Source organism: Sphingomonas aerolata, from assembly GCF_003046295.1.
Classification (GTDB): domain Bacteria; phylum Pseudomonadota; class Alphaproteobacteria; order Sphingomonadales; family Sphingomonadaceae; genus Sphingomonas; species Sphingomonas aerolata.
Map to the genome: position 1 here is coordinate 344,110 of NZ_PZZN01000002.1, position 56,483 is coordinate 400,592.

Consider the following 56,483-nt stretch of genomic DNA (forward strand, 5'->3'; position numbering starts at 1 on the left):
AGCGGGATCGACGACGCAGCGGGGTTCGGCGGCGAGTCGCTCGCTGGCCTTGGCGAGCAGCGGGTCCTGAGCAAGAGCCAGAAGCAAGGCGAACATGACCTGTCCCCGATACGCGATGGGCCGATACGAAGCTCGTCGCGAGGGTGACGCACGCGCAGGCGAGCCGCAAGCGTCAGTCGGTCGGATCCCGATCTATTCTGGCGACGCCGAGCCGGGGGATCTCGATCGCGGGGCAGCGGTCCATGACGACCTGAAGCCCGGCGGCTTCGGCGCGGGCGGCGGCTTCTTCGTTGATCACGCCGAGTTGCAACCAGACCGCTTTCGCGCCGATCGCGATCGCCTGGTCGACGGCCTCGCCCGCGGCGGCGGAGTTGCGGAAGATGTCGACGATGTCGATTTCGTCGCCGAGCTGGGCGAGTTCGCGGAAGACGAATTCGCCGTGGATGTGCTCGCCGGTGATCTGCGGATTGACCGGGATGACGCGGTAGCCGTGCGCCTGCATCCGCGCCATCACGCCATAGGAGGGGCGGTCGGGGCGGTCGGAGGCGCCGACCAGCGCGATCGTGCGCGCGTTTTCGAGAAGCGTCCTGATATCGGAATCGGCGGTAAGAGGCATCGCGGCGTCCTCTTCGGGGAGCACCCGTCCGGGTCTGTACATAGACCGGTCGGGTGGCTGGAATCCTGGTCCGCTCGTGCCGTAGCTCTACGCGCCAGGCACGACCGGTAACAACACAACGGCGCGGGCCCCAAAACGTTTCACATTTTTCCAATCCATGCGACGACCTGAGCGGCGAGGGCGGCGAAGATCACGTCGTCGGGCTCGGCCGCGGGGGGCGTTCCCGCGTCGGAGGCGGTGCGGATCGACAGCGTCAGCGGGACGCGGCCGAGGAACGCGATGCCGAGCTCACGCGCCGCCGCCTCGGCGCCGCCGTTGCCGAACGGATCCGAGCTTTCGCCGCAATGCGGGCAGACATAGCCGGCCATGTTCTCGACCAGACCGATGATCGGGATCCCGGCTTTCTCGAACAGGTCGATCGCGCGGCGGGCGTCGATCAGCGCGAGGTCCTGCGGGGTCGAGACGATGATCGCGCCCGCGGGACGGTATTTCTGGACCATCGTCAGCTGGACGTCGCCGGTGCCGGGGGGCAGGTCGAGCACGAGCGTGTCGGTCGCGCCCCAGTCCGCCTCGACCAGCTGGCCGAGCGCACCCGCCGCCATCGGTCCGCGCCAGGCGAGCGCGCGGCCGGGATCGACGAGCTGGCCCATCGACAGGAGGGGGACGCCGTAGGGGGTGGGGACCGGGTCGAGCACCTTGTCCTTGGCGGTCGGGCGGGTGCCCTCGACCCCCATCAGCCGCGGCTGCGACGGGCCGTAGATGTCCGCGTCGACGAGCCCGACGCGGCGCCCGGCCCTGGACAGCGCGATGGCGAGATTGGCGGACAGCGTCGACTTGCCGACCCCGCCCTTGCCGCTGGCGACCGCGATCAGCCGGCGGGTGGTGCGTTCGGCGGTCATGACCACGCGCACCTCGCCGACGCCCGGCGCGGTCGCGGCCATCTTCACCGTCGCCTCGAGCGCGTCGCGCGCCTTCGGGTCGAGGCCGGTCGCATCGACGACCACGCCGAGCCGCGTTCCTTCGAGTCGCACCGTGGCGCGCGTGCCCGCCACTGCGGCAATCGCCGCCTTTACCGCTTCAATGTCGATCATCGCCGCCAGATAGGCCCGTGGCGGGCGCTTGGCACTGTTTTTCCGCGATGGCACACCTATAAAGGTTGGATGACGATCTTTACGCGCTGGCTCCGGCGTCCCCCCATTCTCGCCGTCGAAACGCCAAAGGGCCCCTGGGGCGGCTCGGGTGACGACAATGCCGGCGAGGGCGGCGGCCCCCGCAACCCCTGGGCGCTGCCCCCCGGCGGTCGCAAGCCGACCGGCAAGCCGAGCGCGCTCGACGAATTCCTGAAAAAGGCGCGGGTCTCGGGCGGCGGTGGCGGCGGCGGCAGCAGCGGCGGCGGTTTCGGCGGCCTGCCGACGGGTGCCAATGCGCGCGCGCTGTGGGCGATCGCGGTCGCGGTGATCGTGGTGCTGTGGCTGCTGTTCACCTCGTTCCACCAGATCGGGCCGCAGCAGCGCGGCGTGGTCACCTATTTCGGCAAATATGCCGGCACGCTCGACCCGGGTATCCGCCTGACCCCGCCCGCGCCGATCGCGAGCGTCGAGGTGGTCGACGTGCAGAATATCCGCACCGACAATTTCCCCGTCGGCGACGGCGAGAACCTGACGCTGACCGGCGACCAGAACATCATCGATCTCGCCTATTCGGTGCGCTGGGACATCGCCGATCCGCGCGATTACGTGTTCCAGCTCGCCGAGCCGAACACCACGGTACGCGCCGCCGCCGAGAGCGCGATGCGCGCGGTGGTCGCGACGACGACGCTGGAGCAGGCGATCGGCACGGGCCGCACGGTGATCGAGCAGCGCGTCGCCGAGCTGACCCAGCAGATCCTCAACGACTATAAGTCGGGCGTCCGCATCCAGGGCGTCGCGATCAAGCAGGCCGCCGCGCCCGCGCAGATCGTCGAGGACTTCAACGCGGTGACCGCGGCGCAGCAGGAAGCGATCGCCAACCTCAACCAGTCGCGCTCGTACGCGCAGCAGGTCGTGGCGCGCGCGCAGGGCGAGGCCGCATCGTTCGACAAGGTCTATGAGCAATATCGCCTCGCCCCCGAGGTGACGCGTCGACGGATGTATTACGAGACCATGGAAGCGGTATTGGCCAAGAGCGACAAGACGATCGTCGAGACCCCGGGCGGCGTCGTCCCCTATCTGCCGTTGCGCAACGGCAAGCGGCTCGCCGATCCGGAGGTCGCGCCGCGCGCCGCCCAGCCGGCGACGCCCGCGCCGGCTGCGGCGGCCGCCGCCGCCCAGCCGGGAGCCGCCCAGTGAACGGCCTGACCTGGCGTAACCCGCTGATCGCGGGCGCGATCGCGCTGGTGCTCGTGATCCTTGCCGCGGCGAGCTTTGCGATCGTGCCGGAAACGCAGCAGGCGGTGATCCTGCGGTTCGGCCAGCCGATCCGGACGGTCAACGCCTATGCGCCCGGCCAGCCCTTCGGCCAGACCGGCGCAGGGCTGATCGCGCGCGTGCCGTTCATCGACCGCATCGTGTGGATCGACAAGCGCGTGCAGGACATCGAGCTCGACAACACTTTGGTGCTGTCGACCGACCAGCTGCGGCTCGAGGTCGATGCCTATGCGCGCTACCGCGTCGTCGACCCGCGCAAGATGCGCAACGCGGTCGGCAGCGAGGAACGCATCCCCGACCAGCTGCGCCCGATCCTGGGGTCGGCGCTGCGCAACGAGCTGGGCAAGCGGCGCTTCGTCGAACTGCTCAGCCCCGAGCGGTCCGAGCTGATGGACAATATCCAGACCGGGCTGCAGCGCGTCGCGAGCCAGTACGGCGTCGAGATCGTCGACGTGCGGATCAAGCAGGCGAACCTGCCCGTCGGCCTGCCGCTTGAGAGTGCGCTCAAGCGCATGTCGAGCGCACGCCAGCAGGAGGCGATCACGATCCGCGCCGAGGGCCAGAAGCAGGCGCAGATCGTCCGCGCGCAGGCGGATGCCGATTCGGCGAAGATCTATGCCGAGAGCTTTGGCAAGGATGCCGACTTCTACGACTTCTACCGGGCCATGCAGTCCTATCGGCATACGTTCGGGGCAGATGGCGGTCCGGCACCCGAAGGATCGACGTCGATAATTCTTTCGCCGAACAACAGCTATCTGCGGGAATTCGAGGGCCGCGGGCGTTAAAGCCCGTGAGCTTGCTCTGAACACCCGTTCATATTCAAGCGTCGTTCAGCCGTAATCGGCGATGAAACCCCGGTTTCGGACGATGAAACGAGAGGACAATATCCAGTGCGTTACGCCTACGCCATTACCAGCGCTCTACTGCTCGGCGGCGCGACCGCGACGCTCGCGCTCCAGCCCGGCACCGCTTCGGGGACCGGCCAGGTCGCCCAGAACGAACCTGGCGCGATCCAGGCGGTCGTGCCCAAGCCCGGCGCGCCGATGAGCTTTGCCGACATGGTCGCGCGGCTCCAGCCCGCGGTCGTGAACATCTCGACCAAGCAGACGATCGTCCAGAAGCAGCAGGCCAATCCGTTCGCGGGCACGCCGTTCGGCGAGCTGTTCGGCGGCATGGGCGGCGGTCCGCAGGGTGGCCCGCCGGTCAAGCGCGAGGGCGCTTCGCTCGGCTCGGGCTTCTTGATCTCGGCGGACGGCTATGTCGTCACCAACAATCACGTGATCTCGCCGGGCGCGCAGGGCGCGACGGTCGATTCGATCACCGTGACGCTGAGCAACAAGAAGGAATATGTCGCCAAGGTCATCGGCAAGGACCAGGAATCGGACCTGGCGCTGCTGAAGATCGACGCGCCCAACCTGCCCTTCGTCAAGTTCGGCGATTCGAACGGCGCGCGCGTCGGCGACTGGGTCGTCGCGATCGGCGAGCCGTTCGGGCTGGGCGGCACGGTGACCGCGGGGATCATCTCGGCGATCAACCGCGTCACCGGGCAGGGCGGCGCGTATGACCGCTTCATCCAGACCGACGCGTCGATCAACCAGGGCAATTCGGGCGGGCCGATGTTCGACCTGAACGGCAATGTGATCGGCGTGAATTCGCAGATCTTCAGCCAGTCGGGCGGCAATATCGGCATCGGCTTCGCGATCCCCGCGGCGACCGCCAAGCCGATCATCGCGACCTTCATGAAGGGTGGCACGATCGAGCGCGGCTATATCGGCGTGACGCTGGGCCGGGGTGGCACGATCGACGAAGATACCGCAGCCGCGCTCGGCATCGCCAAGAACCAGGGCGAGCTGATCAACGACGTCACCGCGGGCGGACCCGCGGCGCGCGCCGGCGTGCGAGCGGGCGACGTGGTGACCAAGGTCAACGGCCAGGTCGTCACGGTCGACCAGTCGCTGTCCTATCTCGTGTCGAACGTGAAGCCGGGTCAAACCGCGCGGCTCGACATCCTGCGCAACGGCAAGCCGACGAGCGCGAACGTGGTCGTCGTGCCGCGGCCGAGCGCGGACAAGCTGGCGGCGACGCTGGGCGGCGACGCGCAGGGCTTCGGCACCGACGACGGCGACGACGATGACGCAGCGACCGGCGCGGCACCCACTGCGGGTGCGGCGCTCGGGATCGGCGTCCAGCCGCTGACCCCGGCGATTGCGCAGGCGGTCGGCGTCGAGGCGGGCACGCAGGGCGTGGTGATCGCGGCCGTCGCGCAGACGAGCGATGCGTTCGGCAAGCTCAAGCGCGGCGACGTGATCATCTCGGTCAACGGCACGCCGGTGCGCAGTGCAACGGAGCTGCAGGGCGCGGTCACGACGGCCAAGGCCGCCGGGCGCCCGCAGGTGCTGTTGCAGGTCAAGCGCGGGCGCGGGCCGGCGCAGTTCCTGCCGGTCAAGATCAAGTAATCCACCCTAGGATTGCGTGTCCCGAAGGACCGTCGCTCACCCGAGCGGCGGTCCTTTTTCTTTGCGGGGCGCGGGGTTAGGATCGGGATCGATAGCGAGGACATAGCAGCATGGGCGACGGCATCTTCATCGGCGCGAGCGCGGACGGTACGCGGCAGACGCTCGAGCTCAAACGCGCGAACCGGCACGGGCTGATCGCGGGCGCGACGGGGACGGGCAAGACCGTGACCGTGCAGGGGATCATCGAGGGGTTTTCCGCGAACGGCGTGCCGTGCTTCGTCGCGGACGTGAAGGGCGACCTGTCGGGGCTCGCCATGGCGGGATCGCCGACCGCGAAGACGCATGCGATCTTTGCCGAGCGTGCGAGCGCGATCGGCGATGACGGCTGGGCCTATGCGGACACGCCGGTGCAGTTCTGGGACCTGTTCGGCGAGCAGGGGCATCCGATCCGCACGACGATCAGCGAGATGGGGCCGGTGCTGCTCGCGCGGCTGCTCGACCTGAACGAGGTGCAGGAGGGGGTGCTGACGATCGCCTTCCATGTCGCGGACACCGAAGGGTTGCTGCTGATCGATCTCGACGATCTGCAAGCGATGCTGAGCGAGTGCGCGGGGCGGGCGGACGAGCTGACGACGACGTACGGCAACGTGTCGAAACAGTCGATCGGCGCGATCCAGCGTGCGCTGCTCCAGTTGCGGTCGCAGGGCGCGGAGCATTTCTTCGGCGAGCCCGCGCTCGAGCTGCGCGACTTTATCGGCGTCGACGACCGGGGGCGGGGGCTGGTCAACATCCTCGCCGCGGACAAGCTGATGGCGAGCCCCAAGCTCTATTCGACGTTCCTGCTGTGGCTGATGAGCGAGCTGTTCGAGCAGCTTCCCGAGATCGGCGATCCCGACAAGCCGGTGCTGTGCTTCTTCTTCGACGAGGCGCATCTGCTGTTCGATGCCGCGCCCAAGGCGCTGCTCGACACGATCGCGCAGGTCGTGCGGCTGATCCGGTCGAAGGGCGTGGGGGTGTATTTCATCACGCAGAACCCGATCGATATTCCCGAGACGATCGCCGGGCAGCTCGGCAACCGGGTGCAGCATGCGCTGCGCGCGTTCACGCCGCGCGACCAGGCGGCGGTGCGATCGGCGGCGGAGACGTTCCGCGCGAATCCGGGGGTCGATGTCGCGACCGCGATCACCGAGCTGAAGGTGGGCGAGGCCTTGGTGTCGCTGTTGCAGGCGGACGGGTCGCCGACGCCGGTCACGCGCACGCTGATCAAGCCGCCGGTGTCGCGGGTCGCGCCGATCACACCCGCCGAGCGCGCGGTGATGATCGAGACGGATGCGATCGGGGCGAAATACGACACGCTGGTGGATCGGGAGTCGGCGGAGGAGCTGCTCGCGGCGAAGACCGAGGCGGCGAGCGCGGCGGCGGCCGAGGCGAAGGCGACGACCGCGGCGGAGAAGGCGGCGGTGGCGCAGGCGAAGCTCGACGCGAAGGCGGCGCGCGAGGCGCGGGCGGCGGAGCGCGAGGCTGAGCGGGTTGAGCGGGCGGCGGAGCGCGAGGCGGCGGATTCGCCCTGGGCGAAGATGGCGTCTTCCGCGACGCGGGCGGCGAGCTCGTCGATCGGGCGGCAGGTGGCGAACGAGATCGGGAAACAGGTGTTCGGGACGAGCAGCCGGAGCCGGTCGCGGTCGCGCGGCGGGGCGTCGGGGGGTGGTCTTGTGGGGAGCGTGCTGCGCGGGGTGCTGGGGGGGTTGTTTCGGGGGTGATGGGGGGTGGGGTGCGGTTCGGCTCCTGCTCCCGCGCATACCACCCCGGCGGAGGCCGGGGCCCAGTTGGGGAGGTCGCTGTAACGGGGCGCCGTCCTGCATCACTGGCGTGCCCCAACTGGGCCCCGGCCTTCGCCGGGGTGGGGCACTATTTGGTGGACTGGCGTGTCCTTCTCCATGGTCACCCGCGACGGCGGGTGCCCAGACTGGGTCCCCGCCTTCGCGGGGACACAAGGGAAGCGGGGGCGTGTGATCTCGCGCATACCACCCCGGCGGAGGCCGGGGCCCAGTTGGGGAGGTCGCTGTAACGGAGCGCTGTCCTGCATCACTGGCGTTCCCCAACTGGGCCCCGGCCTTCGCCGGGGTGGTGGGGGGTGTGGGGGCTGGCGGGTCCGATCTCGCTTGCACCTCCCCCGGTCTTCGCCGGGGTGGTGGAGGGGGTGGGGTGCTGTGGTATAGGGCGGCATCGGCACGGGCCGGGCGTTGGCCGGGCCTGTGCACCACGTCTTGCAAAGGTACCCGATCATGTCGCTCGATTTCGAATCCTCCACCGACTGGGCTGCGATCGGTGAGGAGAGCCTCGATGCGGCGATCGAGTTGCGCCGCGCGATCCATGCGGATCCCGAGGTCGGGCTGCACTGTCCGCGTACCTCGGACAAGGTGAAGGCGGCGCTGGCCGGGCTGCCGCTGGAGATCCGCGAGGGGACGTCCACGACCGGGTTCGTCGCGATCCTGCGCGGCGGGCGGGGCGGCGGTACCGCGGGGGGCAATGGGCGGACCGTGCTGCTGCGCGGCGACATGGATGCGTTGCCGATGCAGGAGGAGACCGGGCTGCCGTTCGCATCGAAGATCGACGGGGCGATGCATGCATGCGGGCATGATTCGCATACCGCGATGCTGGTCGGCGCGGCCAAGGCGCTGTGCGCGCGGCGGGACGATCTGCCGGGGACGGTCGTGTTCATGTTCCAGCCGGGCGAGGAGGGGCATCACGGCGCGCTGCATATGATCGCCGACGGGCTGCTCGACGCGCCATTGCCCGAGGCGGGGTTTGCGCTGCACATCTCGCCCAACATGCCGATGGGGCATGTCGTCAGCCGGTCGGGCACGCTGATGGCGTCGACCGATACGCTGCGCGCGACGATCACCGGGCGCGGCGGGCATGCGGCGATGCCGCACGACTGCCTCGATCCGCTGCCGATCGCGTGCGAGATCGTCACCGCGCTGCAGACCTATGTCGCGCGACAGGTGGCGGTGACCGATCCTGCGGTGCTGTCGATCACCAAGCTGAATGCGGGGAGCGCGCACAACGTCATCCCGTCTAGCGTCGAGATGCTCGGCACGATGCGGACCTTGTCCGAGCGGACGCGCGAACAGCTGCGCGCGGCGTTCGTGCGGATGGTCGAGGGGATCGCCGCGGCGCATGGCGCGGTGGGGACGCCGACGATCGAGCAGGGCTATCCCGTCACCGTGAACGATCCCCGCGCGACCGATCTGATCAAGGCGGTGGCGACGACGATCGGCGGCGAGGGCGCGTATCAGGTGATGCCGCCGATGATGGGCGCGGAGGATTTCTCTTACGTGCTGCAGAAGCTGCCCGGGGCGATGGCGTTCATCGGCGCGGCGCCCGAGGGGAGCGACCCGCGGACCAACCCGCCGCTGCACAACACGAAGATGACGATCGACGAGCGGGTGATGGCGCACGGCATCGCGGTGCACTGCGCGGTGGCGGAGCGGTTTCTGGCGAACGGGTTCGATTGAGGGGGGCGTGCGCTCCGCCGGCCTGTTCCGGGGGAGCGCACGCCATCCTGTTGCCCCTCCCCGGCGAAGGCCGGGGTCCAGGTGGGAGGGCTGTGTAACGGAGCGGTGTCCGACGTTATCACCGTCCCCCAACTGGGCCCCGGCCTTCGCCGGGGTGGTAGAAGAGCGGTTACTTCTTGATCAGGCCGATCTCTACCAGGCGTTCGTAGAGATAGTCGTGCGCGGTGATCGGGGTGGGGTAGCGGTTGGGGTTTTCCGCGGTGATCGTCGCCGGCAGCGTCTGAATCAGGAAATCCGGCGCGGGATGCAGGAAGAACGGCATCGAGTAGCGCGAATGGCCGCGGCGCTCGGGGGGCGGGTTGACGACGCGGTGCGTGGTCGAGGGCAGGACGTGGTTGGTCAGCCGCTGGAGCATGTCGCCGACATTGACGACCATCGCACCCTCGGGCGGCTTGATCGACAGCCAGCGGCCGTTCGCGCGGTCGAGCAGCTCGAGGCCCGCCTCCTCCGCACCGAGCAGCAGGGTGATGAGGTTGATGTCCTCATGCGCGCCGGCGCGGACGCCCTCGGCATCGGCGGGGATCGGCGGGTAATGGAGCAGGCGCAGGACGCTGTTGCCATCCTTGACCGCGGGGTCGAACCAGTCGGGCGCGAGCTTCAGGTGACGCGCGATCGCGGAGAGCAGCTTGTCGCCCGCGGTGTCGAACGCCTTGAACAGGTCGAGGAAGACCGGCTTGAAGCCCTCGGGCCGGGTCGGCCAGACGTTGGGCGACATCTGCGCCTCGTAGCGGTGGCCGGCGGGGAGCTCGCGGCCGACATGCCAGAATTCCTTGAGGTCGACGACTTTCGCGTCCTTGGCGATCTCGGTCTTGAACGGGGTGTAGCCGCGCGCGCCGCCGCCGCCGGGGGCGAAATAGCCGCGCTTCTCGTCCTCGGGCAGCTCGAACAGCGCCTTGGTCTCGGCCCAGGCCTGGTCGATCAGGTCGGTCGGGATGCCGTGATCGGCGACGATCGCAAAACCGAAGCGTTCGAACGAGTTGCCGAGCGCGGCGGCAAAGCCATCGGGGTCGCGCGCCTGATCGGCGAGGCTGAGCGTGGGAACCTGGGCGGCGGGGCTGTCGAGCATGGAAGGATGTCCGGATAGGGGAGCGCCGATATAGCGACGCGGGCGCGCGGTGCCAATTGCCTGGCGGGATTTCGCGTGGCGGCCGTGGGGGATGGATAGCGGGTTTCGTAGGTAGCGATAACGCGGTAGGGCGCCGCATCATGACCGCAGAAACCTTAGTATCCGACGCGCCCGCGATGCGCGGCGCGCCGATCGGCTTTGTCGAGTTCGTGGCGCTGGTCGCAGCCCTCATGTCGCTGACCGCGCTGGGGATCGATTCGATGCTGCCCGCGCTGCCCGCGATCGGCGAGTCGCTGGGGATCGCGAGCGAGAACAGCCGGCAATATATCGTGACCGCGTTCGTCATCGGCTTCGGCGTCGCGCAGCTCGTCCACGGGCCGCTCGCCGACCGGTTCGGGCGCCGCACGGTGCTGCTCTGGTCGCTGGGGCTGTACGCGCTCGCCAATGTCGCCTGCGCGCTGGCGGGGAGCTTCACATTGCTGCTGATCGCGCGGGTCGCAGGCGGGGCGGTGATCGCCGCGGCGCGGGTCGCGACGATCGCGCTGGTGCGCGACTGTTATCACGGGCGGGCGATGGCGCGGGTGATGTCGATCGCGTTCATGGTGTTCATGATCGTGCCGATCCTGGCGCCGACCTTCGGCTGGAGCGTGCTGCAGTTCGGCGACTGGCGCGCGATCTTCTGGGTGATCGCAGGCCTGACGCTGGTCGTGCTCGCCTGGTTCTGGGTCCGGATGCCCGAGACGCTCGCGCCCGAGAACGTTCTGCCGATCACGCCTGCGCGGATCCTGTCCGACTGGCGGCAGACGCTTAGCGACCGGCTGTCGCTCGGCTATACGCTGGCGGCGACCGCGCTGATGGGGTCGCTGTACGGGTATCTCAACTCGATCCAGCAGATCATGGCGGACGTGTTCGCAAAGCCCGATCTGCTCGCGCTGATCTTCGCGGTCACCTCGGTGACGATGGCGGCGGCCAATCTGATGAATTCGCGGATCGTGATGAAGCTCGGCACGCGACTGATCAGCCACTGCGCGCTGTCGGGGCTGATCCTGGTGTCGCTGGTGCATCTGGGCGCGATCGAGGCGAACTGGGAATCGCTCACCAGCTTTGCGGTGTTCCAGGCACTGACGCTCGGCTGTTTCGGGCTGGCGACGTCGAATTTCTCGGCGATGGCGATGGAGAATATGGGGCGGATCGCCGGCACCGCGTCGAGCGTGCAGGGGTTCGTCAGCGTCACCGCGGGCGCGGTGATCGGCGCGGTGATCGGCCAGGCGTTCGACGGGACGACGGTGCCGCTGGTGCTCGGCTTCCTGCTCGCGGGGCTCGCGGCGCTGGCAGTCGTCGCGCTGACGGAACGGGGCCGCCTGTTCCGGCCTGCGATCGTCGTCAAACCAGCCGAGTGACGGAACCCGGCACGCGTGCCCGCCGTTCCTTGACGCGAGACCGCACGACGCGGCCTGAGCAGGAGCGATAGCATGGGCGGACATCAGGTTCCCGGCATGGGCACGGGCGACGACGGGTATGACGAGGACGGCTATGACGAGAGCCAGCGCGCCGAGATCCTCGAGGCGACGCGCAGCGGCCCGGTCGACGGCGCGATCGTCACCGATCTGAGCCCCGATCTGGGCACGGACGACGACGAGGACGAGCCGATCGACGACATCGACATGGATTCGGAAGCGGTCGGCCAGACCGATTCGACCGTGACGATGGACGAGGACGATATCGACGAGGACGACGTTCAGGACGAGCTCGACGATGGCAGCATCGACGATGACGAGCTGGACGATGCCGACGACGTCGCGCTGAAGCCCTGATCCCTGCGATCCCCCGACGCGCGTGCGGCAGCGATCCCCACACGCGCGTCTCCGCTTCGATGTAGGAGGCGCGCGTGCGTATCGTGATCGCAACCGGCGGCGTGATGCCGATCCTTCTGGGATGCGGCCTGGGCGGCTGCTCGGACCCAAAGCAGCAGCAGCTCGACGTGACCGCGGCGGCGGCGCGCGCGCAACAGAACATCGCGCGTTATGCGGCGGACAGCCGCCCCGGCCGGCATCCCGTCGGCACCACCAAGATCGCGGCGGCGGCGCCCGAGACCCTGCCCGAGGCGGCGGCGGCGGTGGTCCGGCGCTATTACCAGCGGATCGCGGCGCATGATTTTGCCGGGGCGCGCGCGCTCTGGTGTCGCGACGGCGAATCCTCGACGCTCGACCGGGCGGGGTTTGCGAACCGCTTCGCGCGCTACGCACGTTATGATGCAAGCATTGCCGCGCCGGGCAGCGTCGATGCAGGCGCGGGCCAGCTGCACATCTCGGTGCCGGTGCGCGTGACGGGGACGCTGACTGACGGGATGCGCTTTGCCGATGACGGGATGGTTCTGCTGCACCGCGTCAATGACGGGATCGAGACCGCGAGCGCCGAGGCACATCTCTGGCGGATCGAATCCACGTCGGTCGACCCGGTGATCCCGCCACCGCGCCCGCCCGCCAACAGCGCGCCCGGACGCCGCTAAGCCGCTGAAACCCGGGTATCCGTAGCATCTTGCCGCCGCCTGGGAAAAGCCACGAAGCCGCCATGATGGCCGCGGTTTCGCCCTTGTTCGTTCATCGGACCGTCAGAAACCGTTGCCATCTTGCCACAGCCGGCGATTGTTCCCGAAATCGACGAACGGCGGTGCAACATTTTCGTCATCGACCTGTTTGGAGGGCCTGAGTGTCACGCGCCACGGGTTGTCCGGGGCGGCGGGACCCAGAACGAAACAAGAAGGTCATTCGAATATGCGTAAGCTTTCCATCGCAGTCGCCATCGCAGCAGCCGCCCTCGCCGCTCCGGCGTTCGCGCAGGACATGTCGGCTCCTGCCCCCACCGACAACAGCGCAGCGCCCGGCGAAGCCGCTGCACCGGACGGCTCGAAGGCCTTCGGGATCGAGCCGTATTTCGGCGTCATGGGCGGTTGGGAGCAGTTCGACAACGAAGCCGGTCACGGCATCCCGCAGGCGCTGAACGCCAACGGCACGCTGCGTCGCGGCTACAAGCCCTCGGGTTCGCTCGTTCAGGGCGTCTTGGGCGTCAACGTTCCGCTGGGCCCGGTCTTCGTCGGCGCAGAAGGTAACGTGATCAAGGGCATCGATGGCAACATCGACTGGCAGTATGGCGCAGCAGGCCGTTTCGGTTTCCGCGCTGGCGACAGCGGCCTGATCTACGGCAAGGTCGGCTACCAGTGGGTCAACTTCGACCATTTCTCGGGCCTGTCGAACACGGTTCCCAACACGAACCGCGACTATAGCGCGATCACCTACGGCATCGGCGCCGAAGTCGGTCCGCAGAGCATCGGCCTGAAGGGCATCACCGGTAACGCGGGCTTCCGCATCCGCGCCGAGGTCAACACCTTCGGCGATGCGCAGAGCTTCCGCCCGATGCTGGGTATCGTCACGCACTTCTGAGCCTTGGCTTAGGTACGTGAAATCGGGCGGGGTGCGAGCGATCGCACCCCGCCCTTTTTTGTGTCCGGCGCGGATCGGCCGGGCCGCGTGGAGAGGCGTCGAGCGGTGCCATGACGTCCTCCTGATGTTCCCTATGCGTTCTGGCGCATTTCCGACTCGTTTCGCCGCATGTGAGTCGACGGGCGAGTGACATCGACTCGTGGCCGCTTAGGCGCGAAAGGCGATGGAGTATGTGTTTGATTTTATGCGGTTGCTGAGCGGCAATCGCGGGACGGGTGGCGCCCGTCGTCGGAGCGGTCCGGGTCTCGCGCTACAGCTCCGCCTGGTGTTCTACGGCGTGCTGATCGGGCTGATGGTGCCGACGTTGCGCAAGATCGACTGGTCGCCGCTCGTCCCGCCGGGGCTGAAGGTCGAATGGCCGACCGGGTTCGGCGTGACCTGGCCCGCGGGGCAGCTCCACGTGCCGGGCGGCTGGGGGCGGCTGCGCGATACCGCCGCCGACGTCGCGCCGTCCGCTACGGGCTTGGGCAGCGCGGCCGCGACTGCGGCGGCTGCGGCGGCGGGCGCGGCGGGCGGGCTGATCGTCGGGGCCGGGTCTGGGGCTGGGGCCGGGTCTGGCGCTGGGGCCGGCGCGGTGGGGGCGGGGAAGGCGGTGTCGGCGCGCTTCACGATCTGTGGCCGGGCCAAGCGGGTCAACTGCATGGTCGATGGCGACACCTTCTGGATGAACCGCACCAAGATCCGCATCGCCGATATCGACACCCCCGAAACGCACCCGCCGCGCTGCAAGGCCGAGGCACGCGCGGGCCACCGCGCGACGCTGCGGATGCAGGCGCTGCTCAATGCCGGGCCGTTCACGCTGACGCGGATCAAGCGCGACGTCGACAAATACGGGCGCAAGCTGCGGCTGGTGCAGCGAGACGGGCGCTCGCTGGGCGACACGCTGGTCCGCGAGGGGCTGGCGCGGCGTTATGGCGGGGGGAAGCGGTCGCCCTGGTGCTGAGGGCTTACTGCAAAGCGAAACGCTGATATGCCGTCGCCATGGCTCCACAGGTCGAGGCGCGGGACAAGCTGGAAGTCGGTGACGACGGGCCGGTCGACCGCGGCTATGACGGCTGGAAGCGTGCGAAGGGCTGTCGGATCAGGCTGCCTTTGCGGTTAGCTCCAGGCCGAGCGCCTTGAGAGTGCGGATGACCGAATCGAGCGCGATATCCGGCCGTGGGCTGGGCGGATCGGCGATGCCGCGGACCTGGGCTACGTCGGCCAGCGCGGCGGCGATCAGCGCCGGATCGCCGTCTTCGAAGACTGCTTCGAGATAGGCGAGCACCGCGGCGTCGCTGTCGAGATGCGCGGTGGGGCTCCATCTGGTCGTTTCGATGCCCATTAGTCGGACTCCCAAGCCTTGGCGATCGCGCGGGCCCGGCGAATATCGTCGCTCTGTCGTGATTTGTCACCTCCGGTCAGCAGGAGGACGAGCGTTGCGCCGTGGCGTGCGATGTAGATCCGATAGCCCGGGCCATAGTCGATGCGCAGTTCGCCGATACCGCCCCCGAGCGATTTGACGTCGCCATAGTGGCCGAGTGCTAAACGGCGAATGCAGACGGCAATCCGGGCCTTGGCGCGTATGTCACGAAGCCCGGTGAACCAGCGGGTGAAGTTTACCGTTTGACGGATCTCAATGGGAAGCGGTTCGTCCATGGCCTGCCGCTGCCGTTCCTGGGGTCGTTGGCGAAAGCCCGGCAACGCGTACCCAGAATTGTGGCAGGCCCAAGCTGAACCCGGTCGAGAACGGATCGGCCGGCATGGGCAAAGCCCATGCCGTCGGCCGGCGCTGATGGCGCCGCCGGCCGGTCGCGCCGCCGGGGCGGGGTTTAGCGGTGGCTAAACCCGCGCGCGGCGCGAGTTACTCCGCAGCCACGCCCGCCAGCGAGAACATGTCGCCGCCGTCGGCGAGGTCCTCGTTCGCGGCGGGGCCCTTCTTGGCGGTCTGGCGCTTGTCGAAGCTGTCCCAGACGTCGTTCCACTGGCCCTTGGTTGCGGCCTTCGAATATTCGGTGGCGCGCTGTTCGAAGAAGTTGGCGTGCTCGACGCCGTTGAGCATCGGGGCGAGCCAGGGGAGCGGGTGCTCATCGATCATGTAGATCGGCTTGAGGCCGAGCTGCGTCATGCGCCAGTCGGCGATGAAGCGGATATACTTCTTGATCTCCTTGGGGGTCATGCCGTTGACCGGACCCATCTCGAAGGCGAGATCGATGAAATTGTCCTCGAGGCGGATCGTCGTCTGGCAGACATCGGCGATGTCGTCCTTGACCGCCTTGGTCAGGCACTGACGCTCGGCGCAGAAGGTGTGGAACATCTTGATGATGCCCTCGCAGTGCAGCGATTCGTCGCGGATCGACCAGGTGACGATCTGGCCCATGCCCTTCATCTTGTTGAAGCGCGGGAAGTTCATCAGCATCGCGAACGAGGCGAAGAGCTGGACGCCCTCGGTGAAGCCGCCGAACATCGCGAGCGTGCGCGCGATATCCTCGTCATTGTCGACGCCGAAGCTCTGCATATAGTCATGCTTGTCCTTCAGCTCGGCATATTCGAGGAAGGCGCCATATTCGCTCTCGGGCATGCCGATCGTGTCGAGCAGGTGGCTGTAGGCGGCGATGTGCACCGTCTCCATGTTGCTGAACGCGGCCAGCATCATCTTGATCTCGGTCGGCTTGAACACGCGGCCGTACTTCTCGTGGTAGCAATCCTGCACCTCGACGTCGGCCTGGGTGAAGAAGCGGAAGATCTGCGTCAGCAGGTTGCGCTCATGATCGCTGAGCTTCTGCGCCCAGTCGCGGCAATCCTCACCCAGGGGCACTTCCTCGGGGAGCCAGTGCAGCTGCTGCTGGCGCTTCCAGAATTCGAACGCCCAGGGGTATTCGAACGGCTTGTACTGCTTGCGGGCTTCGAGGAGGGACATGGGATACTCCGGGACAAATTTAGGAAATTGAGGAAACTGGTGAGGCTAGAAACGGCTTGAACTGGTGATGACGACGACGAGGAACAGCAGCGACGCGATCGGTGCGGCGATCATCAGCACGCGGCCACGCTGGCGGATCTTGCCGATGTCGAGCGCGCCGGGGTTCCAGCCGGGGGTCGGACCCCAGAAGGTCTCGCCGCGAAAGTCGCCCGACCAGGGATTATGGTCGAGCCGGCTCCAGTGACGGCCCAGAATCATGTTCGCCGCGCAGATGCCGACGACCGCGAGGATCAGGACGAGCGTGTTCACGATTCGAGCGTCCATTGCCACATCGCGCCCGCCGACAGCGCGAGCACGATCGCGCCCGAGGTGAGCATGATGCCGATCATCCGGAAAGCATAGACCTGCTTGTCGCTGACATCGGGGCTGCGCAGCCGCAACAGCATCGCGACGCCGATGATCCCGAGCAGGGCCGCGACGACAAACATGATGGCGCTGCCATAGGTCATGCGACCAATGCCCGAGACGCGCGTTCTGCACCCGGACCCACCACAGGAGACGCAAAATGGTCGACGCAACCCAGATCAAGGAACACGCTGAAGTCATCGGCGCGGACGGCGTTCATGTCGGTACCGTCGATCATGTCGACGGCGACCGCATCAAGCTGACCAAGAATGATTCGCCGCAGTCGCAGGACGGGCAGGGCGCCAAGCATCACTATATCTCGCTCGGCCTCGTCGCCGAGATCGAGGGTGACAAGGTTCGCCTGAGCGCGACCGGCGCGAACGCGCTGACGTTCGAAGAGAGCGAGTAACCGCGCGGCGCCCTCTCCCGAGCGGAGGGGGCGCGCCGAGTGCACGACAGGGGCGTTCCGGAGCGATCCGGGGCGCCCTTTTCGCGTCGTACGTACGCGGCCTCGCGCTGCTGCACCGGCCACCCGAATCGGGGTGGCGTCGGCCGGAGTCCGCCCGGCGGCAGAGTGCGATTTGCTGCGCATGTCGTCTCCGTCCTAGCTGGGCCCGGCGTCGCCGATGGGCGGCGCTGCGTGACGCCATTTATCTACATGATCGGGCCGGATATCGCTATGCACTTATTTCGATAAGAGCCGCGAATTATCCGACTTGCACCTAGGGATGGTGTGGTGGGGCGCGTTTCGACACCAGATACGGGATCGGGCGTCGGGAGGCGGTGGGGTGGTCGCGACCCGCGCGGGACCGCGGAATTCCGCGGGTTTCGGGGCCGGACAGGCGCTGCCCGGGCCCCGAAACGACGCGATCAGGCGGCTTCGGGATCGTCGTCGACCGGGGCCGCGCGACCGGCGGTCGGGAGCAGCGCGGCGAGTGCTGCAATCGCGTCGCCGGTGAAGTGCCGGACCGCGCCCTCGGGCCCGATCTGGAGCGCATGCTCGGGCGTCAGCGTCGCGGCGCGCTGATGCTCGGGATCGAGCGTGGTCCAGGTGCGGACCGCGGTCTCCAGGCTGGTCACCTCGGCGACGTCGGTGTCGCCGCGGGGTACGTTTTCGAGCGCGGCGCTCATCCGCCAGTCGATGTCGAGCGGCGTCGTGTCGCCCCAATAGGCTTCGGTCATCGTCATACCTCCATCACGCGAGAACCCCATGGAAGCGCCCGGTGGCCGGCGGAGGTTCCGTGGTCAGCCGGCCTCGGTCCGCGCCGCGGCGGTGCGCAGCAGGACATAGCCGAGCGCACCCGAGGCGAGCGACGCGGCGAGCACCGCGAGCGACGCCATCTCGGTCCGCTGCGCATCGGGAAAGGCGAGATTGGCGATGAACAGCGAGATGGTGAAGCCGATCCCCGACAGCGCACCGATCGCGAGCACCATCCGCCAGGTGACCGCGTCGGGCAGTTCGGCAGCGCCCGCCTTGACCGCGAGCCAGGTCGCGGTGACGAAGCCGAGCGGCTTGCCGAACGCGAGGCCTGCGAACACGCCGATCCCGAGCAGCGATCCCGCGGCGTCGGCGAGCAGGTCCGACGAGAAGTGGATCCGCACGGCCGACAGCGCGAACAGCGGCAGGACGACATAGGACACCCAGGGGTTGAGCATCTGGACGAGGCGTTCGGCGGGTTCGTCGGTCGCCTCGGTCATTTCCTGGATATAGCCGAGCTGTTGCTGCGCCTTGCGCTGGATTTCCTCATTGTCCTCGGGGTCGCCCGACTCCGCCTCGTCGACCGCCTGCTTGAAGCGGTCGATCGGGGCCTGGACGCGCTCGGCGAAGCGGCGCTCGGACAGCCGTGACTGGGTTGGCGACAACAGCCCGAGCATCACCCCGGCGATCGTCGCATGGATGCCCGAGGCATAGACGCCCGCCCAGACGATCAGCCCGAGCAGCACATAGGGGATGGGCGATACGAGCTTCAGCCGCAGCAGCACGAAGATCGCGACATAGGCGACCGCCGCGACGACGAGCATCGGCAGGACCAGGGTGCCGGTATAGGCGACGGCGATGACGAGCAGCCCGCCGACATCGTCGATCGCCGCGAACGCCAGCAGCACCGCGCGGATCGACACGGGCAGCCGGGTCGCGAACATGCCGATGATCGCGAGCGCGAACGCGGTGTCGGAGGTGATGACGGTGCCCCAGCCGCTCGCCGCCTCGGTCCCGTAGTTGAAGGCGAGATAGACCGCGACGGGGACGAGGATCCCGCCGATCGCGCCGGCGAGCGGGAACATCGCGGTGCGCACGGTCGAGAGCGCGCCCTTGGTGAATTCGCGCTTCACCTCCGCGCCGATGATCAGGAAGAACAGCGGCAAAAGCGCCTCGTTCACCCAGTCGGCGAGCGGGTGCGCGGCGCGGAAGCTGCCGAGCCGGATTTCGAGCGTGCTGTCCCACATCGTCTGGTAATCATGTGCGATCGGCAGGTTGGTGCAGACCAAAGCGACGATCGTGGCGATGAGCAGCGGCCCGCCGACGACCTGATCGGCGGCGAAGAACGGTGCGAGGCGGTGGAGGAAACCGGCGGCGGCGGGCGAATGATGCGCGCGCGCCGCCAGCTTGCCGGAGAGACGGGGGGTGAGGGCCATGATGTTCCAGGATCGCGTCGGCAGGACGCGCGTGCGGGTATAACGGTGCAGACCGCCTGTCGTATCCCTTGCCGTATCCCTTGCCGTATCCCTTGGGCGCGTGGGACACTTCTGGCGGCGGACCGACGCCGCCGGGGGTTGCGTCGCGCGTCACCTGCGGTATCGCCGCTGGCAGGAGGCCGCGCGCCATGACGACCATCGGAACCAAGATCGACGAGACGGGGACGCTGATCCGTGACGGCGGTGCGTTCTATCTGCGCCGCGACATGGGCGGGCGCTATGAGCTCGAGCTCCACCGCACGCCGGTCGACCTGGTCGAGAAGCGCGTCCGGCTGGTCGGCACGCTGGTCGGCGACGACCTGGTGAATGCGGACGGCGTCTCGCCCGTCTGAAAGCCGGCCCGGGGTGGATCGAGACCGCCCGGATGCTACACCCTCCCCGAATCAGGGGAGTAGTCCATGCATCGTCGTCGGTTTCTAACGAGTGCCGCTGCCGCGTCCGTCATCGGTGCGGTCCCGCTGAAGGGGGCCGCCGCGGCGGGATCGCGCGACGCGGCACTGCGCACGATGCTCGACCGGTTCTTCTATGCGCGGCTCGACGACTCGCCCGAACAGGCGACGCGACTGGGGCTCGACACGGGAACGCGCAGCGGGCTGAAAGCGCGGCTCGACGACCAGTCGGCGGCGGGGCGTGCGCGCGAGCTGGCGCAGGCGACCAAGGAACTCGCCGAGCTGCGCGCGTTCGGGACGGGCGGGCTGTCGAGCGACGCCGCGCTCGATCACGAGATCGTGACCTATCAGCTGACGCGCGCGGTCGCGGGCGCGAAGCGGTTCACCTATGGCAGCAGCCTCGGGCGGTTCGCGCCCTATGTGCTGAGCCAGCTGACCGGGCCGTATCGCGACGTGCCCGATTTCCTCGAATCGCAGACGCGGGTGCGCGATGCGGGCGAGGCGGATGCGTATCTGCAGCGGCTTTCCGCGTTGCCCAAGGCGATCGACGACAGCAGCGAGCAGCAGCGCAGCGACGCGGCGCGTGGCGTGTTCGCGCCCGATTATATCCTCGACACGACGCTGAAACAGCTGGGCAGCGCGATGGAGGGCGCGGCCGCGCAGAGCGTGATGGTGACGAGTTTCGCGACCAAGCTGAAGGCCGCGGGGCTGCCCGAGGACCGCGTCGCGCGCGCGACCGCGATCGTCGAGCGCGACGTCCGCCCCGCGCTCGAGCGGCAGCGTGCGCTGGTCGCTGAACTGCGCACCAAGGCGGTGCATGATGCGGGGTGCTGGCGGCTGCCCGATGGCGATGCCTATTATGCCGCGGCGGCGGAGGCCGCGACGACGGTGGCGATGAGCGGGGACGAGATCCACCGTCTGGGCCTCGCGCAGGTCGCCGAGATCGGCGCGCGGATCGACGGCATTCTGAAGACGCAGGGGATGACGCAAGGCACCGTCGGCGAGCGGCTGGTGGCGCTCAACAAGCGGCCCGACCAGCTTTATCCCAACACCGATGCGGGCCGCGACGCGCTGCTCGCGCATCTCAACCGGCAGATCGTCGCGATGCAGGCGCGGCTGCCCGAGGCGTTCGCCAGCCTGCCCAAGGCGCCGGTCGAGGTACGCCGCGTGCCGCCGACGATCCAGGCGGGCGCACCGGGCGGCTATTACCAGAACGCCTCGCTCGACGGGTCGCGACCGGCGATCTATTATATCAACCTGCGCGACACGTTCGACCGGCCCAAATTCGGGCTCGCCACGCTGACCCATCACGAGGCGGTGCCGGGGCATCACCTGCAGGTCAGCCTCGCGCTCGAAAGCGAGCAGATCCCGCTGATCCGGCGGCGCGGGTTCTTCAGCGGCTATTCGGAGGGCTGGGCGCTCTATGCCGAACAGCTCGCCGACGAGATGGGGATGTACGAGGGCGATCCGCTGGGGCAGGTCGGCTATCTCCAGTCGCTGCTGTTCCGCGCGACGCGGCTGGTGGTCGACAGCGGGATGCACGCGAAACGCTGGAGCCGCGAAAAGGCGACCGATTACCTGATCGCGACGACCGGGATCGCGCGCGGTCGCAGCCAGGGCGAGATCGACCGCTACACGGTGTGGCCGGGCCAGGCGTGCAGCTACAAGATCGGCCACACGGTGTGGACCCGCCTGCGCGACGACGCGAAGACGCGGCCGGGGTACACGCCGAAGGGCTTCCATTCGGTGCTGCTGAAGGGGGCGATGCCGCTCGCGATCCTCGAACGCGTGGTGCGCCGGACGGGGGCGGGGGCTTAGGCCCCCCAGTTCTCCAGCCCGCCGCCGCCCCGCCGACGCGGCCGGACCGCGGTGACTTTTGCAAAAATTCTGCAGCGGAAACTTGTGCGTTGCCGGGGGGTTGTTGGGCGGGGGCTCTCGAACCGGACATGGTCCGGCGCGGCGCCCGGACTGGCCTGGAGAAATGTCGCGTGCGTCAAGAACCGTCATCACCCTCCGACGGGAGCGTCGTATCGACCGGCCTCGACCCGCTGAACTACATCCTCGACGGCGGCTATGCGTATAACCGCGTCCACCTGATCGAGGGCGAGCCGGGGTCGGGCAAGACGACGCTCGGGCTGCAGTTCCTGCTCGCCGGGCGCGATGCGGGCGAGCGGTGCCTGTACATCACGCTGTCGGAAAGCCGCGACGAGCTGCTCCATGTCGCCAAGACGCATGGCTGGGACATGACCGGCGTCGACATCTTCGAACTGGTGCCGCCCGAGCTCAGCCTCGACGTCGATCGCGAACAGTCGATCGTCTATTCGTCCGATCTCGAACTCGGCGAGACGGTCAACATGGTGATGGAGGCGGTCAGCAAGGTCGAGCCGACGCGGATCGTGTTCGACAGCCTGTCCGAGATCCGCCTGCTCGCGCAGGGGCCGCTGCGGTTCCGCCGTCAGCTGCTCGCGCTCAAGCATTATTTCGCGCAGCGTGGCTGCACCGCCTTGTTCCTCGACGATCTGACGCAGACCGAGGACGATCTCAGCCTGCACAGCCTGGCGCACGGCGTCGTTCGGCTCGAGCAGATCGCGCTGCCCTATGGATCCGAGCGGCGGCGGCTGCGCGTGTACAAGATGCGCGCGCGCGCGTTTCGCGGTGGCTTCCACGACTTCGTGATTCGGCGCGGCGGGCTGCAGATCTTCCCGCGGCTGACCGCGGTCGCGCATCCCGATACCGGTTTCGTCGACCGGCTGGCGTCGAGCGGGATCGACGAGCTCGACACGCTGTCGGGCGGCGGGCTGGATTACGGGACGACGACGCTGATCATCGGGCCGTCGGGATCGGGCAAGACGACGCTGTCGCTGCAATATGTCTTCGCCGCGCTCGAACGCGGGGAAAAGGCGCTGTTCGTCAGCTTCGACGAGACCGAGCGCGTGTTCATGCGCCGCGCGGCGGGGATGGACCTCGACCTCAGCGACCATGTCGCGGCGGGGCGGCTGTGTTTCCGCCAGGTCGATCCGGGCGAATTGTCGCCGGGCGAGCTGACCGGGATCATCCGCGACCAGGTCGAGCGGGTCGGCGCGACGGTGGTCGTGCTCGATTCGCTGTCGGGCTATCAACTCGCCATGCCCGAGGAGCAGCACATGCTGCTGCAGATGCACGAGGTCGTGACCTATCTGAACCAGCAGGGCGTGCTGGGGCTGCTCGTCCTGACGCAGACCGGGATGATCGGGACGATGCAGTCGCCGGTCGACCTGACCTATCTGGCGGATTCGGTGATGCTGCTCAGGTTCTTCGAGGCGGATGGCGCGATCCGGCGGGTGATGTCGTTCCTGAAACGCCGGATGGGCCCGCATGAGGGGACCTTGCGCGAGTTCCGGATCGACAGCGGCGGGATCCGCGTCGGCCCGCAGCTTACCGGGTTTCGCGGCGTGCTGACCGGGACGCCCGAATATGGGGGCAGCGCCGCCCTGCTGACGAACCGTGACGAATCCTGACCGACCGGCGATGATGACCGACGATTTCCTGGTGGTCGCGCCGACCGGCCGCGACGCCGATGTGACCGCGCAGGTGCTGCGCTCTGCCGATATCGCCGCGGTGGCGGATGCCGACGGGACCGCATTGTTCGCGGCGATCGCGGGGGGCACGCATGCCGGCGCGATCCTGACCGACGATGCGCTGTCGCGGCTCGACCAGGAGCGGCTGCTCGCGGCGATCGCGGCGCAGGCGCCCTGGTCCGACTTTCCGTTCATCCTGCTGAGCAAGCGCGGCGAACCGCGGCGCGGCGCGCGCGAGGTCGAGGCGGTCGCCAACGTGACCTTGCTCGAACGCCCGCTGCATCCCGCGTCGCTGGTCAGTGCGGCGCGCGCGGCGCTGCGCGCGCGGCAACGCCAGCGGCTGGCGGCGCGGCATTTCGAGGACCGCGAAAAGGCGCGCGCCGAGCTGCGCGATCTGGCCGACACGCTGGAGGCGAAGGTCGAGGCGCGGACGCGCGAACTGGCGGCGGCGAACGACCGGCTGACCGCGGAGATCGCCGAGCGCGAGCGGGCCGAGGCGCGGCTGGTGCAGGCGCAGAAGATGGAGGCGATCGGCCAGCTGACCGGGGGCATCGCGCATGATTTTAACAATCTGCTGACTGCGGTGATCGGCTCGCTCGACCTGTTGCTGCGGCGGACCGACGACGAGAAGATCCGGCGGCTGGCGAGCATGGCGTTGCAGGCGGGCGAGCGCGGCGCGACGCTGACCGCGCAGCTCCTGTCCTTTTCGCGGCGCCAGCATCTGTCGCCGGTGCCGGTTGAGCCCAACCAGGTCGTCGCGTCGATGGCGGACCTTCTCGCGCGGTCGATCGGTGCGGCGGTGACGGTCGAACTCGACCTGGCGGACGATGTCTGGCGCGCGATGGTCGATCCGACGCAGCTCGAGGTCGTGCTGCTCAACCTGGCGATCAACGCGCGCGATGCGATGCCGTCGGGCGGGGTGGTGCGGATCGCGACGCGCAACCTGGCCGCGGTGCCCGATGCGCTGACCGCCGAGCTGAACCCGGGCGCCTATGTCGCGATCGAGGTCGCCGATACCGGTGCGGGGATGACGCCTGCGGTGCTGGCGCGTGCGTTCGAGCCGTTCTTCACCACCAAGGGGCAGGGCAAGGGCACGGGCCTCGGGCTCGCGCAAGTGTACGGCTTTGCCCGCCAGTCGGGCGGCACGGTCCGGATCGTCAGCGCGGAGAACGAGGGGACGGTGATCACCTTGTACCTGCCGCGGACGACCGAGGTCGCCGATCCGGTCGCGATCGAGCGGCTGGCCCAGGCGACCGGGTCGCGGCAGCGGATCCTGGTGGTCGACGACGACAATGACGTCCGCGGGGTCGCGGCGCAGATGATCGAGGAGATCGGCTATCAAGTGGTCGCAGCGGCGAGCGGGTCCGAGGCGCTGACCGAATTCGGGCGCGCGTCGTTCGACCTGGTGCTGACCGACGTGGTGATGCCGGGCATGTCGGGCGTCGACCTGGCGCGGCGGATCCGCGCGGTCGCCCCCGCCATGCCGCTGCTGTTCGCGAGCGGCTATGCCGATGTCGCGACGTTCGGCGACGAGCTGGCGGCGGAGACGGTGCTGAAGAAACCCTATCGCATCGGCGAGGTCGCGGCGCGGATCGGCGACGCACTGTCGGCGGAGTCGACGCAGTAGCGCAGGTGACGGACATTGCAGCGTTTCGCGGTGGCGGTGCGGTGTATAGGATGGGGTTAAGGCCCGTGCGTGTAGGGTGATCAGGGACGCAGGATTTCGGACCCGGGGTGGGGGCAAGGTGGGGCAGCGTGACTGAGCGGCATGGATTCCTGGGCGACGGACCGCTCGCGGCGCTGATCGCGGCGTTCGACTGGTCGGCGACCCCGCTCGGCCCGATCGAGGGCTGGCCGCCGCATCTGCGAACCGTGGTGTCGATCCTGTTGCGCGCGCCGGTGCCGATGGCGCTGCTGTGGGGCGAGGAGGGAATCCTGCTCTACAATGCGCGCTATGCGACGATCGCGCAGGACAAGCACCCCGCGATCCTCGGCATGCCGGTGCGCGAGGCCTGGTCGGAGGCGGCGGCGTTCAACGACGGCGTGGTGCGCGCCGGGATGGCGGGCAAGACGCGGAGCTATGCGCGGCAGGAGCTGACGCTGTACCGCCACGGCGAGCCCGAGACGGTGTTCCTCGACCTCAATTATTCGCCCGTGCTCGATGCCGACGGAGTGCCCGCGGGCGTGCTGGCGGTGGTGATCGAGACGACCGACGCGGTGCTCGCCGAGCGCAGCCTGCGCTGGGAGACGCACAGCCTGGAGACGCTGAACGTCACCGGCGCGGCGCTGGTCGCCGAGCTCGAGCTCGAGCCGCTGATCCAGATGGTCACCGATGCGGGGGTCAAGCTGACCGGGGCGGAGTTCGGGGCGTATTTCCACAACCTGATGGACGAGACCGGCGAGCGGCTGCACCTGTTCACGCTGGCCGGGGCGGAGCGCGCGGCGTTCGAGAAGCTCGGGCGGCCGCGCGCGACTGCGGTGTTCGGACCGACCTTCCGCAACGAGGGCGTGATCCGGTCGGACGATATCCGCACCGACCCGCGCTACGGCAAGAGCGCGCCGCATTACGGGATGCCGCGCGGGCATCTGCCGGTGCGGAGCTATCTGTCGGTGCCGGTCACGTCGCGCACCGGGGTGGTGCTGGGCGGGCTGTTGTTCGGCCATTCCGAGCCCGGGCGTTTCGGCGAGCGGCACGAGCGCCTGCTGGTCGGCGTCGCGGCGCAGGCGGCGATCGCGATCGACAATGCGCAATTGTTCAAGGCGGTGCAGGAGGTCAACGACACGCTCGAACAGCGCGTGGCGGAGCGGACCGCGGAGCTGACCCAGGCGCACGAGGCGCTGCGCCAGGCGCAGAAGATGGAGACTCTGGGCCAGCTGACCGGCGGTATCGCGCATGATTTCAACAATCTGCTGACGGTGATCCGCGGATCGACCGACCTGTTGCGGCGTCCCGATTTGAGCGCGGATCGGCGCGACCGCTATATCACCGCGATCGCCGACACCGCCGACCGCGCGACCAAGCTGACCAACCAGCTGCTCGCCTTTGCGCGGCGATCGTCGCTGACCCCCGAGGTGCTCGACGTCCGCGCCGTCGTCAGCGGGATGACCGACATGCTGGCGACGCTGTCGGGATCGTTCATCGACATCGCGCTGAGCCTGCCCGACACGCCGTGCCTGACGCATGCGGATGCGAGCCAGCTCGAGACCGCGATCGTCAACCTGGCGGTCAATGCGCGCGACGCGATGGCGGGGCGCGGTGCGCTTCGGATCGTGGTCGGGCGCGCGGCGCGGATCCCGGCGGTGCGCGGCCATGTCGCGCGCGACGGCGATTTCGTGACGATCGGCGTGCACGACACGGGCAGCGGGATCGACCCGGCGCATATCGAGCATATCTTCGAGCCGTTCTTCACGTCGAAGGCGATCGGCCACGGCACCGGGCTGGGCCTGTCGCAGGTGTTCGGGTTCGTGAAGCAGTCGGGCGGCGAGGTGATCGTCGAGAGCACGCCCGGCGCGGGCGCGACGTTCACGCTGTATCTGCCGCATGACCCGACCGGCGTGCCGGCGGGGGTCGGCATCGCGGCGGAGGCGCGCGGCGACGGGCCGTCGCTGCGGATCCTGGTGGTCGAGGACAATGCCGCGGTCGGCGACTTCGCGATGTCCGCGCTCGCCGATCTGGGTCACGCGATCGTGTTCGCGCGCGATGCCGAGGAGGCGCTGGCGATCCTCGCGCGGGAGGTGGACGCGTTCGACGTGATGTTTTCGGACGTGGTGATGCCGGGGATGAACGGCGTCGCGCTGGCGCAATATGTCCGCCGGGACTTTCCCGCGATGCGTGTGCTGCTGACCAGCGGCTATAGCGACGTGATCTCGAAGGACGGCGCGCAGGGCTTTGCGCTGTTGCACAAACCCTATTCGATGGCGGAGCTCGCGCGGGCGCTGCACGCGGTGATGGAGGCGGACCGGCCGCTCGTGGCGGGCGCGTTCTAGAGCGCGGCGCTGTCGGTGAGGCGGTGGACGTCGCCGAGCAGCCGGTCGAAATAGTCGGTCCGCGGCGCGTCGAAGGTGACGATGTAGAGCAGCCCCGCGACGATCGCCGCGCGTGCCTCGCCCCGGCGGGGCAGATCGTCGGCGTCGACATAGGCATAGCCGAAGCGGATGCCGGCATGGCCGAGAAACGGGTCGGACGCTGCGGTGGTGAGCGTGAAGTCCGCGATTCCGCCCGCGCTGCGATAGGTCGATTCGAGCAGTTCGGGGATCTCGGCGAGCAGCATCGCGTCGCTGTAGCGGGGGAGCGTCCTGCGGCGCCGGGGTTCGCGCAGCAGCGGCTCGCCGGGTGCGATCCCGCCGAACCAGGTGACCGCGTTGAGCCGCTCACCGTCGAGTGTCCAGACCTCGGCCTTGCGGCCCGGGCGGGCGGAGAGCTGGTTCCAGTCGCGCGGCGGGGTGACGGTCATCGTCCGGGCGACGCGGACCGGCTTGCCCTGCGCGCGATAGGCGTTGGCGTCGGCGGGCGCGGGCAGGAGCATGAGGAGGGCGGGGAGCAGCGGGTAGCGCATCAGCGGTCCTCCGGGGCGGCGATCAGGGCCGCGATCATGGTCGCATCGCCGGCGGCGGGGTCGAGCGCGAGATAGCGGCGTAGTGCCGCCTGTCCCTCCGCGAGGCGGCCGGTCCGGACCAGTGCGAGCCCCAGTCCGCGCTGTGCGGCGGCGAGGCTAGGGTCGAGCGCGGTGGCCTGCGCATAGAAGCGTGCGGCGTTGACGAGGTCGTGGGGGTTGCCGCGGGCGCGGTACAGGTCGCCGCGCGCGCGCCACAGCGCTGCGGTCCAGCCGCGCGCCGCACAGGCGGCGATCAGATAGGCGCTGGCGCCGAAGTCGTTGAGCTTGATCTGGTCGTCGAGGAACAGCGGCAGCCACGGCGCGAGCGCGTCGGCATGGCGGTCGGCGCCGTCGTCGCGGTCCGTCGCGTCGGGCAGCGCGAGCGCATCGAGCGTGGCGGCGCGTTCGGCCTCGGGCGGGTGCGAGGCGTAGAAGCCGATGCGGTCGAGCCGCGGGCGGTGCGCGCCGCGCGCGACCGCGGAGGCACCGGCCTCGGCGATCGCGCTGTGCCACAGCTGCGCGGCGGCCTGGGGGCGGAGGCGGCTGGCGTTGAGATAGCCGATCCCGAGCCGGTCGGCCTCGCGTTCCTGATCGCGCGAGAAGCGGTAGAGTGCGCCGTAGACCGATCGGCCGAGCGTGGCGAAGCGGCGGCGCAGATCGGCATCGGGGACCATTGCGGCGAGCACCGCGCCCCAGCCGAGCAGGTCGGAGCCGGTACGCTGCGCCCGGAACTGCGCAAGCGTGTGGCGGCGTTCGAAATGGCCGAATTCATGTCCGAGCACCGCGCCGAGCTCCGCCTCGCTGCGGGCGCGGAGCAGCAGCCCGCTGAACACGCGCATCGTCCCGTTCGCCGCCATGCTCGCGTTGAACAAAGGCACGCGCAGGACATAGACCCGCACGCCGGCGCAGCGCGCCGCGCCGACCGTGTCGCAGAGCGCGCGGCGGACATAGGCGTCGAGCGCGGCGTCGCGGATCAGCAGCGGCGACAGCGCGAGTTGCCGTTCGTCCTCGTCCGCCTCGGCCCAGGCGCCGATCTCGTCGACGCCGACCGGTTGATAGGCGCCGGCATAGGGGGGCGGGGCGGGGGCGGTCGCGGCGAGCAGGGCGAGGGCGAGCGCGGTGACGGTCATCGGGGGGCGGGGGTGCTGCCGGGGAAATCGGCGAGCAGTTGCTGGACGCGGCGGGCGGCGCCTTCGGGGGTGCGCAGGTCGCCGCCCATCGCGCGGTCGGCGTTGAGCCAGAGCAGGTCGCCCGTCCGCAGATCGACCAGCCCGGCATAGCCCGCATGTTCGCCCGCGCTGAGCGGGATGCCGGGCCCCAGCATCGCGACGATCTGCAGCAGCTTGCGCCCGGTCGAGCCATAGGCGTCGCTGGTGCTGAGGAAGAGCGCGTAATCGGCGTCGCGCGCGCCGGGCAGCCGCGCGATGCCGGGCCCGAGCGTCCAGTCGAACCGCCCGGCCTGCGTCGCCCGTTTCTTGGTCGGCAGCCGGTCGCCGGCGAAGAACTGATAGCGGATCACCGATTGCGAGACCGCGGCGAACAGCGCGGCATAGTCCGCCACGAGCCGCGCCGCATCGCCGTCCGCTATGGGCGCGGGGATCACGCGGTTGCCGAGCGCCTGTTGCTGCGCGGCGAGTGCGGTTTCGATGTTGCGGCGGGCCTGGTCGGTCCAGTCGCCATTGGGTTCGAACATCCCGCCGGTCGAGCGCGCGCCGACGCGGATGCTCGGGCGGATCAGGAGGATGGTCCTGCCGCTGCCGGCGGGCAGCGTGAAGCCGGTCTTCTGCGCGCTTCTCTGGCGGGCGGCGGCGGGTGAGGCGGGCGCGAGTGTCAGGGCCGGGGCCAGCAGCATGATCGTCAGACGCGTCGCGAGCCCTGTCCCCATCGACGCCCCCCAGCGCGCTGTCCCGGCGACCGGGCTAGGCCGCGCGCACGGGGGCGACAAGCCGCAGACCGGCCCGCTTTGGACCAAGGCGGACGTACCCACGAAAAAGCCTGTCGCGCGGGGAGCGCGACAGGCTGTTCGATCAGGCGGCGGGCGGGCCCGCCACAGTAATGGGTCAGGGGCTTACTGGCAGGCGAGGCACTCGTCATAATCCTTCGACTCGACGTCGATCTGACGCAGGTCGATGGTGTTGTCCGCCTCGACCCCGCCGGCGAAGCCAGCGCGCTGCACCGACTTGGAGCGGAGATAGTAGAGCGACTTGATGCCGAGCTCCCAGGCGCGGAAGTGGAGCATCAGCAGGTCCCACTTCTCGACGTCCGCGGGGATAAACAGGTTCAGCGACTGCGCCTGGTCGATATAGGGCGTGCGATCGGCGGCGAGTTCGAGCAGCCAGCGCTGGTCGATCTCGAAGCTGGTCTTGTAGCAGTCCTTTTCCTCGGTCGAGAGGAAGTCGAGATGCTGGACCGAACCACCCTGTTCGAGGATCGAGTTCCACACCGCGTCCGAGTTCTTCGACTTCTCGGCGAGCATCTTCTCGAGATACGGGTTCTTGATCGAGAAGCTGCCCGAGAGCGTCTTGTGCGTGTAGATGTTCGCCGGGATCGGCTCGATACAGGCCGACGTGCCGCCGCAGATGATGCTGATCGACGCGGTCGGTGCGATCGCCATCTTGCAGCTGAACCGCTCCATCGCGCCGACATCGGCGGCGTCGGGGCAGGGCCCGCGCTCGATCGCGAGCTGCATCGAGGCTTCGTTGGCCTGCGCGTTGATGTGCTTGAACATCCGCAGGTTCCACGACTTGGCCATCGCGCCTTCGAACGGGATGCCACGTGCCTGGAGGAAGCTGTGGAAGCCCATGACGCCGAGGCCGACCGAGCGTTCGCGGCCCGCCGAATAGGCGGCGCGTTCCATGCCGGGCTCGTGGCGGTCGATATAATCCTGCAGCACGTTGTCGAGGAAGCGCATCACGTCCTCGATCAGGCCCTTCTCGTCCTTCCACTGATCCCAGGTTTCGAGGTTCAGCGACGACAGGCAACAGACCGCGGTCCGCTCGTTGCCGAGATGATCCTTGCCGGTCGGCAGCGTGATTTCCGAGCACAGGTTCGAGGTCGAGACCTTGAGGCCCAGTTCGCGGTGATGCTTCGGCATCGCCTTGTTCACGTGATCGGCAAAGACGATGTAGGGCTCGCCGGTCTGGAGACGCGTCTCGACAAGCTTCTGGAACAGCGAGCGCGCGTCGACCGTGGCGCGGATCGCCTGGTCCTTCGGCGACCGCAGATGCCATTCCTCGCCGTTGCGCACCGCCTCCATGAAGGCGTCGGTGATCAGCACGCCGTGGTGGAGGTTCAAGGCCTTGCGGTTGAAATCGCCCGAGGGTTTGCGGATCTCGAGGAATTCCTCGATCTCGGGATGCGAGACGTCGAGATAGACGGCCGCCGAGCCACGGCGCAGCGAGCCCTGCGAGATGGCGAGGGTGAGCGAATCCATGACGCGGACGAACGGGATGATGCCGCTGGTCTTGCCGTTGAGGCCGACCGGCTCGCCGATGCCGCGGACGTTGCCCCAATAGGTGCCGATGCCGCCGCCGCGCGAGGCGAGCCAGACATTCTCGTTCCAGGTGTCGACGATGCCGCCGAGGCTGTCGGGGACCGAATTGAGATAGCAGGAGATCGGCAGGCCGCGACCGGTGCCGCCGTTCGAGAGAACGGGGGTGGCGGGCATGAACCAGAGCTTCGAGATCGCGTCGTAAAGACGCTGCGCATGGCCGGCGTCATCGGCGTACGCAGAGGCGACGCGGACGAACAGGTCCTGATAGCTCTCGCCCGGGAGCAGATAGCGGTCCTTCAGCGTCTCCTTGCCGAATTCGGTCAGCAGCGCGTCGCGGCTGTGATCGACCTCGACCGGGTAGATCTGCGCGCGCACGGAATGGCTGTCCTGCGCCTGACGCGGCGCCTTGGGGGCCTCTGCCGCGGGCGTGTCGAGGGTCTGTTCGATGGTGTCGGTCGTCATGTCGCTATCCCGGCTGCTGTCTCTGAAATCCAAAAGACCGCTCCTAAAATTCTGTAATCGTTCGAATCGGGAGCATATCCCATGCTATCATCGGGCAGATCAAAAGCAGAACAAAAACTGATCGGCAGCGCGTGGTCACGCCTGACGACAACCAGAGTGGCAGCCCGAGGGGCGCACCATGTTCTACCAGAGATAGGGCCTGCCGCTGTAAGTAGCCCCCAGATACTGTGCCAATCCCGCAGCGGGTGCAAGCCGCTAGTTGGCCCGTTGCGGCCCTGCCTAGGGTGGATTGGGGTGGCCGGACGCGGCGGCGGCGGCGCGACGCGTGGATCTGCGCCGCGTTCGCGATACGCAAGCGGATTTCGCGCCTTTTGAAATATTTTCAAGCGAGCCGCGCGGGCCCGCGGTCAGCCCGCGCGGCGCATCCCGCGGACCAGCGGCGGGGGGCCGAGCCGTTCGATATCGACCGGATGGTCGAAGGCGAGCCCGGCGCGGCCGTCGCGCAGCCAGCGAATCTGCGCGCCGATCATCTGGCCGTCGACGAGCTCGATCGAGACGCCGGCGCCGGTCGGATCGCCGCGGACCATCAGCCCCTCGACCATCGCGCCGCTGGTCGAGATGTCGCGGACGCGGACATCGACGAGCGTATCCTCGACCAGCAGCCGCGCCGAGCGCAGCATCCGCACGCGCGGCGCACGGCTGGTCTTGAACCCGGCGGCGGTCGCCACCCCCGCGGCGGTGGAAAGCTGTTCCATCACCACCTCGTTGAGCACCGGGCGGCCATAGACATAGCCCTGGATATGGCTGCAGCCGAGATCGCGGACGAGCGCGATCTCGTCCTGCAGCTCGACGCCTTCCGCGGTCGTCTCCATGCCGAGCGTGTCGGCGAGCATGACGATCGCCTTGATGATCGCGGCGTTGCGGTTGCCGGGCTCGGCCGCGCCCTTCACGAACGACTGGTCGATCTTGATCTTGTCGAACGGCGCGGTGCGCAAATAGCCGAGCGACGAATAGCCGGTGCCGAAATCGTCGAGCGCGAGCCGGACGCCGATTCCCTTCAGCGCCTTGAACATCTGGTCCGAGGACGCGCTCTCGTCGAGGAAGACCCCCTCGGTGATCTCGAGCTCGAGCCGGTTGGCGGGCAGCCCGGACTGGGCGAGCGCGCTGGTGACGAGGGCTGGGAGCGCGGGGTTGGCGAACTGGATCGGCGAGACGTTGACCGCGACGCGGACGTCGGCGGGCCAGCGCGCGGCGGCGTTGCATGCGGTGCGCAGGACCCAGGTGCCGATCGCCTCGATCAGCCCGCATTCCTCCGCGATCGGGATGAAGTCGGCGGGCGACACGGGGCCGCGCGTCGGGTGGTTCCAGCGGATCAGCGCCTCATAGCCGACGATCCGCGTCGATTTCGTGCTGACGACGGGCTGGTAGCAGAGGTGGAACGCGCCTTCGGTGACCGCGATGCGCAGATCGTCCTCGAGCTGCTTGCGCGACTTCGCCCCCGCCAGCATGTCGTCCGAATAGAAGCGGTGGACGCCGCGGCCATCGGCCTTGGCCGCATAGAGCGCGAGATCGGCGTTGCGGATCAGCGTCTCCGAATCCTTGCCGTGCTGCGGCGTGATCGCGATGCCGATCGAACAGCCGATCGAGACCGACGCGCCGCTGATGAAATAGGGTTGCGACAGCGCGAGGATGAGCTCGCGCGACAGGGTGCTGAGCGTGTCGCGGTTGTCGACGCCGGGGAGCACGACCTGGAACTCGTCGCCGCCGAGCCGGCCGACCAGCCCCGCGTCACCGACCACGCGCGTGAGCCGCTGTGCGACCTGTTTGAGCAGCAGGTCGCCTGCCTGATGGCCGAGCGTGTCGTTGACCGCCTTGAATCGGTCGAGATCCATCAGGAACAAGGCGGTCGGGCGGTAGGGCCCGGCCTGCTGCGCGAGCGTCTTGTCGAGCGACAGCCGCATCCGCTGGCGGTTGGCGAGCCCGGTCAGCCCGTCGAACAGCGCGAGGCGGTTGATCTCGGCATCGGCCTTGCGCTTTTCGGTGAGGTCGAAGCCGGTGCCGATAAAGCCCTGGAACCGGCCGATCTCGTCGATCACCGGTCGGCCCGACATCGACCACCAGCGCTCGGGCGCGGGGTCGGCGGCGGCGCAGACCGAATAGTCGGAGAAGGAGGTGCGCGATGACAGGTGGAAGGCGAGCGTGCGTTCGGTGCCGGGTGCCTCGCTGTCCATGCGGAACAGGTCGGTGAGGATGCAGCCGACCAGCCCGGACGATGGGTCGCACCCCTCCTCCGGATCCGACGGCGGCGGGAGCGCGTGCGCCATCTTGGGCGAGATATAGGTGATGCGGCCGCGCCGATCGGCTTCCCAGAACCAGCCGGGGCCGTAATTCTCGAACTCTGCCATCAGCTTCATCGCGAGCCGGCCCTCGCTCGACTGGTCCGCATGATCGAGCGCGAGCGCATAGTCGATCCGCGCCATCCGGTAGGCGACCGCGGCAAACCCGGCAAAGGCGGCGATCGCGACGACCGGCGCGATCCCCACGCCCGACAGCAAGGTCAGCATCAGCGCCAGGCCAATGCCGAACCCCAGGGTCGCGGCGCGCACGGCGTAGAGGGTGATCGCGGTCACGCTGATCGCACCGACGATCGCGACCAGCCCGGCGAGCTCGATCGGCCCGCCCGGCAGCTCGACGGTGACCCAGAGCAAGGACAGGAGCGCGGCGGACAGCCCTGCGGCGCAGGTCGCGAGCACGGCGTTGCGGCGATGGATCGGCCATTCGCGCAGCGTCCTGCTGCGCACCGTCGCGAAGGCCGCGCCGGACAGCAGGGCGATCACCCCCGCATGCACCGCCACCGCCGCGATCAGCGCCGGCCGTGCCGCCAGCGAGACGCCGAAGACGATCGCCGCGGCGACCAGATGCGCGATCAGCGCGACCGGCCAGACCGCGCCGACCTTGGCGAGGCGGACATGCTGCGCGGCGCTCCACGCATCCTCGTCGCTTTCGACGAGCCCGAACAGGATGAGGCTCGTGGCGTCGGGATGATCGCGGAGGGGAATGGCGGGAGAGCGCGAGAACATCCCGCAAGCGTACCGCATCAGCGGTTGCGCAATTGCCCTCCGATCATGCTTAACAGACCGTAAGCGTCTGCATTTATCAGATAAACAGCCCGGTCAGCCAATAGGTCGCCGCACCGATCGCGGCGGCGGCGGGCAGCGTCACCGTCCAGGCGATGATGATGTTGCTGGCGACGTTCCAGCGTACCGCGGACAGGCGGCGCGCGGCGCCGACGCCGACGATCGCGCCGGTGATCGTGTGCGTCGACGAGACCGGCACGCCCCAGAAGGTCGCCGCGAACAGCGTGATCGCGCCGCCGGTCTCCGCGCAGAAGCCCTGTGCGGGCGTCAGCCGGGTGATCTTCGACCCCATGGTGTGGACGATCCGCCAGCCGCCCGACAGCGTGCCGAGCGCCATCGCCGCCTGGCAGGACAGCACGACCCAGAAGGGCACGTGGAACTCGCCGCCGAGCAGCCCCTGCGAATAGAGCAGCACCGCGATGATCCCCATCGTCTTCTGCGCGTCGTTGCCGCCGTGGCCGAGCGAATAGAGCGCGGCGGAGATCAGCTGGAGCTTGCGGAAGCGCTTGTCGACGCCGAGCGGGGTGAGCTTGAGGCTGGTCCAGGCGACGAGCAGGACGAGCAGCAGCGCGAGCAGCAGGCCGACCGCGGGCGAGACGAAGATCGCGCTGACGGTCTTGATCACGCCGCTCCAGACGATCGCGCCGAAGCCGATCTTGGCGACGCCCGCGCCGAGCAGACCGCCGATCAGCGCATGGCTGCTGCTCGATGGGATGCCGAGTACCCAGGTGATGACGTTCCACGCGATCGCGCCGATCAGCGCGGCGAAGATCACCTGTGCGTCGATCACCTGCGCATGGACGATGCCGGTGCCGACGGTCTGCGCGACGTGGAGGCCGAAGACGGCAAAGGCGATGAAGTTGAAGAACGCCGCCCAGAGCACGGCATATTGCGGTTTCAGCACGCGCGTCGAGACGACCGTCGCGATCGAGTTCGCGGCGTCGTGCAGGCCGTTGAGGAAATCGAACAGCAGCGCGATGCCGATCAGGCCGATGAGGACGGGGAGCGAGAGGATCATGCGGCTGCCTCGAACGCGGTGTTACCACCCCGGCGGAGGCCGGGGCCCAGCTGGAGAGGTCGCGGTAACGGTGCGCTGCCCTCGGCCATGGCCGTCCCCCAACTGGGCCCCGGCGTTCGCCGGGGGGGTGTCACGGGGGAGGCTTCGGGCCGAAACGACACGTCACGCATGGTCGATGACGAGTCCCTGGATCTCGTTGGCGACGTCTTCGAAGCGGTCGACGATCTTTTCGAGGCTCGAATAGATTTCGCGGCCGATGATGAAGGCCATCGGGTCGGCATGGCTCTTCGACGCGGCGAACAGCGCGCGCAGGCCGGTGTCGTGGATGTCGTCGGCGTGACCCTCGATCTGGATCAGCCGGGCGGTCAGGTCGTGGAGGCGGCCGGCGTTGCTGCCGAGCGAGCGGAGCAGCGGGATCGCCTCGGCGGTGATTCGCGCGGCCTCGACGATGATGCCCGCCATGTCGCGCATCTCGGGCGCGAAGTCGGTCACTTCGTAGAGCGCGATCGCGTTGGCGGTGCCGTTCATCTGGTCGATCGCATCGTCCATCACGCCGATCAGGTCGGTGATCGCGCTGCGGTCGAACGGTGTCACGAACACGCGGCGGACGTCCTGCAGGACCTCGCGCGTGATGTCGTCGGCCTCGTGTTCGCGGCGCACGATCTCGGCGATCTGGCTTTCGATCGAGCCTTCGCCGTGGAGCAGCCGGGCGAGCGCGTCGGCGCCCGCGACGAGCGTCGCGGCATGCGCGTCGAACAGCTCGAAGAACCGCCCCTGCTTGGGCATGAGTGCCTGGAACCAGCCCAGCATCGGAAAACGCCTCCTCATTCGTGACCGCAGCACAGGCAGCACGCGTTGTTCGAACGCCACCGGGATCGGTGGCTTTCGGAATCCTCGGATCAGAGCCTTGAGTTCGGGCTCGTCGACCGCGGCGGCGGCCTTATCAGGCGGAAACCACCGTGTCTCGCGCTGATCCCGCTCCGGCCAGTCCGCGACCTGTTCGACGACCTGCATCGGATAGACGCTGACGATCATCGGCCGGAGACGCCCGCTGCGGCGCCGCTTGTCGTAGCAGAAATCGCCGACCGCGCTGGGGCAGGGGATGCCGCGAATCCCGGCTTCCTCGAACGCCTCCTGCGCGGCGGCCTCGTGCGAGGCGAGGCCGGCAATCGGATTGCCCTTGGGAATCACCCAGCGGCGCGTCTCGCGCGAGGTGATGAGCAGGATCTCGGCGGATCCGTCGGCGGTGATCCGGTAGGGCAGGGCAGCGATCTGACGGATCGGTCGGGTCCTCGGGCAAGGTCAAACCCGATGTGTGACACGCACCGCGCGCGAGCGCCAGACGCTCCGCAACGGTGGCGTGGCGGATGAACCGCCACGATCCGCAAGGGGATGGCGTGGCGGGGTTACCGCCACGCCGGCCGTATCAGCGGAACTTGCCGCTGAGCGAGACGCCGATGATCCGCGGTTCGTTGAACACCGCGGCCATGTAGTTCTCGATCACGCCCTTCAGGTTCTTCTCGCCGGTGATGTTGCGCGCGAACACCGCGAGTTCATAGGCATCGTCGGGCGCGGCATAGCCGATCTTCAGGCCGCCTTCGAAGTTGCCGTTCGCGGTGAACTCCTTGGTCTTGTAGAGCACGAACTGCGTATAGCCCTGGATGTTGAAGTCGCCCGCGATGAACGCGCGACCGCCATTGCCGAGCGGCTGGTCGTAGCGTGCGGTCAGGTCGACATTATACTCAGGGGCATTGGGCAGGGGCTCGCCGTCGATCTTGACGAGGAAGGTCGTGCCGAACGCGCCGGGGACGGGGCGGACCGCCGCGGACGGCGTGCAGACGACCGCGTTGTTGAGCGCGCAGATCTGCACCTCGGTCGTCGTGTCGCGAATCGCGCTGTGCAGCAGGCTGAGCCCGGCGCCGAGCGTGAGGTTGGGAACGGGCTTCCAGTTCGCCTCGGCCTCCATGCCATAGGCCTCGGCCTTGTTGCCGTTGAACAGGATGCCGTTGCCGTTGAGATCGTTGCCGTTGAGCTGGATGTCGTTGACGCGGTAGCCGAACACGGTCGCGTTGAGGCTGAGCGTGTTGTCGAGCAGGCGGGTCTTGATGCCCGTCTCCCACGACAGGATCGTCTCCGAGTTGGCGGTCGAGAAGTCCGAGTTGAACACTGCCGAGCGGCCCTGGATCGTCGGTCCGCGGAAGCCCTGCGCGATCCGCGAGTAGAGGCTGATGTCGGGGCTCGCCTGGTAGAGGAGGCTCGCGTCCCAGCTCGGCTTGGTCGCCTTCAGCGTGACGTCGGTGCGGAAGTTGGCCGGATACTGGCTGATGCCGGCGACGTTCTGGACGGGCTTGAGCAGCTGCGTGCGCTTCTTGTCCTCGGTGATGCGGCCGCCGGCGGTGAGCGTCAGCCGGTCCATCAGCTCGTAGCTGACCTGGCCGAAGCCGGCCCAGGAGGTGTTGACGTCGTGGAGGCGGACCCAGTTGTTCGGATTGCGCTGTGCGGTCGTCAGGAAGAAGGTCCGCTGGTAGAAATCGGTGATGTCGCGCGTGTCGAAATACAGGCCGCCGACCTGCCAGTTGAAGCGGCCGCCCTGCGTGCCCGACAGACGCAGCTCCTGCGACCACTGGTCGAGATCGCGGATCTGGCCCTGCGACTGGCCGAAGCCGTTCGCCGTGCCGCGCACGGGGAAGTTCGCGCCCGCGCCGCCATCGGTGTCGCCGCGGCTGAAGCCCGAGGTCGTCTCGTAGGCGGTGATCGAGGTCAGCGCGGCAGGACCGAAGTCGTAGGTCGCGCGGACCGAGCCGCCATAGGTGGTGTAGCTCTGCGGATTGTCATTGCCTTCGTCGAGCGCGACGATGTTGCGCGGTTCGGCCTGGACGTCGTTCGAGCCCTTCTTCAGCGCGGCGCGGTGGAACAGCGTCGAGGTGCCGTCATACCAGCGCGCATGGCCCGACAGGTCGAGCGAGAAGGCGTTGCCCGGGGTCAGCGCGAGCTGGACGCGGACGTTGCGGTCGTCGAAGCCGCCCATCGCGTTCTTGCGCGGGGTGGCGGTGCTGTCCTGCGTGACGCCGGCATAGACGTTGTCGACATAGTTTTCGCGGTGCTGGAGCAGCGTCGAGACGCGGATCGACAACAGGTCCTTGATCAGCGGTCCGCCGACGCCCGCGTCGACGCTGACGCTGCCATAGGTGCCGACCGAGGCCGAGGCGCGGCTGTCGAAATCGTTGGTCGGCTTGATCGTGTCGAACTTGATGATGCCCGCGGTCGTGTTGCGGCCGAACAGCGAGCCCTGCGGGCCGCGCAGCACCTCGACCTGGCGGACGTCATAGACCGGGTTCGACTTCAGCACGACATGCTCGAGGATCACGTCGTCCTGGATGATCGTGACCGGCTGCGACGCGCCGAGGTAGAAATCGATGTTGCCGAGACCGCGGATGTAGAAGCGCGGGAAGATGCGGCCGGTGGTCGTCTCGACATAGAGGCCGGGGACGCGGCCCGACAGCGACAGCAGCGTGTCGTCGCCACCCGCCTGGAACGCACGCAACGCATCGCCCGAGGCGACGCCGACCGACAGCGGCACGCGCTGGAGATTCTCCGAGCGGCGTTCGGCGGTGACGACGATCTCGCCCAGGCCGTCTTCAGCGGGGGCGGCGGCAGGGGCAGTGGTCGTGTCCTGGGCGGCGGCGGGCAGTGCGGCGAGCAGCAATGTCGCGGGTGCGATGCCGCGCAGGAGCGACGTGGTCAGACGGGTGCGTGTCACGGTGATATTCCCTGGATGATCTTCTTGGTTCTACCGAAGGGACACCCGACGAGCCGCGCGCGCCGATCGCGGCCACCCCCGTGGACCGTGATCGCCGTCGCGCGGCTCATGCTGTCGCAATGCCCCCCGGCGACGCGCTAGCCGCGGATCATGTTGGAAAAATGACAGTCGGCGCGCCCGGCTGCCACGGCGCGAATTTGGGCATGACGGCGGCGAAGAGCGGCGAGGCGAGATAGCGGCCCAGCCAGTCGTGGAGCGCGGGGAGGGGGAGCGTGTCGAACCAGGCGCGGTCGGTCTGCGCGAATTGCCGCACGAAGGGGAGGATCGCCATATCGGTCAGCGTGACGCGGGGGCTGGCGAGGTGGCCGGTGGCTGCCAGCCGCGTGTCGAGATCGGCGAGGATCGCGGTGGCGGCGGCGCGGTGCTCGATCGGGTCGGTTGCGTGGCGATCGGCATATTTGTAGCGGTCGAGATGATGCTTGAACGCGCCGTCGTTGGTCGCGATCAGATCGGTGTCCTCTCCGGCGAGCCAGTCGAGCGGATCGGCTGTGGCGAGCGCCCAGTGCATGATGGCGAGGCTCTGGTCGATGACGCGGCCGTCGGGGAGGACGAGGACGGGGACGGTGCCCTTTGGGGAGGCGGCGAGCAGCGCGGCGGGCTTGTCGCGTAAGACGATTTCGCGGAGTTCGACCGGGATGCCGCTGGCGACGACCGCGCTGCGGGCGCGGATTGCGTAGGGGCAGCGGCGGAAGCTGTAGAGGATGGGGAGCATGGGTTGGGTATAGGGGGCGGGGGGCGGCGCGTCTTGGGGGCTGGTTCGCGCGCCGTCGCTCGCGAGGGTTTCTGCGGGCACCTCGCGCTCGCCCCACCCCGGCGGAGGCCGGGGCCCAGTTGGGAAGGCGGTCGTGACGGCGGGCTGGGGCTGATTACTCAGGTCCTCCCAACTGGGCCCCGGCCTTCGCCGGGGTGGGTTGGGGGGTGGGTGCGCCTCTGCCTACCACCCCGGCGGAGGCCGGGGTCCAGTTGGGTAGGCTTTCGTGATGGCGGGCGGCGCGGGGTTACTTTGGTCCCTCCAACTGGGCCCCGGCCTTCGCCGGGGTGGTGCTCCTTTTCTGGGCGTGGGGAGCGGCCCCCCCGCTACAGGCCGAAGCGGAGCGTCGCGCGGATGTCGCGGCCGGCTAGGGGGGCGAAGTCCTTGAGGAAGCTGGCGTGGCGGCGGGCTTCGACGTCGAACAGGTTGTTCGCGCTGAGCAGGATCGAGGTCTTGCTGTCCTTGCCGAACGGGTTGAAGCCCAGGGTCGCGTTGACCATCGTATAGCCGTTGGTGGTCGTCTCGAATGCGGCGATGCGGTCCTGGTCGAAGACGTGCTCGACCTCGAGCCGGCCGTTGACGCGGTCGCCCTGCGCCTCGATCCCGCCGAGCACGCGCATCGGCGGGATGCGGGGGACGGGGCCGTTGTCGACGATCGTCGCGCGGACATAGTCGCCGAGCAGGTCGGCGTTCAGCACATAGCCGCCGATCTGCGCGAGCCGGACCGAGGCATTGGCCTCGAACCCGTAATAGCGTGCATCGGCCTGCTGATACTGGAAGCAGGGCAGGTCGACCTCGCGCCCCGACGGATCGGCGGCGGTCTGGCAGACGCTCTGCGCGACCTGGTTCTCCGAGATATAATTGGAGAAGTCGTTGTAATAGGCCGACGCGTCGAAGCTGAAGCCGTCGCCATGCGCGTGGAGCGTGCCCTCGATGCCCCAGCTCTTCTCGAGTTTGAAATCGGGGCTGCCGAATTCATAGGCCTGGGTGCCGGCATGGCCGCCGTTCGCGAACAGCTCCTCGGCGGACGGCGCGCGCTCGGTGTGCGAGAGGTTGATGCCCAAGCGGACCGCGTCGGTCACGCCGTAGGAGGCGCCGAGCGAGCCCGAGACCGCGTCGAAGCTGCGGCTGCCGCGGAAGAAGCGGAGGTCGTCGAGCGGCGTCTTGGCGGAGAGCGACGTCGTCTCGTAGCGCAGCCCGCCCTCGGCCCGGAACGCGCCGGCGCTGTATTGCTGGAGCGTGAAGAGGCCGGTCTGGTTGGTCTCGTTGCGCGGCAGGAAGGCTTCGTCGCCGTTCACGTCGAACAGGCGGTTGAAATATTGCACGCCCGATGCGCCCTGCCAGCCGCCGCGATTGGCCTGAACGAGCTCGATCCGGCCTTCGGTGCCGTTGTTGAAGAAGGCGGTGCCGACGCCGCCATCGGGTTCGAGCTCGAAATGGCGATAGGTCGCATGGCCCGCGCGGACGCGGATCTTGTCGAGGAAGCCGCCGCCAGTGTTGATCTCACCGCGCAGGTCGAACCGGTTCTGGACGACGTCGAGGCGGGGGGCCTCCTGCTCCTGGCCGACTGCGGTCGCGTAGCGGATCGGCACGCCGTAGAGGCTGTCATAATGGCTGTACGACACGCCGAGATTGCCGCCATCGGTGATGATCGCGGCACCGACACCCGCGGTCCAGGTCTCGGACTGGGTGTTGGGCAGCTTGCCGCGGAGCGCGGCGGAGCCGGCGAAGTCGATCGGCTCGTCGGTGTCCTGCGGCAGGCCGACCTGGCTGAGCGCGGCGGCGCGCGCCTGCGACGACAGGATGTTGCCGCCGGTGCGCAGATTGCCCGACTTCAGATAGGAGCCGTCGGCGTGGAGGACGAGGTGCTGGCCGACCGCGACGTCACCGGCGGCGCCGCCCGAGCGCTCGTTCGCGGCCGAGCCGTAGGTGGCGATGCCGTTCACGCGGTAGCCGTTTTCGGGAACGGTGCGCGGGATGCGCGTGTCGATGACGTTGACGACGCCGCCGACCGCGGACGAGCCGAACAGCAGCGCGGAGGGGCCGCGCAGCACCTCGATCCGCTCGGCGAGCAGCGGGTCGATGATGACCGCATGATCGACCGAGGTGTTCGAGACGTCGATCGAGCCGATCCCGTCGGTCAGCACGCGGATACGCTCGCCCTGGAAGCCGCGCAGGATCGGGCGTGAGGCGCTGGGGCCGAACGAGGTGGCGGACACGCCGGGCTGGCGCGCGAGCGTCTCGCCGATGGTCGGGCGAAGGTTGCGGGTGAGCTCGGCGCCCGAGAGGATCGAGGTGCCCTGGAGGACGTCGGTCTCGCTCTGGCGGACGGGGGCGGTGACGAGGATCTCGGCGGCCGCGCGCGGGGCGGGGGTGCGGGTCGGGGCTGGGGTCGCGGCAGGCGTATCGGCCGGTGCGCCGGTCGGCGGCGTGTCCGTCTGGGCGGTCGCGGCGGTCGCGGCGAAGACCGCCAGCGCGCTGATCCCGATGAAAGTCTTACGCATAGAAACGCTCCTTGAACCCCGGAGCTGCCGCCTAGCGCGAATGATGTATCATATCAAAGCAGATGTTCGCAGTTGCGGAAAATTGGGCGGCGGGTTGTTGCCATGATGCAACATATCATCCGGGACGGCCGGGCGTCAGGGTTTGTCGTAAGGGGTGAAGTCGGTGAAGCGGCAGGAGGGGGAGGGGATCGACAGGCCGGGTTCGATCAGCCGGAACCGGTCGTTGCGGCAGAGCTGGCCGCCATAGATGTCGACGATGATCGTCGACAGCGGGCGCAATTGCGGACAGGGGCCGACCGGGCCGGTGCGCCAGACGCGCTTGCCCGACTGGCGATAGAGGATGGTGGTCGCGTCGAGGATCGTCGGGCCCTGTACGAGGCCGATGCCGATGCAGCGGACCGGCGTGCCGGCGATGCGCCCCGCGAGCGGATCGTCGCGGCCGGCGACGAGCGTCAGCGCGAGCGCGGCGAGGGCAGCGAAGCGGCCGAGACGCGGCATCCTCACCGAACCTTCCGATAGGGGACGAACTCGCCGAAGCTGCAGCTGCCGCTGGGGAAGCGGCTCGCGCGGTCGATCGTGTTGGCGATGTCGCCGCGGCAGAGCTGCCCCGAGGGCGTCCGCGTGATCAGGATGTTGCGGTCGAGATCGCCGCACCCGCCATTGGTCTCGGTCCGGTAGATCGTGCCGTTGTTGACGCGGTAGAGGAAGGTCGAGCCGTAGCTGGTCACCTGTTTCTGGCCGAGGGCGTTGAGGCACAGGGTCGGCTCGCCGGGGGTCAGCCCCTTGAGCGCGGTCGCGAGCTTTCGCTGCGTTTCGGTTTCGCGCTGCGCGATCTGCGCCTGTTCGCGCGGGGTCGCCGTACAGGCGGTGGCGGCGATCGTCAGGCAGAGCAGCGATAAGCGTGTCATGATGCGCATGCGGTTTCCTTTGCGCCCCCGAGGGGCCCGGCATAGCCTATTCAGCCCTTGAACGCATCCTTTGCCGCGCGGCGTTCGCCGAGCTCGGCGGCCGAGGTCGCGCGGAGGAACGGATTGGTCGCGCGTTCGAGCCCGATCGTCGTCGGCACGGTCGCCTCGCCGCGCGCGCGGGCCGCGTCGACGTCGGCCATCCGGTCGCGGATCGCGGCGTTGTCGGGCTCGGCGACCAGTGCGTAGCGGCCGTTCGACTGGGTATATTCATGCCCGCAATAGACGCGCGTCTCGTCGGGAAGTGCTGCGTAACGCTGCATGTTGGCGAACATGTCGGCAGGCGTGCCCTCGAACAGCCGGCCGCAACCCATCGCGAACAGCGTGTCGCCGGTGAAGATCACCGCGTCGTCGGCGAAGTGGAAGGCGATATGGCCCTGGGTATGCCCGGGCACGGTCATCACCTGCGCGGCGTGCGCGCCGAGCGTGACGACGTCGCCTTCGGTCACGGTGCGGTCGAGCGTCGGGATCTTCGCGGCCTCGGCGGCGGGGCCGGTGACGGTCGCGCCCTGAGCGCGGATCGCGGCGTTGCCGCCGGTGTGATCGGGATGCCAGTGCGTCGTCCAGACCTGATCGATGCGCCAGCCGCGCGCGGTCGCCGCGGCGATCACCGGATCCGCCTCGCCCGGGTCGAGCGCGACCGTCGTGCCGCTGTCGGGATCGTGGATCAGCCAGGCGTAATTGTCGCTGAGGACGGGCACGCGGACGATATCGAGGGGCATGGCAGGCTTTCGAAGGCGGTGGCCAGGTGTGGCGCCGGGGTCGGGGGGATGCAAGGATAACGCATGAGCGGGCGGTCGGGATGCGCGTGCGACCGCCGGTCTCGACTTCCGGCGGCGGGCGGGCGTAGGGTGGTGAAAACATTGAGAGGATCCGCAATGAAACTGGCCAGCCTGAAGGACGCAGATCCAGCCCGGGGCCGTGACGGCCGGCTCGTCGTCGTGTCGAACGACCTCGCCTGGTATGCCGATGCGACGCATATCGCGCCGACGCTGCAGGCCGCGCTCGACGACTGGGACCGGCTTGCGCCGATGCTCGAGAATCTGTCGACCGATCTCGAGCACGAGATGATCCCGATGCGGCGGTTCCACGAGCATGACGCGGCGTCGCCGTTGCCGCGCGCCTATCAGTGGGCGGATGGCTCGGCCTATGTGAACCATGTCGCGCTCGTCCGGCAGGCGCGCGCCGCCGAGATGCCCGACAGCTTCTGGCACGATCCGCTGATGTATCAGGGCGGGTCGGACGGGTTTCTCGGGCCGCGCGACCCGATCCCGCTTTCCGACGAGAGCTGGGGCTGCGACATGGAGGGCGAGGTCGTCGTCGTCACCGGCGACGTGGCGATGGGCGCGAGCCGCGACGAGGCGCTGGCGGCGGTGCGGCTGGTCGGGCTGACCAACGACGTGTCGCTGCGCAACCTGATCCCGGCCGAGCTGGGCAAGGGATTCGGCTTCTTCCAATCCAAGCCCGCCAGTGCGTTTTCGCCGGTGTTCGTGACGCCCGAATCGCTCGGCGACTGGTGGCAGGACGGCAAGCTGCACCGCAAGCTGATGGTCGACCTGAACGGCCAGCCCTTTGGCCGCGCCGAGGCGGGCGAGGACATGACGTTCGATTTCGGCACGCTGATCGCGCATGCCGCCAAGACGCGCAAGCTGGGCGCGGGGACGATCGTCGGATCGGGCACGGTGTCGAACCGCGGCGCGGATGGCGGACCGGGCAAGCCGATCGCAGAGGGCGGGGTCGGCTATTCCTGCCTCGCCGAAGTCCGCACGATCGAGACGATCGCGGGCGGCGCGGCGGTGACCCCGTTCCTGAAAAAGGGCGACACGGTGCGGATCTGGGCGGAGGACGACCGGCATCGCCCGATCTTCGGGGTGATCGAGCAGACGGTGGAGTAGCGGGTAGCCTTAGGGCCGCTCGCCATAGGCCTTGCGCTGCGCTGACGTGGCGCGGTCCCACCAGGCGCGGGCGAGCAGATGCGCGATCCGCTCGCCCGCGCCGGTGCCGTAGCGGACCAGCACCGCCGGCCAGCCGTCATAATGATCGGTCTGCCAGAAGGTCGCGGGGTCGGTGTCGAGCAGGATCTCCTTCTCGCCGAGGCCGATATGAAGCACGAAGCTGCCGGGATCGGGCGCGGTGGTCGAGGCGAGCGTCTTGCCGCGGAACCTGAGTGCGGGCCGGCCGTAGCTGGTGCCCGGCTCGACACCCGGCAGCGTGCATCCGATCGCGACGATGGCGTCCCAGTCCTGCAGCATCTCGCCCTGTCTCCCCCGTGTCCGCCCGCGTCCGCAGGCTCATGCTATCGCATTGATCGCACGGCGTTGCACGCGGCCGGTGCGAATGCGGCAACCGGGCAAAACTCCCTCTCGCCAATGCCGTTGAAATTTTATAACAAGGCCGCGAAGAGCGATCCGGCGCGTACGCCGCCGGGCGATGGAGATGGAGTGACGATGGCCAGCGAGCACCCTCGCGCCGATTCGCAGCCGCTGCGCAATCTACCCGGATTGACGCTGCATGTGCCCGAACCGAAGTTTCGACCCGGCGATCCGGTCGATTTCGCCGAAGTCGACGTGCCGCCCGCGGGGCAGGCGCGGCGCCCCGATACCGCGGACAAGGCGAGCGATTTCACCGACCTGGCCTATACGCTGGTCCGCGTTCTCGACGACGAGGGCAACGCAGTCGGGCCATGGGATCCCAAGCTTTCGCCCGATATGCTGCGCCGTATGCTGCGCAGCATGGCGCTGCTCCGCGCGTTCGACGAGCGCATGTTCCGCGCACAGCGGCAGGGCAAGACGAGCTTCTACATGAAGGCGCTGGGCGAGGAGGCGGTCGCGGTCGCGGCGGCCTATGCGCTCGATTACGAGGACATGTGCTTCCCCTCCTATCGCCAGCAGGGGCTGCTGATCGCGCGGGGCTGGAGCCTCGTCGACATGATGAACCAGATCTATTCGAACACCGCGGACAGGCTGGGCGGCAAGCAGCTGCCGATCATGTATTCGGTCAAGGAAGCCGGGTTCTTCTCGATCTCGGGCAACCTCACGACGCAATATCCGCAAGCCGTGGGCTGGGCGATGGCGTCGGCGGCCAAGGGCGACACGCGGATCGCGGCGACCTGGTGCGGCGAGGGATCGACCGCGGAGGGCGACTTCCATTCGGCGTGCACCTTTGCCGCGGTCTACCGCGCGCCGGTGATCTTCAACGTCGTCAACAACCAGTGGGCGATTTCGAGCTTCTCCGGGTTCGCGGGCGCGGAGGCGACGACCTTTGCGGCGCGGGCGGTCGGCTATGGCATTGCCGGGCTGCGCGTCGACGGCAATGACGCGCTGGCGGTCTATGCGGCGACGCAGTGGGCGGCCGAGCGTGCGCGGACCAACCAGGGGCCGACGCTGATCGAGCATTTCACCTATCGCGCGGAAGGCCATTCGACCTCGGACGATCCCGGCCAGTATCGCAGCGAGGGCGAGCCCAATGCCTGGCCGCTCGGCGATCCGATCAAGCGCCTCAAGGACCATCTGATCGCGATCGGCGAATGGGACGATGAGCGCCACGCGGCGCAGGACAAGGAGCTCGCCGAGCAGGTGAAGGCCGCGCAGAAGGAGGCCGAGAAGAACGGCATCCTCGGCCACGGGCTTCACCAGCCGCTCGAATCGCTGTTCGACGGCGTGTTCGAGGAGCTGCCCTGGCATCTGAAGGAGCAGCGTCAGCAGATGCTCGATGAGGAGACGGCGAGCGGCCGTCCATGGGATCGCAAGGCATGAGCGACATGATCGAGGCACCCGGGTCCGACGCAGCGGATGGCGGCGAGACCAGCCGGATGAACATGATCCAGGCGATCAACTCCGCGATGGACATCATGATGACGCGCGATCCCGACGTGATCGTGATGGGCGAGGATGTCGGCTATTTCGGCGGCGTGTTCCGCGCGACTGCGGGGTTGCAGGCCAAGCACGGCAAGACGCGCGTGTTCGACACGCCGATCACCGAATGCGGGATCATCGGCGTCGCGGTCGGCATGGGCGCGTATGGCCTGCGTCCCGTCCCCGAGATCCAGTTCGCGGATTACATCTATCCCGCGCTCGATCAGCTGGTGTCGGAAGCCGCGCGGCTGCGCTATCGCTCGGCGGGCGAGTTCACCTCGCCGATCACGGTGCGATCGCCGTTCGGCGGCGGCATCTTTGGCGGGCAGACGCACAGCCAGAGCCCCGAGGGGCTGTTCACGCACATGTCGGGGATCAAGACGGTGATCCCGTCGACGCCCTATGACGCGAAGGGCCTGCTGATCGCGGCGATCGAGGACAATGACCCGACGCTCTTCTTCGAGCCCAAGCGCATCTATAACGGTCCGTTCGACGGCTATTGGGACCGGCCGTCGCAGAACTGGTCGAAGCATCCGGCCGGCGAAGTGCCGACGGGCTATTACAAGATCGAGCTCGGCAAGGCGAAGATCGTCCGGGCGGGCGAGGCGCTGACCATCCTCGCCTACGGGACGATGGTGCATGTCTGCGCGGCGGTGATCGCCGAGACGGGGATCGACGCGGAGATCGTCGATCTGCGCACGCTCGTCCCGCTCGACATCGAGACGATCGAGGCGTCGGTGAAGAAGACCGGGCGCTGCATGATCGTCCACGAGGCGACGCGGACCAGCGGGTTCGGCGCGGAGCTGTCGGCGCTGGTGCAGGAGCGGTGCTTCTACCATCTCGAGGCACCGATCGAGCGCGTGACCGGGTTCGACACGCCCTATCCGCACAGCCTGGAATGGGCCTATTTCCCGGGGCCGGTCCGTATCACCGAGGCCCTCAAGAAGATCATGAAGGACGCATAATGGCTCGCTTTACCTTCAAACTGCCGGATATCGGCGAAGGCATCTCGGAGGCCGAGATCGTCGCATGGCACGTCGCGATCGGCGACCGCGTCGAGGAGGATTCGCCGGTCGCGGACATGATGACCGACAAGGCGACGGTCGAGATGGAGTCGCCCGTATCGGGCGTCGTCGTCGAGCTGGCGGGCGAGGTCGGGGATCAGGTGTCGATCGGTGCCGCGCTGGTGGTGATCGAGACGGATGCGGTCGACGCCGGGGGCGAGGTCGTGGCGGCGCCGCTCACCTCTGCGCAGGCGGAGACGGCGGAGCAGTATGAGGCGGAGAATCCGGGGGTCGAGGAGGTGGTCGAAACGCCGACCGCTACCACCCCGGCGGAGGCCGGGGCCCAAATGGGGGGCGCCGGTAACGACGCGCAGTCCGTTATTACGTCGACCTCTCCAACTGGACCCCGGCCTTCGCCGGGGGGGAGTGACGAGCAGGTTGCTGCTGCCAAGGCGCACTCGCTGGCATCGCCGGCGGTGCGGGCGCGGGCGCGGGATCTGGGGATTGATCTGGCGTCGGTGAAGACCGAGTCCGACCGGGTGCGTCATGCCGATCTCGACGCGTATCTGCGGTACGGCGCGGGGCAGGGCTATCAGGCGCCGGGGGCGAGCCGGGCACGCTCGGACCAGCCGATCAAGGTCATCGGCATGCGGCGCAAGATCGCCGAGAACATGGCCGCGTCGAAGCGCGCTATCCCGCATTTCACCTATGTCGACGAGATCGACGTCACCGCGCTGGAGGCGATGCGTGCGGATCTGAACGCCAATCGCGGCGGGCGGCCCAAGCTGACGATGCTGCCGCTGATGATCGTCGCGATCTGTAAAGTGATTCCTGACTTCCCGATGCTCAACGCGCGCTATGACGACGAGGCGGGCGTGGTGACGCGGCACGGGGCGATCCATCTGGGCATGGCGGCGCAGACCGATGCGGGGCTGACCGTCCCCGTGATCCGCGACGCGCAGGACCGCAACGTCTGGCAGCTCGCGACCGAGATCACGCGGCTCGCCGAGGCGGCGCGCGCGGGCAAGCTTGCGCCGAACGAGATGGGTGGCGGGACGATTACCGTCACCTCGCTCGGGCCGCTCGGCGGGATCGCGACGACGCCGGTGATCAACCGGCCCGAGGTCGCGATCATCGGGCCGAACAAGATCGTCGAACGCCCCGTGTTTAAGGGCGACGAAGTGGTCCGCGCGAAGCTGATGAACCTGTCGATCAGCTGCGACCACCGCGTCGTCGATGGCTGGGATGCGGCGAGCTTCGTCCAGGGGCTGAAAAAGTATCTCGAGACGCCGGTCCTGCTGTTCGCGGACTAACGCGTCAGCGCGGCCGTGGCGGGGTGGGGCGGGTCTTCAACAGCCATGGTCGCGGGCCGCTGGTCGGGCGGGGCGTGCCGTCGAGCCGCTTGGCGCTGATCAGCGCGACGCGGTTGAGGATCATCTGGCCCTTGAACGCGTCGAGCCCGCCACCGGTCGGCTTGGCGAGGATGCGGCGGACGGTGTCCATGCCGCCGACGACATGGCCGAACGCCGCATAGCCGAGATAGCCCGGGCGCGCGTCCATCGCGGGGGTCGGGCCCACGGTGATGAAGAAATTGCCGCCCGCCGAGCCGGGCTCGCTGCCGCGCGCCATCGAGATCGTCGCGTCGAGATGGCGGATGCCGGTCTGCGTCGTCGTCTCGAGCGGGAAGGCGGGCAGGATGCGCCGCGCATCGGTGCGGATGCCGCCCTGGATGAAGCCGAATTTGGGCGCCTTCTTGCCGCGCGCGGCACGGTAGAAATCGGTCCCGTCGAAGCGGCCGTCATCGACATAGGCGAGGAAGTTCGCGCTAGTCTTGGGGGCATGGCGCGTGTCGAGCGCGAGCGTGATCGGGCCTTCGGACGTGGTGAGGCGGACGCGGACGGTGCCGGGTTTCGCGGGGGTGGGTTTCTGGGGGGCGGCGGCGGCCGGGGCGGCCAGCAGCGCTAGCGCCGGGAGGAGGAGGAAACGCATAGGCGGGGCACGACCTTGTCATTTTGAACTGGGGTCGCCGTGTATACCCGCCGTCATCCTGACGAAAGTCAGGACCCAGAGCCACATGCGCCGCACCCCGTTACCCTGGGTCCTGACTTTCGTCAGGATGACGGGAGGGGGCAGGGTGGATGGTGCGGAGCGACGGGAGGGTGCGTCATCCCTCCCGCCCCCGTCGCGTCAGACGATCTCGAACAGGCCGGCGGCGCCCATGCCGCCGGCGGTGCACATCGAAACCACGACATAGCGGACGCCGCGCTTGCGCCCCTCGATCAGTGCGTGGCCGACGAGGCGCGAGCCGGTCATGCCGAAGGGGTGGCCGACCGCGATCGCGCCGCCATTGACGTTGTACTTTTCGGGATCGATGCCGAGATGGTCGCGGCAATAGAGGCATTGCGACGCGAACGCCTCGTTCAGCTCCCACAGGCCGATGTCCGCGACCGTCAGCCCGGCGCGGTCGAGCAGCTTGGGGATCGCGAAGACCGGACCGATGCCCATTTCGGCGGGATCGCAGCCGGCCGACTGGAAGCCGCGATAGATACCGAGGATCTCCTTGCCCTCGGCCTCCGCGGTCCGCCGGTCCATGAGCAGCTGCGCGGACGCGCCGTCGGAGAGCTGGCTGGCATTGCCCGCGGTGACGCTGGTCCCCGGGCTGGAGAAATCGCCGCCTGGCCAGACCGTCTTCAGCCCGGCGAGCGCCTCGGCGGTGGTGCCCGCGCGGATCCCCTCGTCCTGGGTCAGCGTGACGTTCTCGCTGCCGGTGCGCGCGCCCTGCTTGTCGAACAGTGCCTTCTTGACGGTGATCGGCACGATCTCCTCGGCGAACGCGCCGCTGGCGAGGCCGGCGGCGGCGCGCTGCTGGCTCATCGCGGCATAGGCGTCCTGCGCCTGGCGACTGATGCCGTATTTGCGCGCGACGATCTCGGCGGTCTCGATCATCGGGATATAGGCGGCGGGCTCGCGCGCGGTGACGCTCTGGTTGACGTAGCGCGGCGCGTCCTTCGTCACGGTGTAGCTGATCGATTCCATCCCGCCCGCCAGCGCGACATCGGCCTCGTCACAGATGATCGTGCGGGCAGCGAGCGCGACCGCGGTCAGCCCCGAGCCGCATTTGCGGTCGAGCGTGACCGCGGGGACCGATTCGGGCAGGCCGCCGGCGAAGAGCGCCATGCGTCCGGCGTTGCCGCCCTGCGTCCCCCATTGGTTGCCGACGCCCCAGAACACCTCGTCGATACGTGCGGGGTCGATCCCGGCGCGCTCGACCACCGCTTTCATGACGTGCCCACCAAGCACCGGTGCCTCGGTCGCATTGAACGCGCCGCGATAGGCTTTGCCGATGGCGGTACGGGCAGTCGAGACGATGGCGGCTTCACGCATGCTTAGACCTTTCGAGGACCGGGTATGGTCAAGCGTCGTCTAGGGATTCGGTCCGGCGTTGGAAAGGGCCCGGCGGGCGAGGCGCGCCTGCCAGAGCATCAGCAGCGGCACGACGAGGATTTCCATGCCGAGCCCGAGCACATGGCCGCGCGACGGCATGCCGACATCGATCAGCGAGACGAGCCGCGCGAAGCCGCCGACCACGATCAGCCCGCCGAGCAGGCGGAAGCGCGGGCCCTTGGTCTCGATGTGCGGAATGCAGCTGAGGAAGCCGAGCCCGGTCGCGAAAAAGATGCCCGAGATATAGCGGAAATGGCTGTCGAGATCGCGCGGCACGTCGGCGAGGTGGCCGAACGGGGCTGGGCCGTGGACGATCCCCTGACCGCCGACGAGCAGCGGCAGGAGGCAGGCGATCGCGACGACGCCCTGCAGCAGGCGGTGTTCGAGCATCATGTCAGCTTGTCGAGCAGTTCGGGGTTGTCGAGCAGTTCGGGGCGGATGCGGAAGGCGACCAACGAGATCCGCACTTCGATCATGAAGCTGGCAAAGGCGGCGATCAGCAGGATCATCGCGAGGATGAACGAGACCGCGACATAGGTCCCGAAGTGCAGCTTCGCGAGTTCGGCGATGAACAGCAGCGCGATGACGATACAGGTCATGATCGCGCTCGACACCGCGAGGAAGAGCGAGGCGTTGATGATCGTCATCCGCCGGTCGAGCAGCCGCAACTCCCAGATATGGCGGATGCGTTCGGGCCCCGCGCTGCTGGGATGGAGCTTTTCGAGCTGGCGGGCGCGGTCGATCACGCGCGAGAGGCGACCGGCGAGCACGTTGAGCAGCTGGCCGATGCCCGCGAGCATGAAGACGGGCGCAAGCGACAGCTGGATCGTCTGCGCGATCGTCGAAACGGCGGGAAGGGGTATCATCCTGATCATCATGCGGAATAACCGCGCCGGAGGGAAGCCAATCCCGCCCCCCGCCCTGAAGCCCCGCGGCGCCGCGCGCGATCCTGCACTACCTGGTAAGGGATTGCTGCTAGGGGGCGTGCGATGTCGAAACCGATGCTCCTGTCCGACCGCGTGCCGGTGCCACCGAGCGCGCAGGCAAGCGTGGTCGAGGGCCTGAGCATCGCGATCGACGCGGTCGCCGCGCGCGCGGCGCCGAGCCACCGGTTCCTGCGCTATGGCTGGTATGCCGCCGCGCTCAGCGCCTATGGCGGCCGCGCGAATACCCTGGTGGTCGAGGAGGACGGCGTCGCGGCGATCGCGTTGCCGTTCGTCGCGCTCGGCCCGGCGTGGCTGCGGCTGGCGACGGTGCCGGGCTGCTACTGGCCGTTCCGCAGTTTCGGCATGGCGATGGGGGCAAGCGAGGCGGCACGCGCGGCGGCGCTGCGCGGACTATCCGCGCAGTGCAGCGGCCTGCGGATCGGCCCCGTCCAAGACGGCGATCCGGCCGCGGACGCGCTGATCGCGAGCGCGCGGGCGGCGGGATGGTGCGCGATCGACCGGCACCTCGGCGACGCCTGGGTGCTCGACCTCGTGCCGAGCGTCGATGGCGAGCGCTGGCCGCGCAACTCGACGCTGCGCAAGAACCGGTTTCACGAAAAGCATCTGGCCGAGCATGGCGCGCTCGACTGGCAAGCGCTCGCGGGGGCGGACTGGCCGGCGCGGTTCGCCGATCTGGGCGCGGTCGAGCAGACGAGCTGGGTCGCGCAGGAGACCGACCGCCGCGACATGAAGTTCACGACCGACGGGCATCTCGCCTTCTGGCAGGCGGCGGCGGTCGACCCGGTGCTGGCGGGGATGTTCCGCGCAGCGCTGCTCCGCGTCGACGGCGTGCCCGCCGCCTTCTCGTTCGACATCGATACGGGGGCGCTGATCTATGCGATCGCCAACAGCTACGATCCGCGTTTCGCCAAGCATTCGCCGGGCAAGCTGCTCTACTGGCGCAACCTGATCGCGGCGATGGCGCGCGGCGCGACCAGGGTCGACTGGGGCGCGGGCGACAGCGGCTACAAGCGGGTGATCGGCGCGGCGGAGGGCGCACCGATCCGCGACTGGCTGTTGCTCAGGCCCGGGCTGCCCGCAATTGCGGGTCGCGCGCTGGCCGGCTGGTGGCGGCGCAGCGGCGGGCGCTAGTCGCGGATATAGCGGAAATACCAGACCTCATGGCCCTGGCGCCGGGCTTTCCGCTCGTAGCGCGTCTCGGGCCAGTCGTCGGGGCGGGTCAGGAAGTCCTGCGGGGTGCGCGCCTGCCAGGTGAAGTCGCGGCGCTGGTCCATGATCATCATCGACCAGCGGCAATAGGTCGGATCGTCGGTGCCGAGCCGGAATTCGGCGCCGGGCTTCAGCTTGGCGGCGATCGTGTCGAGCGGGCCGTGATTGACCATGCGGCGCTTGGCATGCCGCGCCTTGCGCCAGGGATCGGGGTGGAGGAGGTAGAGCCGGTCGAGGCTGGCATCGGGCAGCCGCTCGATCACCTCGAGCGCGTCGCCCATATAGAGCCGCACATTGGTCAGCCCGCCGTCGCGGATATGGCCGAGCGCGCCGACGACGCCGTTGAGGAACGGTTCGCAGCCGATGAAGCCGACATCCGGATTGGCCGATGCCTGGCCGGCGAGATGTTCGCCCGCGCCGAAGCCGATCTCGACATGGAGCGGGCGGTCGTCGCCGAACAGGGTGGCGGCGTCGACGATCCCCGTCTCGGGAACCGACAGCCGCGGGAGCATCTCCTCGACGAGCGCGGACTGGCCCTGGCGAAGCTTGTGGCCCTGGCGACGGCCATAGAGGCGGCGAATGGTGGCGGGATCGTTCATCGCCGCGCGCTCTAGCGGTCGATTGCGCGGGAGCAAAGCACGTAGCGGTCCGTTACAAGGCCGTAATGGCCGAAAACAGCACCACCACGTCGGACACCGGGTCCGCACCCGAGGGGCCCGAGCAGGACGTCGAGGAACTGAAGGCGGCGGACGCGGGCGATCTCCACCGCGCGGTCCGCGAGGCGGGCGAGGACGAACTCGCGCGCCCGGGGGTCTCGCTGTTCTTCTCCGCGCTCGCGGCGGGGCTGGCGATCACCGCGTCGCTGGTCGCCGAGGGTGCGCTTCATGCCGCGCTGCCCGATACGCCGTGGCGCGAGCTGGTCGTGTCGCTCGGCTATCCGGCGGGGTTCCTGGTCGTCATTCTCGGGCGGATGCAATTGTTCACCGAGAGCACGATCAGCGCGATGCTGCCGCTGGTGACCAAGCCGTCGCGCTGGGCGCTGCGGCGGACGTTGCGGCTGTGGGGCATCGTGCTGGGCGCCAATCTGCTCGGCACCGCGCTGACCGCGGCAGCGATCGCGGGCGGTGTGCTGGGCGGGGCGGAGCTGCGCGAGGCGATGATCGCGGTATCGATGCGGATCACCGAGCTTGGCGCCTGGGCGACGTTCGTCAACGCGATCCCGGCCGGGTTCATGATCGCGATCCTCGCCTGGTCGCTGCCCAATGCGCGCGGCGAGGCGTTCATGGTGATCTTCGCGGTGACCTATGTGGTCGCGATCGGCGGGTTCAGCCATTCGATCGTCGGATCGGACGAGGCGTTCCTGCTGCTGTTCACCGGGCATGTCGACCTGGTCCGGACCTTTGCGGGACTGTTGCTGCCGGCGATCATGGGGAATCTCGTCGGTGGTGCGGGGGTGTTCGCGCTGCTGGCGCATGCGCAGGTGCGCGGCGAAATGCGACAGAAGGACTGATGATGACGGGCAAGAGCAAGAGTGCGGCGGCCAAGATCGCCGAGGCCGACCGCAAGGCGACCTACAAGCTGGCCGAACACCGCGACGCGCCGGTGGTGAAGGCGACGGGCTTCCTCGCCGAGGTTGCCGACCAGCCGCAGCTGATCGCGACGTCGATCGGCACGCTGGTGATCGGGCTGGTCGCGCGGCGGCCCGACCTGATCCG

General features: G+C 68.6%; 53 protein-coding genes (2 of these 53 only partly in view). 23 read left to right on the plus strand and 30 right to left on the minus strand.

Translation table 11 applies throughout. From position 1 onward, the window contains the following. From C8J24_RS08940 to C8J24_RS08950, 3 genes are all read right to left on the minus strand, one after another. A protein-coding gene (locus C8J24_RS08940) for a hypothetical protein (protein ID WP_107931843.1) crosses the window boundary here: on the minus strand, positions 1–96 show its start. The gene continues 243 nt to the left of window position 1, outside the view; only the first 96 of its 339 coding nucleotides appear in the window; the start codon lies at positions 94–96; the stop codon falls past the left edge of the window. A 76-nt stretch (positions 97–172) separates the two neighbouring features. After that, positions 173–616, minus strand: coding sequence for a CoA-binding protein (locus tag C8J24_RS08945; RefSeq protein ID WP_107932737.1), 444 nt, complete (start codon positions 614–616; stop codon positions 173–175). Between the two features lie 140 nt (positions 617–756). Further along, complete coding sequence (locus C8J24_RS08950; protein ID WP_107931845.1) at positions 757–1,707, minus strand: Mrp/NBP35 family ATP-binding protein; 951 nt, start codon at positions 1,705–1,707, stop codon at positions 757–759. Positions 1,708–1,776: 69 nt separating this feature from the next. On the opposite strand from C8J24_RS08950, the gene hflK reads away from it, so the two are divergent. The 5 genes from hflK (at position 1,777) to C8J24_RS08975 (ending at position 8,995) form a co-directional block, all read left to right on the plus strand. Continuing rightward, complete coding sequence (gene hflK, locus C8J24_RS08955; RefSeq protein ID WP_107931848.1) at positions 1,777–2,943, plus strand: protease modulator HflK; 1,167 nt, start codon at positions 1,777–1,779, stop codon at positions 2,941–2,943. Next, positions 2,940–3,806 (plus strand): protease modulator HflC, encoded by an 867-nt coding sequence (gene hflC / locus C8J24_RS08960; protein ID WP_031395778.1) that lies wholly within the window; start codon positions 2,940–2,942, stop codon positions 3,804–3,806. Before hflK ends, hflC begins: the two co-directional genes overlap by 4 nt. Before the next feature lie 105 nt (positions 3,807–3,911). Continuing rightward, positions 3,912–5,477, plus strand: a complete 1,566-nt coding sequence (locus tag C8J24_RS08965) for a Do family serine endopeptidase (RefSeq protein ID WP_031439387.1) — start codon at positions 3,912–3,914, stop codon at positions 5,475–5,477. A 110-nt stretch (positions 5,478–5,587) separates the two neighbouring features. Further along, the gene (locus C8J24_RS08970) at positions 5,588–7,237 is read left to right on the plus strand and encodes a helicase HerA-like domain-containing protein (RefSeq protein ID WP_107931850.1); all 1,650 of its coding nucleotides are present in this window, start codon (positions 5,588–5,590) and stop codon (positions 7,235–7,237) included. Positions 7,238–7,762: 525 nt separating this feature from the next. Further along, the gene (locus tag C8J24_RS08975; protein WP_107931852.1) at positions 7,763–8,995 is read left to right on the plus strand and encodes a M20 metallopeptidase family protein; all 1,233 of its coding nucleotides are present in this window, start codon (positions 7,763–7,765) and stop codon (positions 8,993–8,995) included. A 169-nt stretch (positions 8,996–9,164) separates the two neighbouring features. Here the strand turns inward: C8J24_RS08975 and C8J24_RS08980 are convergent, their stop codons facing one another. After that, positions 9,165–10,121 (minus strand): isopenicillin N synthase family dioxygenase, encoded by a 957-nt coding sequence (locus tag C8J24_RS08980; RefSeq protein ID WP_107931854.1) that lies wholly within the window; start codon positions 10,119–10,121, stop codon positions 9,165–9,167. 140 nt (positions 10,122–10,261) lie between these two features. Between C8J24_RS08980 and C8J24_RS08985 the strand changes: the two genes are divergently transcribed. The 5 genes from C8J24_RS08985 to C8J24_RS17710 all read left to right on the plus strand — a co-directional run bounded on the left by C8J24_RS08985 (position 10,262) and on the right by C8J24_RS17710 (position 14,564). Further along, positions 10,262–11,521: a multidrug effflux MFS transporter gene (locus tag C8J24_RS08985; protein ID WP_056679409.1), complete on the plus strand. Its 1,260-nt coding sequence runs from the start codon at positions 10,262–10,264 to the stop codon at positions 11,519–11,521. Positions 11,522–11,593: 72 nt separating this feature from the next. Continuing rightward, positions 11,594–11,935, plus strand: coding sequence for a hypothetical protein (locus tag C8J24_RS08990; RefSeq protein WP_037530490.1), 342 nt, complete (start codon positions 11,594–11,596; stop codon positions 11,933–11,935). 74 nt (positions 11,936–12,009) lie between these two features. Beyond that, complete coding sequence (locus C8J24_RS08995; RefSeq protein WP_107931856.1) at positions 12,010–12,630, plus strand: nuclear transport factor 2 family protein; 621 nt, start codon at positions 12,010–12,012, stop codon at positions 12,628–12,630. Positions 12,631–12,895: 265 nt separating this feature from the next. Continuing rightward, positions 12,896–13,561: an outer membrane protein gene (locus C8J24_RS09000; protein WP_031394478.1), complete on the plus strand. Its 666-nt coding sequence runs from the start codon at positions 12,896–12,898 to the stop codon at positions 13,559–13,561. Positions 13,562–13,793: 232 nt separating this feature from the next. After that, positions 13,794–14,564: a thermonuclease family protein gene (locus C8J24_RS17710; protein ID WP_244180589.1), complete on the plus strand. Its 771-nt coding sequence runs from the start codon at positions 13,794–13,796 to the stop codon at positions 14,562–14,564. A gap of 138 nt (positions 14,565–14,702) precedes the next feature. On the opposite strand, the gene C8J24_RS09015 is transcribed toward C8J24_RS17710, so the two are convergent. From C8J24_RS09015 to C8J24_RS09035, 5 genes are all read right to left on the minus strand, one after another. Beyond that, positions 14,703–14,945 carry a helix-turn-helix domain-containing transcriptional regulator gene (locus C8J24_RS09015; protein WP_056679418.1) on the minus strand — a complete coding sequence of 81 codons (243 nt, stop codon included), beginning with the start codon at positions 14,943–14,945 and terminating at the stop codon, positions 14,703–14,705. After that, positions 14,945–15,259, minus strand: a complete 315-nt coding sequence (locus C8J24_RS09020) for a type II toxin-antitoxin system RelE/ParE family toxin (protein ID WP_107931863.1) — start codon at positions 15,257–15,259, stop codon at positions 14,945–14,947. Before C8J24_RS09020 ends, C8J24_RS09015 begins: the two co-directional genes overlap by 1 nt. A 205-nt stretch (positions 15,260–15,464) precedes the next feature. Next, complete coding sequence (locus C8J24_RS09025; protein WP_056409090.1) at positions 15,465–16,520, minus strand: ribonucleotide-diphosphate reductase subunit beta; 1,056 nt, start codon at positions 16,518–16,520, stop codon at positions 15,465–15,467. Positions 16,521–16,565: 45 nt separating this feature from the next. Further along, a complete protein-coding gene (locus tag C8J24_RS09030; RefSeq protein ID WP_031396613.1) occupies positions 16,566–16,829 on the minus strand; it encodes a hypothetical protein in 264 nt (87 codons plus the stop codon). Continuing rightward, positions 16,826–17,029, minus strand: a complete 204-nt coding sequence (locus C8J24_RS09035) for a hypothetical protein (protein ID WP_031396614.1) — start codon at positions 17,027–17,029, stop codon at positions 16,826–16,828. Before C8J24_RS09035 ends, C8J24_RS09030 begins: the two co-directional genes overlap by 4 nt. Positions 17,030–17,085: 56 nt before the next feature. On the opposite strand from C8J24_RS09035, the gene C8J24_RS09040 reads away from it, so the two are divergent. Continuing rightward, positions 17,086–17,334, plus strand: coding sequence for a DUF2171 domain-containing protein (locus tag C8J24_RS09040; protein WP_031396615.1), 249 nt, complete (start codon positions 17,086–17,088; stop codon positions 17,332–17,334). 461 nt (positions 17,335–17,795) lie between these two features. Here the strand turns inward: C8J24_RS09040 and C8J24_RS09045 are convergent, their stop codons facing one another. Beyond that, positions 17,796–18,107: a hypothetical protein gene (locus C8J24_RS09045; protein ID WP_107932739.1), complete on the minus strand. Its 312-nt coding sequence runs from the start codon at positions 18,105–18,107 to the stop codon at positions 17,796–17,798. Positions 18,108–18,170: 63 nt separating this feature from the next. Continuing rightward, complete coding sequence (gene nhaA, locus C8J24_RS09050) at positions 18,171–19,559, minus strand: Na+/H+ antiporter NhaA (RefSeq protein WP_031440578.1); 1,389 nt, start codon at positions 19,557–19,559, stop codon at positions 18,171–18,173. 188 nt (positions 19,560–19,747) lie between these two features. Between nhaA and C8J24_RS09055 the strand changes: the two genes are divergently transcribed. The 5 genes from C8J24_RS09055 (at position 19,748) to C8J24_RS09075 (ending at position 27,552) form a co-directional block, all read left to right on the plus strand. Beyond that, entirely contained in the window at positions 19,748–19,951 is a 204-nt protein-coding gene (locus C8J24_RS09055) for a DUF5818 domain-containing protein (RefSeq protein WP_031440577.1), read from the plus strand. A gap of 66 nt (positions 19,952–20,017) precedes the next feature. Then, entirely contained in the window at positions 20,018–21,826 is a 1,809-nt protein-coding gene (locus C8J24_RS09060; protein ID WP_107931865.1) for a DUF885 domain-containing protein, read from the plus strand. A 170-nt stretch (positions 21,827–21,996) separates the two neighbouring features. Next, positions 21,997–23,505, plus strand: coding sequence for an ATPase domain-containing protein (locus C8J24_RS09065; protein WP_236559247.1), 1,509 nt, complete (start codon positions 21,997–21,999; stop codon positions 23,503–23,505). Positions 23,506–23,518: 13 nt separating this feature from the next. Further along, the gene (locus C8J24_RS09070; RefSeq protein WP_167396739.1) at positions 23,519–25,192 is read left to right on the plus strand and encodes a response regulator; all 1,674 of its coding nucleotides are present in this window, start codon (positions 23,519–23,521) and stop codon (positions 25,190–25,192) included. A 128-nt stretch (positions 25,193–25,320) separates the two neighbouring features. Then, on the plus strand, positions 25,321–27,552 hold the full coding sequence (locus C8J24_RS09075; protein ID WP_107931871.1) for a hybrid sensor histidine kinase/response regulator: 2,232 nt from the start codon (positions 25,321–25,323) through the stop codon (positions 27,550–27,552). On the opposite strand, the gene C8J24_RS09080 is transcribed toward C8J24_RS09075, so the two are convergent. From C8J24_RS09080 to gloB, 13 genes are all read right to left on the minus strand, one after another. Continuing rightward, the gene (locus C8J24_RS09080) at positions 27,549–28,121 is read right to left on the minus strand and encodes a hypothetical protein (protein WP_107931873.1); all 573 of its coding nucleotides are present in this window, start codon (positions 28,119–28,121) and stop codon (positions 27,549–27,551) included. The two genes, C8J24_RS09075 and C8J24_RS09080, sit on opposite strands and share 4 nt — an antisense overlap. After that, entirely contained in the window at positions 28,121–29,290 is a 1,170-nt protein-coding gene (locus C8J24_RS09085) for a M48 family metallopeptidase (protein ID WP_107045635.1), read from the minus strand. Before C8J24_RS09085 ends, C8J24_RS09080 begins: the two co-directional genes overlap by 1 nt. Beyond that, the gene (locus tag C8J24_RS09090; RefSeq protein WP_420894101.1) at positions 29,287–30,045 is read right to left on the minus strand and encodes a hypothetical protein; all 759 of its coding nucleotides are present in this window, start codon (positions 30,043–30,045) and stop codon (positions 29,287–29,289) included. Before C8J24_RS09090 ends, C8J24_RS09085 begins: the two co-directional genes overlap by 4 nt. 183 nt (positions 30,046–30,228) lie before the next feature. Continuing rightward, positions 30,229–32,115, minus strand: a complete 1,887-nt coding sequence (locus tag C8J24_RS09095) for a ribonucleoside-diphosphate reductase subunit alpha (RefSeq protein ID WP_409349135.1) — start codon at positions 32,113–32,115, stop codon at positions 30,229–30,231. Positions 32,116–32,522: 407 nt separating this feature from the next. Further along, positions 32,523–35,195: an EAL domain-containing protein gene (locus C8J24_RS09100; RefSeq protein WP_107931877.1), complete on the minus strand. Its 2,673-nt coding sequence runs from the start codon at positions 35,193–35,195 to the stop codon at positions 32,523–32,525. Between the two features lie 76 nt (positions 35,196–35,271). Further along, positions 35,272–36,270 (minus strand): inorganic phosphate transporter, encoded by a 999-nt coding sequence (locus tag C8J24_RS09105; RefSeq protein WP_031394897.1) that lies wholly within the window; start codon positions 36,268–36,270, stop codon positions 35,272–35,274. 162 nt (positions 36,271–36,432) lie between these two features. Beyond that, positions 36,433–37,551, minus strand: a complete 1,119-nt coding sequence (locus tag C8J24_RS09110) for a DUF47 family protein (RefSeq protein WP_107931879.1) — start codon at positions 37,549–37,551, stop codon at positions 36,433–36,435. 145 nt (positions 37,552–37,696) lie between these two features. After that, the gene (locus tag C8J24_RS09115) at positions 37,697–40,030 is read right to left on the minus strand and encodes a TonB-dependent receptor (RefSeq protein ID WP_420894102.1); all 2,334 of its coding nucleotides are present in this window, start codon (positions 40,028–40,030) and stop codon (positions 37,697–37,699) included. 148 nt (positions 40,031–40,178) lie between these two features. Beyond that, complete coding sequence (locus C8J24_RS09120; protein ID WP_107931884.1) at positions 40,179–40,802, minus strand: glutathione S-transferase; 624 nt, start codon at positions 40,800–40,802, stop codon at positions 40,179–40,181. Between the two features lie 365 nt (positions 40,803–41,167). After that, entirely contained in the window at positions 41,168–43,345 is a 2,178-nt protein-coding gene (locus tag C8J24_RS09125) for a TonB-dependent receptor domain-containing protein (protein ID WP_107931886.1), read from the minus strand. 135 nt (positions 43,346–43,480) lie between these two features. Further along, positions 43,481–43,843, minus strand: a complete 363-nt coding sequence (locus C8J24_RS09130) for a hypothetical protein (protein ID WP_107931888.1) — start codon at positions 43,841–43,843, stop codon at positions 43,481–43,483. A 2-nt stretch (positions 43,844–43,845) separates the two neighbouring features. Further along, positions 43,846–44,262, minus strand: a complete 417-nt coding sequence (locus C8J24_RS09135) for a hypothetical protein (protein WP_052380848.1) — start codon at positions 44,260–44,262, stop codon at positions 43,846–43,848. Between the two features lie 41 nt (positions 44,263–44,303). Next, the gene (gloB, locus tag C8J24_RS09140; protein WP_107931890.1) at positions 44,304–45,032 is read right to left on the minus strand and encodes a hydroxyacylglutathione hydrolase; all 729 of its coding nucleotides are present in this window, start codon (positions 45,030–45,032) and stop codon (positions 44,304–44,306) included. 156 nt (positions 45,033–45,188) lie between these two features. Here gloB and C8J24_RS09145 point away from each other — a divergent pair, with 156 nt between their 5' ends. After that, the gene (locus tag C8J24_RS09145; protein WP_107931893.1) at positions 45,189–46,205 is read left to right on the plus strand and encodes a fumarylacetoacetate hydrolase family protein; all 1,017 of its coding nucleotides are present in this window, start codon (positions 45,189–45,191) and stop codon (positions 46,203–46,205) included. A 9-nt stretch (positions 46,206–46,214) separates the two neighbouring features. Here C8J24_RS09145 and C8J24_RS09150 read toward each other — a convergent pair whose 3' ends face one another. Further along, positions 46,215–46,562 carry an MmcQ/YjbR family DNA-binding protein gene (locus tag C8J24_RS09150; protein ID WP_107931895.1) on the minus strand — a complete coding sequence of 116 codons (348 nt, stop codon included), beginning with the start codon at positions 46,560–46,562 and terminating at the stop codon, positions 46,215–46,217. Between the two features lie 195 nt (positions 46,563–46,757). Between C8J24_RS09150 and C8J24_RS09155 the strand changes: the two genes are divergently transcribed. The 3 genes from C8J24_RS09155 to C8J24_RS09165 are packed head-to-tail and all read left to right on the plus strand — an operon-like array spanning position 46,758 to position 50,481. Then, positions 46,758–48,065: a thiamine pyrophosphate-dependent enzyme gene (locus C8J24_RS09155; protein WP_107932741.1), complete on the plus strand. Its 1,308-nt coding sequence runs from the start codon at positions 46,758–46,760 to the stop codon at positions 48,063–48,065. 56 nt (positions 48,066–48,121) lie between these two features. Beyond that, positions 48,122–49,129: an alpha-ketoacid dehydrogenase subunit beta gene (locus C8J24_RS09160; RefSeq protein ID WP_031394420.1), complete on the plus strand. Its 1,008-nt coding sequence runs from the start codon at positions 48,122–48,124 to the stop codon at positions 49,127–49,129. Next, positions 49,129–50,481, plus strand: a complete 1,353-nt coding sequence (locus C8J24_RS09165) for a dihydrolipoamide acetyltransferase family protein (RefSeq protein WP_107931897.1) — start codon at positions 49,129–49,131, stop codon at positions 50,479–50,481. Before C8J24_RS09160 ends, C8J24_RS09165 begins: the two co-directional genes overlap by 1 nt. Positions 50,482–50,485: 4 nt before the next feature. Here the strand turns inward: C8J24_RS09165 and C8J24_RS09170 are convergent, their stop codons facing one another. From C8J24_RS09170 to C8J24_RS09185, 4 genes are all read right to left on the minus strand, one after another. Next, positions 50,486–51,157 carry a peptidylprolyl isomerase gene (locus C8J24_RS09170; protein WP_107931899.1) on the minus strand — a complete coding sequence of 224 codons (672 nt, stop codon included), beginning with the start codon at positions 51,155–51,157 and terminating at the stop codon, positions 50,486–50,488. Positions 51,158–51,355: 198 nt separating this feature from the next. Continuing rightward, on the minus strand, positions 51,356–52,552 hold the full coding sequence (locus C8J24_RS09175) for a thiolase family protein (protein WP_107931901.1): 1,197 nt from the start codon (positions 52,550–52,552) through the stop codon (positions 51,356–51,358). Between the two features lie 39 nt (positions 52,553–52,591). After that, on the minus strand, positions 52,592–53,005 hold the full coding sequence (locus tag C8J24_RS09180; RefSeq protein WP_107931904.1) for a DUF4345 domain-containing protein: 414 nt from the start codon (positions 53,003–53,005) through the stop codon (positions 52,592–52,594). Further along, entirely contained in the window at positions 53,002–53,478 is a 477-nt protein-coding gene (locus tag C8J24_RS09185; protein WP_031440529.1) for a DUF2721 domain-containing protein, read from the minus strand. Before C8J24_RS09185 ends, C8J24_RS09180 begins: the two co-directional genes overlap by 4 nt. 123 nt (positions 53,479–53,601) lie before the next feature. Between C8J24_RS09185 and C8J24_RS09190 the strand changes: the two genes are divergently transcribed. Further along, entirely contained in the window at positions 53,602–54,690 is a 1,089-nt protein-coding gene (locus tag C8J24_RS09190) for a GNAT family N-acetyltransferase (protein ID WP_107931907.1), read from the plus strand. Here the strand turns inward: C8J24_RS09190 and trmB are convergent. Next, complete coding sequence (trmB, locus tag C8J24_RS09195) at positions 54,687–55,367, minus strand: tRNA (guanosine(46)-N7)-methyltransferase TrmB (protein WP_056409132.1); 681 nt, start codon at positions 55,365–55,367, stop codon at positions 54,687–54,689. The two genes, C8J24_RS09190 and trmB, sit on opposite strands and share 4 nt — an antisense overlap. A 65-nt stretch (positions 55,368–55,432) precedes the next feature. Between trmB and C8J24_RS09200 the strand changes: the two genes are divergently transcribed. Both C8J24_RS09200 and C8J24_RS09205 read left to right on the plus strand, forming a co-directional pair. Then, positions 55,433–56,278 carry a formate/nitrite transporter family protein gene (locus C8J24_RS09200; RefSeq protein ID WP_107931909.1) on the plus strand — a complete coding sequence of 282 codons (846 nt, stop codon included), beginning with the start codon at positions 55,433–55,435 and terminating at the stop codon, positions 56,276–56,278. A 2-nt stretch (positions 56,279–56,280) separates the two neighbouring features. Then, positions 56,281–56,483, plus strand: the beginning of a protein-coding gene (locus C8J24_RS09205) for a phosphatase PAP2 family protein (protein ID WP_167396740.1). It continues 466 nt past the right edge of the window; only the first 203 of its 669 coding nucleotides appear in the window; its start codon is at positions 56,281–56,283; the stop codon falls past the right edge of the window.

Bases quoted from the DNA above. Each gene is read 5' to 3' on its own strand.
- C8J24_RS09175 (WP_107931901.1), bottom strand. From the start codon at position 52,552: ATGCGTGAAGCCGCCATCGTCTCGACTGCCCGTACCGCCATCGGCAAA.
- C8J24_RS08975 (WP_107931852.1), top strand. From the start codon at position 7,763: ATGTCGCTCGATTTCGAATCCTCCACCGACTGGGCTGCGATCGGTGAG.
- C8J24_RS09035 (WP_031396614.1), bottom strand. From the start codon at position 17,029: ATGACCTATGGCAGCGCCATCATGTTTGTCGTCGCGGCCCTGCTCGGG.
- gloB (WP_107931890.1), bottom strand. From the start codon at position 45,032: ATGCCCCTCGATATCGTCCGCGTGCCCGTCCTCAGCGACAATTACGCC.
- C8J24_RS09040 (WP_031396615.1), top strand. From the start codon at position 17,086: ATGGTCGACGCAACCCAGATCAAGGAACACGCTGAAGTCATCGGCGCG.
- C8J24_RS09130 (WP_107931888.1), bottom strand. From the start codon at position 43,843: ATGCCGCGTCTCGGCCGCTTCGCTGCCCTCGCCGCGCTCGCGCTGACG.
- C8J24_RS09200 (WP_107931909.1), top strand. From the start codon at position 55,433: ATGGCCGAAAACAGCACCACCACGTCGGACACCGGGTCCGCACCCGAG.
- trmB (WP_056409132.1), bottom strand. From the start codon at position 55,367: ATGAACGATCCCGCCACCATTCGCCGCCTCTATGGCCGTCGCCAGGGC.
- C8J24_RS09160 (WP_031394420.1), top strand. From the start codon at position 48,122: ATGAACATGATCCAGGCGATCAACTCCGCGATGGACATCATGATGACG.
- C8J24_RS09015 (WP_056679418.1), bottom strand. From the start codon at position 14,945: ATGGGCATCGAAACGACCAGATGGAGCCCCACCGCGCATCTCGACAGC.
- C8J24_RS09090 (WP_420894101.1), bottom strand. From the start codon at position 30,045: ATGGGGACAGGGCTCGCGACGCGTCTGACGATCATGCTGCTGGCCCCG.
- C8J24_RS09000 (WP_031394478.1), top strand. From the start codon at position 12,896: ATGCGTAAGCTTTCCATCGCAGTCGCCATCGCAGCAGCCGCCCTCGCC.
- C8J24_RS09055 (WP_031440577.1), top strand. From the start codon at position 19,748: ATGACGACCATCGGAACCAAGATCGACGAGACGGGGACGCTGATCCGT.
- C8J24_RS09105 (WP_031394897.1), bottom strand. From the start codon at position 36,270: ATGATCCTCTCGCTCCCCGTCCTCATCGGCCTGATCGGCATCGCGCTG.
- nhaA (WP_031440578.1), bottom strand. From the start codon at position 19,559: ATGGCCCTCACCCCCCGTCTCTCCGGCAAGCTGGCGGCGCGCGCGCAT.
- C8J24_RS09190 (WP_107931907.1), top strand. From the start codon at position 53,602: ATGTCGAAACCGATGCTCCTGTCCGACCGCGTGCCGGTGCCACCGAGC.
- C8J24_RS09025 (WP_056409090.1), bottom strand. From the start codon at position 16,520: ATGTCCCTCCTCGAAGCCCGCAAGCAGTACAAGCCGTTCGAATACCCC.
- C8J24_RS09125 (WP_107931886.1), bottom strand. From the start codon at position 43,345: ATGCGTAAGACTTTCATCGGGATCAGCGCGCTGGCGGTCTTCGCCGCG.
- C8J24_RS09080 (WP_107931873.1), bottom strand. From the start codon at position 28,121: ATGCGCTACCCGCTGCTCCCCGCCCTCCTCATGCTCCTGCCCGCGCCC.
- C8J24_RS09085 (WP_107045635.1), bottom strand. From the start codon at position 29,290: ATGACCGTCACCGCGCTCGCCCTCGCCCTGCTCGCCGCGACCGCCCCC.
- hflK (WP_107931848.1), top strand. From the start codon at position 1,777: ATGACGATCTTTACGCGCTGGCTCCGGCGTCCCCCCATTCTCGCCGTC.
- C8J24_RS09060 (WP_107931865.1), top strand. From the start codon at position 20,018: ATGCATCGTCGTCGGTTTCTAACGAGTGCCGCTGCCGCGTCCGTCATC.
- C8J24_RS09145 (WP_107931893.1), top strand. From the start codon at position 45,189: ATGAAACTGGCCAGCCTGAAGGACGCAGATCCAGCCCGGGGCCGTGAC.
- C8J24_RS08950 (WP_107931845.1), bottom strand. From the start codon at position 1,707: ATGATCGACATTGAAGCGGTAAAGGCGGCGATTGCCGCAGTGGCGGGC.
- C8J24_RS09185 (WP_031440529.1), bottom strand. From the start codon at position 53,478: ATGATACCCCTTCCCGCCGTTTCGACGATCGCGCAGACGATCCAGCTG.
- C8J24_RS08980 (WP_107931854.1), bottom strand. From the start codon at position 10,121: ATGCTCGACAGCCCCGCCGCCCAGGTTCCCACGCTCAGCCTCGCCGAT.
- C8J24_RS08985 (WP_056679409.1), top strand. From the start codon at position 10,262: ATGACCGCAGAAACCTTAGTATCCGACGCGCCCGCGATGCGCGGCGCG.
- C8J24_RS09070 (WP_167396739.1), top strand. From the start codon at position 23,519: ATGACCGACGATTTCCTGGTGGTCGCGCCGACCGGCCGCGACGCCGAT.
- C8J24_RS08945 (WP_107932737.1), bottom strand. From the start codon at position 616: ATGCCTCTTACCGCCGATTCCGATATCAGGACGCTTCTCGAAAACGCG.
- C8J24_RS09155 (WP_107932741.1), top strand. From the start codon at position 46,758: ATGGCCAGCGAGCACCCTCGCGCCGATTCGCAGCCGCTGCGCAATCTA.
- C8J24_RS09170 (WP_107931899.1), bottom strand. From the start codon at position 51,157: ATGCGTTTCCTCCTCCTCCCGGCGCTAGCGCTGCTGGCCGCCCCGGCC.
- C8J24_RS09100 (WP_107931877.1), bottom strand. From the start codon at position 35,195: ATGTTCTCGCGCTCTCCCGCCATTCCCCTCCGCGATCATCCCGACGCC.
- C8J24_RS09150 (WP_107931895.1), bottom strand. From the start codon at position 46,562: ATGCTGCAGGACTGGGACGCCATCGTCGCGATCGGATGCACGCTGCCG.
- C8J24_RS09180 (WP_107931904.1), bottom strand. From the start codon at position 53,005: ATGATGCTCGAACACCGCCTGCTGCAGGGCGTCGTCGCGATCGCCTGC.
- C8J24_RS09165 (WP_107931897.1), top strand. From the start codon at position 49,129: ATGGCTCGCTTTACCTTCAAACTGCCGGATATCGGCGAAGGCATCTCG.
- C8J24_RS08970 (WP_107931850.1), top strand. From the start codon at position 5,588: ATGGGCGACGGCATCTTCATCGGCGCGAGCGCGGACGGTACGCGGCAG.
- C8J24_RS09095 (WP_409349135.1), bottom strand. From the start codon at position 32,115: ATGACGACCGACACCATCGAACAGACCCTCGACACGCCCGCGGCAGAG.
- C8J24_RS09045 (WP_107932739.1), bottom strand. From the start codon at position 18,107: ATGACCGAAGCCTATTGGGGCGACACGACGCCGCTCGACATCGACTGG.
- C8J24_RS09120 (WP_107931884.1), bottom strand. From the start codon at position 40,802: ATGCTCCCCATCCTCTACAGCTTCCGCCGCTGCCCCTACGCAATCCGC.
- C8J24_RS08990 (WP_037530490.1), top strand. From the start codon at position 11,594: ATGGGCGGACATCAGGTTCCCGGCATGGGCACGGGCGACGACGGGTAT.
- C8J24_RS09020 (WP_107931863.1), bottom strand. From the start codon at position 15,259: ATGGACGAACCGCTTCCCATTGAGATCCGTCAAACGGTAAACTTCACC.
- C8J24_RS09135 (WP_052380848.1), bottom strand. From the start codon at position 44,262: ATGCGCATCATGACACGCTTATCGCTGCTCTGCCTGACGATCGCCGCC.